The organism is Streptomyces carminius (assembly GCF_002794255.1).
Taxonomy (GTDB): Bacteria; Actinomycetota; Actinomycetes; order Streptomycetales; family Streptomycetaceae; genus Streptomyces; species Streptomyces carminius.
This window is the reverse complement of record NZ_PGGW01000060.1, coordinates 400,381-443,473: the sequence shown is the minus strand read 5'-3', so window position 1 is coordinate 443,473 and position 43,093 is coordinate 400,381. Positions and strand designations below refer to the sequence as shown.

45 protein-coding genes (1 of these 45 cut by a window edge) are annotated in these 43,093 nt (G+C 74.6%); 26 read left to right on the top strand and 19 right to left on the bottom strand.

All coding sequences use genetic code 11. The annotated features are described in order from the left end of the window. Nucleotides 1-1,168, top strand: a 1,168-nt coding sequence (locus CUT44_RS20815) for an ABC transporter ATP-binding protein (protein WP_100203451.1), incomplete at its 5' end; no start/stop codon positions are given. Between the two features lie 64 nt (nucleotides 1,169-1,232). Here the strand turns inward: CUT44_RS20815 and CUT44_RS20810 are convergent. Continuing rightward, complete coding sequence (locus CUT44_RS20810) at nucleotides 1,233-3,527, bottom strand: S9 family peptidase (protein ID WP_100203402.1); 2,295 nt, start codon at nucleotides 3,525-3,527, stop codon at nucleotides 1,233-1,235. A 234-nt stretch (nucleotides 3,528-3,761) separates the two neighbouring features. Between CUT44_RS20810 and CUT44_RS20805 the strand changes: the two genes are divergently transcribed. From CUT44_RS20805 to CUT44_RS20790, 4 genes are all read left to right on the top strand, one after another. Continuing rightward, nucleotides 3,762-3,956: a hypothetical protein gene (locus CUT44_RS20805; protein WP_100203401.1), complete on the top strand. Its 195-nt coding sequence runs from the start codon at nucleotides 3,762-3,764 to the stop codon at nucleotides 3,954-3,956. 23 nt (nucleotides 3,957-3,979) lie between these two features. After that, nucleotides 3,980-4,912: an N-acetyl-1-D-myo-inositol-2-amino-2-deoxy-alpha-D-glucopyranoside deacetylase gene (gene mshB / locus CUT44_RS20800; protein ID WP_100203400.1), complete on the top strand. Its 933-nt coding sequence runs from the start codon at nucleotides 3,980-3,982 to the stop codon at nucleotides 4,910-4,912. Continuing rightward, nucleotides 4,909-5,295 (top strand): DUF6113 family protein, encoded by a 387-nt coding sequence (locus CUT44_RS20795; RefSeq protein WP_100203399.1) that lies wholly within the window; start codon nucleotides 4,909-4,911, stop codon nucleotides 5,293-5,295. The genes mshB and CUT44_RS20795 overlap by 4 nt, the downstream gene beginning before the upstream one ends. Nucleotides 5,296-5,536: 241 nt before the next feature. Then, a complete protein-coding gene (locus tag CUT44_RS20790; RefSeq protein WP_100203398.1) occupies nucleotides 5,537-7,651 on the top strand; it encodes a peptidoglycan binding domain-containing protein in 2,115 nt (704 codons plus the stop codon). A 57-nt stretch (nucleotides 7,652-7,708) separates the two neighbouring features. Here CUT44_RS20790 and CUT44_RS20785 read toward each other — a convergent pair whose 3' ends face one another. Continuing rightward, on the bottom strand, nucleotides 7,709-8,638 hold the full coding sequence (locus CUT44_RS20785) for a transglutaminase family protein (RefSeq protein ID WP_100203397.1): 930 nt from the start codon (nucleotides 8,636-8,638) through the stop codon (nucleotides 7,709-7,711). A 30-nt stretch (nucleotides 8,639-8,668) separates the two neighbouring features. Further along, nucleotides 8,669-9,673, bottom strand: coding sequence for a GNAT family N-acetyltransferase (locus CUT44_RS20780; protein WP_100203450.1), 1,005 nt, complete (start codon nucleotides 9,671-9,673; stop codon nucleotides 8,669-8,671). Between the two features lie 144 nt (nucleotides 9,674-9,817). Between CUT44_RS20780 and fdxA the strand changes: the two genes are divergently transcribed. Together fdxA and dapC are read left to right on the top strand one after the other, a co-directional pair. Beyond that, nucleotides 9,818-10,144, top strand: a complete 327-nt coding sequence (fdxA, locus tag CUT44_RS20775; RefSeq protein WP_100203396.1) for a ferredoxin — start codon at nucleotides 9,818-9,820, stop codon at nucleotides 10,142-10,144. A 99-nt stretch (nucleotides 10,145-10,243) separates the two neighbouring features. Next, entirely contained in the window at nucleotides 10,244-11,341 is a 1,098-nt protein-coding gene (dapC, locus tag CUT44_RS20770; protein ID WP_100203395.1) for a succinyldiaminopimelate transaminase, read from the top strand. Between the two features lie 159 nt (nucleotides 11,342-11,500). Here the strand turns inward: dapC and CUT44_RS20765 are convergent, their stop codons facing one another. Both CUT44_RS20765 and CUT44_RS20760 read right to left on the bottom strand, forming a co-directional pair. Beyond that, the gene (locus CUT44_RS20765) at nucleotides 11,501-11,971 is read right to left on the bottom strand and encodes an ATP-binding protein (RefSeq protein WP_100203394.1); all 471 of its coding nucleotides are present in this window, start codon (nucleotides 11,969-11,971) and stop codon (nucleotides 11,501-11,503) included. Between the two features lie 366 nt (nucleotides 11,972-12,337). After that, nucleotides 12,338-13,282: a heavy metal transporter gene (locus CUT44_RS20760; protein ID WP_100203393.1), complete on the bottom strand. Its 945-nt coding sequence runs from the start codon at nucleotides 13,280-13,282 to the stop codon at nucleotides 12,338-12,340. A gap of 105 nt (nucleotides 13,283-13,387) precedes the next feature. Between CUT44_RS20760 and dapE the strand changes: the two genes are divergently transcribed. Together dapE and CUT44_RS20750 are read left to right on the top strand one after the other, a co-directional pair. Further along, entirely contained in the window at nucleotides 13,388-14,512 is a 1,125-nt protein-coding gene (gene dapE, locus CUT44_RS20755) for a succinyl-diaminopimelate desuccinylase (RefSeq protein ID WP_100203392.1), read from the top strand. Nucleotides 14,513-14,696: 184 nt separating this feature from the next. Continuing rightward, the gene (locus CUT44_RS20750) at nucleotides 14,697-15,488 is read left to right on the top strand and encodes an LOG family protein (RefSeq protein WP_100203391.1); all 792 of its coding nucleotides are present in this window, start codon (nucleotides 14,697-14,699) and stop codon (nucleotides 15,486-15,488) included. Between the two features lie 55 nt (nucleotides 15,489-15,543). Here the strand turns inward: CUT44_RS20750 and folP are convergent, their stop codons facing one another. Continuing rightward, nucleotides 15,544-16,404: a dihydropteroate synthase gene (gene folP, locus CUT44_RS20745; RefSeq protein WP_100203390.1), complete on the bottom strand. Its 861-nt coding sequence runs from the start codon at nucleotides 16,402-16,404 to the stop codon at nucleotides 15,544-15,546. A 171-nt stretch (nucleotides 16,405-16,575) separates the two neighbouring features. Between folP and CUT44_RS20740 the strand changes: the two genes are divergently transcribed. Beyond that, on the top strand, nucleotides 16,576-17,013 hold the full coding sequence (locus CUT44_RS20740; RefSeq protein ID WP_107488058.1) for a DivIVA domain-containing protein: 438 nt from the start codon (nucleotides 16,576-16,578) through the stop codon (nucleotides 17,011-17,013). Continuing rightward, on the top strand, nucleotides 17,010-17,612 hold the full coding sequence (locus CUT44_RS20735; RefSeq protein WP_100203389.1) for a DNA-3-methyladenine glycosylase I: 603 nt from the start codon (nucleotides 17,010-17,012) through the stop codon (nucleotides 17,610-17,612). The genes CUT44_RS20740 and CUT44_RS20735 overlap by 4 nt, the downstream gene beginning before the upstream one ends. A gap of 61 nt (nucleotides 17,613-17,673) precedes the next feature. Here CUT44_RS20735 and CUT44_RS20730 read toward each other — a convergent pair whose 3' ends face one another. Next, nucleotides 17,674-18,507, bottom strand: coding sequence for an enoyl-CoA hydratase-related protein (locus CUT44_RS20730; protein WP_100203449.1), 834 nt, complete (start codon nucleotides 18,505-18,507; stop codon nucleotides 17,674-17,676). Nucleotides 18,508-18,798: 291 nt separating this feature from the next. On the opposite strand from CUT44_RS20730, the gene CUT44_RS20725 reads away from it, so the two are divergent. Further along, nucleotides 18,799-18,966: a DUF3117 domain-containing protein gene (locus tag CUT44_RS20725; RefSeq protein WP_014137929.1), complete on the top strand. Its 168-nt coding sequence runs from the start codon at nucleotides 18,799-18,801 to the stop codon at nucleotides 18,964-18,966. A 175-nt stretch (nucleotides 18,967-19,141) separates the two neighbouring features. On the opposite strand, the gene CUT44_RS20720 is transcribed toward CUT44_RS20725, so the two are convergent. Next, nucleotides 19,142-19,831, bottom strand: a complete 690-nt coding sequence (locus CUT44_RS20720) for an O-methyltransferase (protein WP_100203388.1) — start codon at nucleotides 19,829-19,831, stop codon at nucleotides 19,142-19,144. A 173-nt stretch (nucleotides 19,832-20,004) separates the two neighbouring features. On the opposite strand from CUT44_RS20720, the gene sigE reads away from it, so the two are divergent. The 5 genes from sigE (at nucleotide 20,005) to CUT44_RS20695 (ending at nucleotide 24,854) form a co-directional block, all read left to right on the top strand. Continuing rightward, nucleotides 20,005-20,775: an RNA polymerase sigma factor SigE gene (gene sigE / locus CUT44_RS20715; protein WP_100203387.1), complete on the top strand. Its 771-nt coding sequence runs from the start codon at nucleotides 20,005-20,007 to the stop codon at nucleotides 20,773-20,775. Between the two features lie 17 nt (nucleotides 20,776-20,792). Continuing rightward, nucleotides 20,793-21,758 (top strand): anti-sigma factor family protein, encoded by a 966-nt coding sequence (locus CUT44_RS20710; RefSeq protein WP_408646769.1) that lies wholly within the window; start codon nucleotides 20,793-20,795, stop codon nucleotides 21,756-21,758. Then, entirely contained in the window at nucleotides 21,755-23,386 is a 1,632-nt protein-coding gene (locus CUT44_RS20705; protein ID WP_233221533.1) for a S1C family serine protease, read from the top strand. Before CUT44_RS20710 ends, CUT44_RS20705 begins: the two co-directional genes overlap by 4 nt. 109 nt (nucleotides 23,387-23,495) lie before the next feature. Then, nucleotides 23,496-24,035, top strand: a complete 540-nt coding sequence (locus tag CUT44_RS20700) for a sec-independent translocase (RefSeq protein ID WP_100203384.1) — start codon at nucleotides 23,496-23,498, stop codon at nucleotides 24,033-24,035. Nucleotides 24,036-24,209: 174 nt separating this feature from the next. Then, a complete protein-coding gene (locus CUT44_RS20695; protein WP_100203383.1) occupies nucleotides 24,210-24,854 on the top strand; it encodes a hypothetical protein in 645 nt (214 codons plus the stop codon). A gap of 47 nt (nucleotides 24,855-24,901) precedes the next feature. On the opposite strand, the gene CUT44_RS20690 is transcribed toward CUT44_RS20695, so the two are convergent. The 3 genes from CUT44_RS20690 to CUT44_RS20680 all read right to left on the bottom strand — a co-directional run bounded on the left by CUT44_RS20690 (nucleotide 24,902) and on the right by CUT44_RS20680 (nucleotide 28,051). Then, nucleotides 24,902-26,068, bottom strand: coding sequence for an Mrp/NBP35 family ATP-binding protein (locus CUT44_RS20690; RefSeq protein ID WP_100203382.1), 1,167 nt, complete (start codon nucleotides 26,066-26,068; stop codon nucleotides 24,902-24,904). An 89-nt stretch (nucleotides 26,069-26,157) separates the two neighbouring features. After that, a complete protein-coding gene (locus CUT44_RS20685; protein ID WP_100203381.1) occupies nucleotides 26,158-26,733 on the bottom strand; it encodes a DUF1003 domain-containing protein in 576 nt (191 codons plus the stop codon). Next, nucleotides 26,723-28,051 carry a magnesium transporter MgtE N-terminal domain-containing protein gene (locus tag CUT44_RS20680; RefSeq protein ID WP_100203380.1) on the bottom strand — a complete coding sequence of 443 codons (1,329 nt, stop codon included), beginning with the start codon at nucleotides 28,049-28,051 and terminating at the stop codon, nucleotides 26,723-26,725. The genes CUT44_RS20685 and CUT44_RS20680 overlap by 11 nt, the downstream gene beginning before the upstream one ends. Nucleotides 28,052-28,319: 268 nt before the next feature. On the opposite strand from CUT44_RS20680, the gene CUT44_RS20675 reads away from it, so the two are divergent. Then, nucleotides 28,320-29,084, top strand: a complete 765-nt coding sequence (locus CUT44_RS20675) for a hypothetical protein (protein ID WP_233221521.1) — start codon at nucleotides 28,320-28,322, stop codon at nucleotides 29,082-29,084. A gap of 64 nt (nucleotides 29,085-29,148) precedes the next feature. Here the strand turns inward: CUT44_RS20675 and CUT44_RS20670 are convergent, their stop codons facing one another. Continuing rightward, nucleotides 29,149-29,691 carry a hypothetical protein gene (locus tag CUT44_RS20670; protein WP_100203379.1) on the bottom strand — a complete coding sequence of 181 codons (543 nt, stop codon included), beginning with the start codon at nucleotides 29,689-29,691 and terminating at the stop codon, nucleotides 29,149-29,151. A gap of 144 nt (nucleotides 29,692-29,835) precedes the next feature. Between CUT44_RS20670 and CUT44_RS20665 the strand changes: the two genes are divergently transcribed. Beyond that, complete coding sequence (locus CUT44_RS20665; protein WP_100203378.1) at nucleotides 29,836-30,777, top strand: DMT family transporter; 942 nt, start codon at nucleotides 29,836-29,838, stop codon at nucleotides 30,775-30,777. A 96-nt stretch (nucleotides 30,778-30,873) separates the two neighbouring features. Here CUT44_RS20665 and corA read toward each other — a convergent pair whose 3' ends face one another. Beyond that, nucleotides 30,874-32,001, bottom strand: a complete 1,128-nt coding sequence (gene corA, locus CUT44_RS20660) for a magnesium/cobalt transporter CorA (protein WP_100203377.1) — start codon at nucleotides 31,999-32,001, stop codon at nucleotides 30,874-30,876. A gap of 504 nt (nucleotides 32,002-32,505) precedes the next feature. Between corA and CUT44_RS20655 the strand changes: the two genes are divergently transcribed. The 5 genes from CUT44_RS20655 (at nucleotide 32,506) to CUT44_RS20635 (ending at nucleotide 36,342) form a co-directional block, all read left to right on the top strand. Then, nucleotides 32,506-33,144: a suppressor of fused domain protein gene (locus CUT44_RS20655; RefSeq protein ID WP_100203376.1), complete on the top strand. Its 639-nt coding sequence runs from the start codon at nucleotides 32,506-32,508 to the stop codon at nucleotides 33,142-33,144. Nucleotides 33,145-33,347: 203 nt separating this feature from the next. Continuing rightward, nucleotides 33,348-34,007: a DUF6758 family protein gene (locus CUT44_RS20650; RefSeq protein WP_100203375.1), complete on the top strand. Its 660-nt coding sequence runs from the start codon at nucleotides 33,348-33,350 to the stop codon at nucleotides 34,005-34,007. Nucleotides 34,008-34,071: 64 nt separating this feature from the next. After that, the gene (locus CUT44_RS20645; protein WP_100203374.1) at nucleotides 34,072-34,917 is read left to right on the top strand and encodes a PHP domain-containing protein; all 846 of its coding nucleotides are present in this window, start codon (nucleotides 34,072-34,074) and stop codon (nucleotides 34,915-34,917) included. A gap of 46 nt (nucleotides 34,918-34,963) precedes the next feature. After that, complete coding sequence (locus CUT44_RS20640; protein WP_100203373.1) at nucleotides 34,964-35,575, top strand: MarC family protein; 612 nt, start codon at nucleotides 34,964-34,966, stop codon at nucleotides 35,573-35,575. Between the two features lie 299 nt (nucleotides 35,576-35,874). Then, nucleotides 35,875-36,342 (top strand): GNAT family N-acetyltransferase, encoded by a 468-nt coding sequence (locus CUT44_RS20635; RefSeq protein ID WP_100203372.1) that lies wholly within the window; start codon nucleotides 35,875-35,877, stop codon nucleotides 36,340-36,342. A gap of 219 nt (nucleotides 36,343-36,561) precedes the next feature. Here the strand turns inward: CUT44_RS20635 and CUT44_RS20630 are convergent, their stop codons facing one another. Beyond that, nucleotides 36,562-37,452 (bottom strand): alpha/beta fold hydrolase, encoded by an 891-nt coding sequence (locus CUT44_RS20630; protein ID WP_100203371.1) that lies wholly within the window; start codon nucleotides 37,450-37,452, stop codon nucleotides 36,562-36,564. 435 nt (nucleotides 37,453-37,887) lie between these two features. Beyond that, nucleotides 37,888-39,540, bottom strand: coding sequence for a DEAD/DEAH box helicase (locus tag CUT44_RS20625; RefSeq protein WP_233221520.1), 1,653 nt, complete (start codon nucleotides 39,538-39,540; stop codon nucleotides 37,888-37,890). A gap of 561 nt (nucleotides 39,541-40,101) precedes the next feature. Between CUT44_RS20625 and CUT44_RS20620 the strand changes: the two genes are divergently transcribed. After that, nucleotides 40,102-40,896 (top strand): ferritin-like fold-containing protein, encoded by a 795-nt coding sequence (locus CUT44_RS20620; RefSeq protein ID WP_100203447.1) that lies wholly within the window; start codon nucleotides 40,102-40,104, stop codon nucleotides 40,894-40,896. 95 nt (nucleotides 40,897-40,991) lie between these two features. Here CUT44_RS20620 and CUT44_RS20615 read toward each other — a convergent pair whose 3' ends face one another. The 4 genes from CUT44_RS20615 to CUT44_RS20600 all read right to left on the bottom strand — a co-directional run bounded on the left by CUT44_RS20615 (nucleotide 40,992) and on the right by CUT44_RS20600 (nucleotide 42,954). After that, on the bottom strand, nucleotides 40,992-41,282 hold the full coding sequence (locus CUT44_RS20615; RefSeq protein WP_100203369.1) for a hypothetical protein: 291 nt from the start codon (nucleotides 41,280-41,282) through the stop codon (nucleotides 40,992-40,994). Nucleotides 41,283-41,419: 137 nt separating this feature from the next. Beyond that, complete coding sequence (locus CUT44_RS20610) at nucleotides 41,420-41,647, bottom strand: DUF3107 domain-containing protein (RefSeq protein ID WP_199185777.1); 228 nt, start codon at nucleotides 41,645-41,647, stop codon at nucleotides 41,420-41,422. 266 nt (nucleotides 41,648-41,913) lie between these two features. Further along, entirely contained in the window at nucleotides 41,914-42,540 is a 627-nt protein-coding gene (locus CUT44_RS20605; RefSeq protein ID WP_100203367.1) for a TetR/AcrR family transcriptional regulator, read from the bottom strand. A 174-nt stretch (nucleotides 42,541-42,714) separates the two neighbouring features. Continuing rightward, on the bottom strand, nucleotides 42,715-42,954 hold the full coding sequence (locus tag CUT44_RS20600; RefSeq protein WP_100203446.1) for a hypothetical protein: 240 nt from the start codon (nucleotides 42,952-42,954) through the stop codon (nucleotides 42,715-42,717). Nucleotides 42,955-43,077: 123 nt separating this feature from the next. Between CUT44_RS20600 and CUT44_RS20595 the strand changes: the two genes are divergently transcribed. Next, nucleotides 43,078-43,093: the 5' portion of an alpha/beta fold hydrolase gene (locus CUT44_RS20595; RefSeq protein WP_100203366.1), read on the top strand. It continues 956 nt past the right edge of the window; 16 of the gene's 972 nt are visible here — the first part of the coding sequence; it begins with the start codon at nucleotides 43,078-43,080; the stop codon falls past the right edge of the window.

Below are 43,093 nucleotides of genomic sequence, written 5' to 3'. Positions count from 1 at the left end.
GGAGCCGGTTCTTGAGGTGCGGGGGTTGGTGAAGCATTTTCCGCTGACGCGGGGTGTGGTGTTCCGGCGTCGGGTGGGTGCGGTGCGGGCGGTGGATGATGTGTCGTTCACGCTGTTTCAGGGGGAGACGCTGGGGATCGTCGGTGAGTCGGGGTGTGGCAAGTCGACGGTGGCGAAGGTGTTGATGGGTCTGGAGCGTCCGACGGCGGGGGAGATCCGGTACAGGGGTGAGGACATCACGCGGTTGTCGGGTCGGGCGTTGAAGGCGGTGCGGCGGAACATTCAGATGGTGTTCCAGGATCCGTACACGTCGTTGAATCCGCGGATGACGGTGGGGGATATCGTCGGGGAGCCGTTCGATATTCATCCGGAGGTGGCGCCGAAGGGGGATCGGCGGCGGCGGGTGCGGGAGTTGCTGGATGTGGTGGGGTTGAATCCGGAGTACATCAACCGGTATCCGCATCAGTTCTCGGGTGGGCAGCGGCAGCGGATCGGGATCGCGCGGGGGTTGGCGCTGAATCCTGAGGTGATCATCTGTGATGAGCCGGTCTCGGCGCTGGATGTGTCGGTGCAGGCGCAGGTGGTGAATTTGATGGAGCGGCTGCAGGAGGAGTTCGATCTGTCGTACATCTTCATTGCGCATGATCTGTCGATCGTGCGGCATATCTCGGATCGGGTGGGGGTGATGTATCTGGGGAAGATGGCGGAGGTCGGTTCGGATGCGGAGATCTATGATCATCCGACGCATCCGTATACGCAGGCGTTGTTGTCGGCGGTGCCGCAGCCGGATCCGCGGGGGCGGGAGCGGCGGGAGCGGATCATCTTGTCGGGGGATGTGCCCTCGCCGGCGGATCCGCCGTCGGGGTGTCGGTTCCGTACCCGGTGCTGGAAGGCGCAGGAGCGGTGTGCGCAGGAGGTGCCGCTGCTGGCGGTGCCCGAACGCTTCGCGGGCAGTGACTCCCCGGCCGCGCACCCCTCGGCCTGCCACTTCGCCGAGGAGAAGGCCGTAGTGGGGAAGGACGCGGCGGGGAAGGACGCGGCGGGGGAGAACACGGCGGGGGAGAACACGGCGAAGGGCACGGCGGGAGAGGACGCGGTGCGGGGACCGGCCGGCCGGGACGGGGACGCCCCGGAGCCGGCCGCGCCGGTGGGCCCGTCCGCGCCGTAGGGCCCACGGCGCCCCGGCCGCACCGGGGTGCGACGACCGGCGCGCCCCGGTGCGGCCGGATCCCTCAGGCCATGCCCAGCGACCGCTTGAGGAAGGCCACCTGGAGCAGCAGCAGGTTCTCCGCGACCTGCTCCTGCGGGGTCATGTGCGTCACCCCGGAGAGCGGCAGCACCTCGTGCGGGCGGCCTGCGGCCAGCAGCGCCGAGGACAGCCGCAGGGTGTGGGCGGCCACCACGTTGTCGTCCGCCAGGCCGTGCACGATCATCAGCGGCCGGTGGGGGTCGGCCGGCGCCGACAGCCCCTCGTCGGTGACCAGGGAGTTGGCCGCGTACACCGCCGGCTGCTCCTCGGGCAGTCCCAGATAGCGCTCGGTGTAGTGGGTGTCGTACAGCCGCCAGTCCGTCACGGGCGCGCCCGCCACGGCCGCGTGGAAGACGTCCGGGCGGCGCAGGACGGCCAGCGCCGCCAGGTAGCCGCCGTAGGACCAGCCGCGGATGCCGACCCGGTCCAGGTCCAGCGGGTGGCTCCCGGCGAGCGCGTGCAGCGCCTCGACCTGGTCGTCCAGGGTGACGCCGGCCAGGTCGCCGGCGACCGCCTTCTCCCAGCCGGGGGAGTGCCCGGGGGTGCCGCGGCCGTCCGCGATCACCACGGCGAACCCCTGGTCGGCGAACCACTGCGAGGTCAGGTACGCGTTGTGCGCGGCCACCACGCGCCGGCCGTGCGGCCCGCCGTAGGGGTCCATCAGCACCGGCAGCGGCCCGTCGCCGTCCCGGTGACCGGTGGGCAGCAGCACGGCGGCGGGGATGCGCCGCGCACCCGCCCGCAGCAGCCGGGGACGGGCGGTCAGCACCGGCTTCTCGGTGTGGGAGGCGAGCGCCGCCAGCGGGGTGGGGGCGCCCTTGCCGCTCTCGGGCAGGCGCAGCGCCTCGACCAGCGCGCCCGGACGGTCCGGGACGGCGGTGGACAGCACCACCGTCTCGCCGCCGCGGACGGCGGAGGCGAGGTGTCCGGCACCCGCCGGGGCCCCCGGCACCCCCGACACCCCCGAGACCCGCTCCCAGCCGCCCTGGTCGCCGCTGCCGCGGAACCAGGCCCGGTACACGGCGATCTCGCCCACCGGGGCGGAACCGGGGGCGTCCGGACCGGCGGAGGCGGAGAACAGCACGTCCTCCTCGCCGATGTCCAGCACGGCCCGCACGTGCAGCGCGGCGGAGGTGAGCGGGCGGTCCCCGACCACCAGCACCCGGGCCCCGCCCTCGTCCGCGATCCGCACCAGCCGCCCGTCGGGCGTCCACGCGGGCACCCCGGGGAACAGCTCCAGCCACGCCGGGTCCTCGTCCGCGTGCAGCGGCGCGGTGCGGCCGGTGGCGGTGTCCACCGTCAGGTACAGCTGGCCGCGCTGGTCCCGGGACTGGACGAGCAGCAGGGGCGGCCCGGCGGCCGACCAGTGGACACGCGCCAGGTACGGGTAGCGTGCCCGGTCCCAGACCACCTCGGTACGGCCGGAGGCCCCGCCGGTGTCCGCGGCGCTCCCGGCGTCCGAGGTGTCCGCGGCGTCACCGGCGTCCGCGGTGTCCCCGAGGTTCAGCAGATGGAGCGTCACCTCGGCGTTGGGCGTGCCGGCGGCCGGATAGGCGATCTCGGCGGGCTCGCTGCCCGGGTCGGCCGGGTCGGTGATCCACCAGCGGCGCACGGCCGAGTCGTCCACCCGGGCGGCCAGCAGCCGGGTGCCGTCCGGCGACCACCAGAAGCCGCGGAGGCGGTCCATCTCCTCGGCCGCGACGAACTCCGCCAGCCCCCAGGTCGTACGGCGGCCCGCCCCGGTCTCCTCGGGCTCCGCCAGCACCCGGTCGGTACCGCCGCCCCGGGCGCCGTCCGGACCGGCCGTCCCGGTCACCCGCAGGGCGCCGTCCACCACGTAGGCGATCCGCCGCCCGTCGGGGGAGGGGCGGGGGTCCACCACCGGGGCGGGCACGGGCAGTTCGCGTACCGCCCCGGTCCGCAGGTCGGCGGTGAACAGCCGCCCCGAGAGGGCGAAGGCCGCCGTCTCCACCGCGGCGTCGGTCGCGTAGCCGACCACCCCGGCCGACCCCTCGCGGCTCCGCTCGCGCCGCGCGCGCTCCTCGGGCGAGAGCTCCTCGTCCGCCCCGCCGAGCAGGTCCGCCGGGTCGGCCACCAGGCGCTCCCCGGTGCCGCCCGGGGTCAGGTCCAGCACCCACAGGCGGTTCGTCCGGTCGGTGCCGCCGGTGGAGCGGAGGAAGACGGCCCGGGAGCCGTCCGGCGCCACGGTGAACGCGCGCGGCGCGCCCAGGGTGAAGCGCTGCGTCCTGGCGTACTGGCGTGGAAACGACATGACCATGGGCCGAGCGTACGGTGTCCCGGTCACCGGCCGCACCGGATGACGTGGCCAAGGTCACATGGCCGTGCGCCCCTCTTCTGCACCCGTGCACCGATCCGTGCCGTCTAACGGAAAGTTATGATCCGTTGCGCATGGTTCGCGGCGGGGTATGCACTTCCTGACACTCCCTGTCGTACGCCTGTCGCAATGAGTCCTGTCCCGTTCGACCTCGCGCTCTCTTGGAGGTGAACCGCCGTGGCCCTCTCGATCTCGGCGGTGGTGCTGCTGGCGATCATCGTCTTCCTGCTGATCAAGAAGTCCGGGCTGAAGACGGGGCACGCCCTCGTCTGCATGCTCCTGGGCTTCTATCTGGCCAGCTCGACGGTCGCCCCCACCATCAGTGAGCTGACCTCCAACGTCGCCGGCATGATCGGAAGTATCAAGTTCTGACGGCCGCGTCGTAGGCTCGCTCCATGACCGAGCTTCCCGCCCGCCGTCTGATGCTGGTCCACGCGCACCCCGACGACGAGTCGATCACCAACGGGGTCACCATGGCGCGGTACGCCGCCGAGGGTGCGCTGGTCACCCTGGTGACCTGCACACTGGGTGAGGAGGGCGAGGTCATCCCGCCCGCGCTGGCGCATCTGGTGGCGGACCGCGAGGACACCCTGGGCCCGCACCGGATCGGTGAACTGCGGCACGCCCTGCGCGAGCTGGGCGTGCTGGACCATCGTTTCCTGGGCGGTCCGGGACGCTACCGGGACTCGGGGATGTTCGGCACCGAGGCCAACGAGCGGCCGGGCTGCTTCTGGCGGGCGGACGTCGACGAGGCGGCCTCCCACCTCGTCGAGGAGATCCGCGAGGTGCGTCCCCAGGTGCTGGTCACCTACGACCCGGACGGGGGATACGGCCACCCCGACCACATCCAGGCCCACCGGGTGGCGACGCGCGCGGTGGAGCTGGCGGCCGACCCGGCCTACCGGGGCGGCGGGAGGGGCGGACCCCACCGGGTCGCGCGGGTCTACTGGAGCTGCGCGGCGCGGTCGGTCGTCGAGGCGGGCTTCGCCCGGCTGCGCGAGTCGGGCGGCGGCCCCTTCCCGGAGCTCGCCCCGGCGGGCGACGTACCGGGCGTGGTGGACGACGCCGAGGTGGCCGCCGTCATCGAGGGGACCGCGGCCGAGGCCGCGGCCAAGGCCGCGGCGATGCGCGCCCACGCCACCCAGATCGTGGTGGCCGACGCGCCGTCAGGACCGGCCGCCTCCTTCGCCCTCTCCAACCGGCTGAGCCAACCGCTGCTGCACACCGAGCACTTCAGGGCGGCCGACGGCCGCGTTCCGGAGGTGCCGCTGCGCGACCTGTTCGCGGGACTGCCGACCGCGGTGACGAACGCCGGGGACGCCGGGTGAACGCCAGGGGCGCGCGGATCGCCGCATACGCCGTACTGGCCGTGCTGGGCGCGATGGTGGCCGTCGCGGGCGCGCTCGTCCAGGCGGGCTGGTTCCCGCTGGGTCTGCTGCTGGCGCTCGGCGGGGCCGTGGGGCTGTTCTACGGCGGTGCGCGGCTCACCGGTACGAAGGTCGGCGCGGCGGCCCCGGCGGGCGCCTGGATGCTCACCGTGCTGCTGCTGACCTCCGCCCGTCCGGAGGGGGACTTCTTCTTCGGCACCGGGCTGGGCAACTACCTGTTCCTGCTGGGCGGGATGTTCGCCGCTGTGATGTCCGCCACGCTCGCGCCGTCCGAACGGACGCTCCAGGGCGGGCCGTCCGCCCCGGCCGGCCCGCGGAAGTGATGAGGCGGCCGGGCCCGGTCCGCCGTGCTCGCCGCGGGGCCGGCCACCGGCCGCCGGCCGGCGCCGGGCCCGCCGGGCGAGGGTGTCGGCCGGCGCCCCGCGCGGGTCCCACCGGGACGGTGATTCGGTACTCCCGGGATTCGCGGCGGCGGTCACCAGTAAGGTGGAGCGCGCCGGCGAGCCGCCCGCACAAGCCGATCGAGACCGAGGCGGGCGGCGAATCCAACCGGGAGATCCTGCATTGAGCCGTGAAACTGACAGTCCGTCCTCCGGTCCCCAGACGGGAGGCGGCACCGCGTATCCGTCGGGAACCGAGCCGTACGGCACGCCGACCGGCGGCGCGACGGGTGAGTCCGCCGGGCGGGCCGCCGCGCAGCCGGGCGAGCCGAAGACCGAGACCACGCTGACCACCCGCATCCGCATCAACATCCCCGGTTCCCGGCCCATCCCCCCGGTCGTCGTGCGCAAGCCCGTCTCCGATGCGGGCGGAGCGGGCGGAACGGGCGGAGCGGGAGAGGAGGCCGGTTCCGGTGGGCAGGCGCCGGTGCCCGGCGACCGGCCGGAGGACCGGGACGCCACGGGTGGTGCGGCACGGACTCCCGCCGGGGGCACTCCGGCGGTGGCCCCGGCCGGACGGGGCGGACGGGGCGGCGCTCCGGGCAAGGGCCGGCCGACCAGCTCCTGGTTCGCCCCGCGCAAGCCCGTGGCCGACGGCCCGTCCGGGGCCGCGCCCGACGCTCCGCGGGGCGCCGTCCCCGGCGCCCCGGCCGTGCCCCCGCGGCAGCGCACCGACACCCCGCCGCACGGTTTCGCCGCGGAGCCCCCGGGATCCGGCGGCCCCCTCGGCGTCGGCGGCGCGAACGGCTTCCCGCCGCCGACCTCGGTCGGCACCCCGCCGCACGGCTTCCCCGCCGTCTCCCCGCCGGGGACGCCGCCCGCCGCGCCGGGCTCCTTCTCCGACTTCCCCGACTTCTCCGACTTCCCCGACGAAGGCCCCGGCGGACCGACCACCTCGGCCACCGGTGAGACGCTGCTGCCGCCCGGGTTCCAGCAGGCCCACGGCGGCCCGCCGCCCGCCCCGGCGCACTACGGCGCGCGGCCGGGCCCGGACACCGGGCCGCAGCCCGTCATGGGCGGGGCCGCCGCCGCGCCCGGCCCCCCGCGGGCCGGCGGGCCGACGCTCGACCTCGGCGGCCCCGCCTCTGCCGGCGGCGAGCGGATCTCGGGCGACACCCTGGTCGGCAGCATCCCCCGGGTGCCGCCGGCCGGTGACGACGGCCGCCTCCGGGACGGGACGGACGACGGGGCGGACGACAGGGGGGACGACGGGGAGAACGGGACGGACCCCGCCCGGCACGCCGGCCCCGCGGCGCCCCCGCCCGCCCCGGCCCCCGCCGGGCGGGGCCGCTCCAGGAAGATCCTGGTCGGCTTCGCCGCCCTCGGCCTGCTCGGTGCCGCGGTCGCGTACGGCGCCGGTCTGCTGCTCGACCACGCCGAGGTACCGAACGGCACCACCGTGCTCGGTGTGGAGATCGGCGGCCTCAGCCGGGAGGAGGCGGTGGACAGGCTCGACGCCGCCCTCGGGAAGCGCGCGGCCACGCCGCTGGTCCTCCAGGTCGAGGGCGGCCAGGAGACGCTCAAGCCCAGCGTCGCGGGCCTGTCGTTCGACACCGAGACCACCGTGCGCGACGCTTCCGGACAGGACTACAACCCCGTCTCCGTCATCGGCTCGCTCCTGGGCGGCGCCCGCCACGCCGAACCGGTCTTCAAGGTGGACGAGGAGAAGCTCACCGCGGCCCTGGAGGACCTGACCCAAGGGGTGACGAACGGCGGGGCGCGGGAGGGCACGGTCGAGTTCGTCGACGGCAAGGCCGTCGGGAAACCCGGCGAGCCGTATCAGCAGGTCGACCTCGACAAGGGCGCCGACCTGCTGGCGAAGGCCTACCGGGAGCAGGTCGCCACCGGCGGGGAGCCCGCCGTCGCCCTGCCGGTCTCCGTCCGGCAGCCCGAGATCGACCAGGAGGAGATCGACCGGGCGATCCGGGAGTTCGGCGAACCGGCGATGTCCGGTCTGGCCACCGTCAGGGCGGGCGACCGGTCGATCTCGTTCAGCCCCACCGGGACGCTGCCGACGTTCCTGTCCATGAAGCCGGTCGACGGCAAGCTCGTGGACACCTACGACCTGAAGGTCCTGGAGAAGCTGTACGGAAGCACCTTCGACGGCGTCCTGATCACCCGCGGCGACGGCTCGAAGACCCCGGTCACCCCCCAGGACGTCGCGGGCGCGCTGCGCGAGGCGCTCCGGGAGACCGACGAGGACAAGCGGGTCGGTGTCATCGAGCTCGACCCGCGGTAGGCGGTTCCGGCCGTCCGGCGGACCCGGGAGAGCCCGGCGGACCGACCCGGGCCCCGCTCAGTTGAGCCGGGCCCGGGCCGCCCGCGCCTGGCGGCGCACGGCCTCGGCGGCGTTCGGCTCCATCGCGGCCACCGCCTCCGCGTAGTTCTCCAGCTCCCGGGCGCCGCCGGTGAAGTCGCCCCGCTCGACCAGCAGCCGCGCCCGCTCGTAACGGAGCCGGGCCGGGTGGTGGGGCAGCAGGAGCGACAGCTCCACCGCCCACAGCTGGACGTCCGTGTGCTCGGGCCGGGCGGCCGCCCAGGCACGGATGTTGTTCAGCACCCGCAGGGTGATCTCCAGTGGACCGGCGGGCCGCAGCATCGCCTCCGACACCGCTGCGCCCGACGACCCGGCCACCAGCAGCTCCACATCCGTCTCGTCCAGCAGCAGGCCGCCGGAGAAGGGGTCGGCGAGGACGTGGTCGCCGTCCGGGTCCCCGAAGCCGACCACGAAGTGCCCCGGCAGCGCGACCCCGTACACCGGCGCCCCCGCCCGGCGCGCGACCTCCAGCCACACCACCGACAGCAGGATCGGCAGCCCCCGCCGCCGTCTGAGCACCTTGTCGAGCAGGGAGGAGTCCAGCCGGCGGTAGTCGTCCGGAGTGCCGTGGAAGCCGTGCTTCTCGCCGAGCAGGACGGCCAGGGCGCGCGCCCAGCCGCGTGGGTCGAGGGCGGCCCCGTACGGCAGCAGCCCCGTCAGCCGGTCCAGCTCGATCTGGGCCTCGTCGATGTGGCGGTCGATGCGCCGGCCGAGCTGCTCACCGCCCTCCTCACCGCCCTCCTCGCCCTCCCCTTCGAGGCCGGCCCCGCCGCCGACGGCGGGGTCGGCCTCGGCGCCGATGAGGAGGCACAGCAGCGCCAGGTCGGGCCGCCCGGCCCGCGCGGCCGCCGCGAAGCGCTCCCGCACCGTGCCACCGTTTCCGCCGCTGTTGCCGTCACCGCTGCGCATGCAACCTCCGTACCCGTTCTCGGCCCGTTCTCAGCCCCGGGGCGCCCGGCGGTAGTGATAACCGTGGTGGTCCGTGAAGCCCAGCCGGTCGTACAGCGCCGTCGCGGCCGTGTTGTCCGGCTCGACCTGGAGGTACGCCGCCGAGGCACCCTCCGCCAGCGCCGCGCGGGCCAGTTCGGCCATCACCGCCGTCGCCAGTCCCGCACGCCGCCGCGCCGGGACCACCTCGACGGCGGCGAACCCGGCCCACCGGCCGTCCACCGCGCACCGTCCGACGGCGTCCACCGCGCCGTCCCCGCCCGGCACGGTGGCGAACCACACCGACGGACCGCCGGACAGCACCTTCAGCGCGTCCCGGGCCGAACCGGCCGAGGAGACGCGGCGGTACGCGCCCAGCCACGCCTCGTCCGGCCGCCGTGCCAGCCGCACCCGCTCATCCGGCGCGCGGTCGGCCAGCGGTGCGAGCGCGGCGGTGCGCAGGACGGCGAACCGCTCGGCCGTCCAGCCGCGCCGTTCCAGTTCGGCGGCCAGCAGCTCGTCGCTGTCGCCGCCGCCGGTGGTGACCTGGACCAGGACGGGCAGGCCCCGCTCGCCGTACCAGCGGCCGGCCTGTGCCAGCGCCTCGTCCAGCGGCACGCCGGGGTCGCCGAGGGGGAGGACGGAGTTGGCGCGGCCGGTGAAGCCGCCGGCGGCGCGGAGCGTCCAGCCGCCCAGGCGGGCGGTCTCGGCCGCCGGCCAGCCGCGCGCCGCCACCTCTGTCAGCTCCCGCACACTCGCCGCCGGACCCCGGCGGCGGGCGGGCGTGGCGGGCACGACCTTGCCCGCCACCAGGGAGGACTCCGCGATCCGTACGCCCTGGCCGCCGCGCCGGGTGATCGAGAGCACACCGTCTGTCCACGATGTGAGAACACCGACCGTGTCGGTGAACGACCCGGCGGAGTCACCAGGACCGGTCAGACTGCGTACCGAGACACGTTTCCCCACGTCAGCGGCGCTGATACGGATGCTGAGGCGTCCGCCCACGGTGAACTCCACGGTCCTGACCACCCCTCCTGTTCGTCTCGTGCCCGGGAACGGAGATACTAGAGGCGGGCATCGACGACGCCGCGCTCCCGCGCGCTATCGCGGCTCAGCCAGAACCGGACCGGCTGCCGCGCCCTACCGAGGAGGAACGACAGCGTGACCTACGTCATCGCGCAGCCTTGTGTCGACCTGAAGGACAAGGCATGTATCGAGGAGTGCCCCGTCGACTGCATCTACGAGGGCCAGCGGTCCTTGTACATCCACCCGGACGAATGCGTCGACTGCGGGGCCTGTGAGCCGGTCTGCCCGGTCGAGGCCATCTTCTACGAGGACGACACCCCGGAGGAGTGGAAGGACTACTACAAGGCGAACGTCGAGTTCTTCGACGAGCTGGGCTCGCCCGGTGGTGCCAGCAAGCTCGGCCTGATCGAGCGCGACCACCCCCTCATCGCCGCGCTCCCGCCGCAGGAACACGACGAGTGAGCCGTCCGCGGCCCCAGCGCTGAACCCGGTCCCGCACGGTCCCGCAGACCGTGCGGGACCGGGTTTTCCCGGAAAGAGCCGGAAAGAGAGCGAAAGCACGTGCCACCCCTGTCCGCCCGCCTGCCGGTTTTCCCGTGGGACCGGCTGGAGCCGTACAAGAAGACCGCCGCCGGACACCCGGACGGCATCGTGGACCTGTCCGTGGGCACCCCGGTCGACCCGGTGCCCGAGGTGGTCCGCGCAGCCCTCGCCGCCGCCGCCGACAGCCCCGGCTATCCGACGGTGTGGGGCACCGCCGAGCTGCGGGACGCGATCACCGGCTGGTGCGCGCGGCGGCTGGGCGCGCACGGACTGGCCCACACCCATGTGCTGCCGGTCGTCGGCTCCAAGGAGCTGGTGGCCTGGCTGCCGGTCCAGCTCGGCATCGGCCCCGGGGACAGGGTGGCGTACCCCCGGCTGGCGTACCCGACGTACGAGGTGGGGACGCGGCTGGCCGGCGCCGAGCCGGTGGTCTACGACTCCCCGCGCGAGGTGGACCCCGACGGTCTGCGGCTGCTGTGGCTGAACTCCCCCTCCAACCCCACCGGCCGGGTGCTGCCGAAGGAGGAGCTGACGGCCACCGTCGCCTGGGCGCGCGAGCACGGGGTGCTGGTCTTCAGCGACGAGTGCTACCTGGAGCTGGGCTGGGAGGCCGACCCGGTCTCCGTCCTCCATCCGGACGTGTGCGGCGGCAGCCACGAGGGGATCGTGGCCGTCCACTCGCTGTCCAAGCGCTCCAACCTGGCCGGCTACCGTGCCGCGTTCCTGGCCGGGGACGAGGGGGTGCTCGCCGAGCTGCTGCGCATCCGCAAGCACGGCGGGATGATGGTGCCCGCTCCGGTGCAGGCCGCCACGGTGGCGGCGCTGGGCGACGACGCGCACGTGCTCGAGCAGCGGGAGCGCTACGCGGCGCGGCGCGCGGCGCTGCGCGGCGCCCTGGAGGCGAACGGCTTCCGGATCGAGCACAGCGAGGCGTCGCTGTACCTGTGGGCGACGCGGGACGAGCCCTGCTGGGACACGGTGGCCGCACTGGCCCGGCGCGGTGTGCTGGTGGCGCCCGGCGACTTCTACGGCCCGGCGGGCGGGCGGTTCGTACGGGTGGCCCTCACGGCCACGGACGAGCGGGTCGGGGAGGCCGTACGGCGCCTCACGGCGTGACGGCCCCGGACCGACAGCCCCGGACCGACAGCCCCGGACCGACGGTGCCCGCCGGGAGATCCGGGCGGGGATCCGGGCAGGGGACGAGAACCGTGCCGCGGGGGCCCGGGAACCGGTCGGCGCCGGTCCCCGGGCCCCCGCGGGGTGTGCCGCCGGGCGTCAGCCCAGCGGCAGCCCCTTGCCGGTCAGTCCCTGGGTCGGCAGGCTGCCGACGCCGGGCACCGGGCCCTTGCCCTTGGCCACCGGGCCCTTGACGGTCGTTCCGGTGGCGGCGGGCTTGGCGGCCTCGCCGGCGACGGTGCCGGCGGAGCGCACCGTCCGGTCGGCGGTCTGCTGCGCGGCCGGCACGGTGGCCCGCCCCGTGGCGCCGACGGTCCGGCTCGCGGCCGGCACGGCCTTCCTGACGGTGTTGCTGCCGGTGGCGGCCGTCTTGTCGCCGGCGCTCCGGGAGGTGTCGTCGATGGTCTTGCCCAGGTTCGCGCCGTCCGTCTTGCTCAGCGCGCCCAGGCCCTTGGCGGGCGAGGCGAGGTCGGCGGCGTTCGCGGAACCGGCCGCGCCGACCGTGGCCGCGGCACCCGCCGCGACCAGCAGCGCGGTCCGTGCGATCCGGCGCGAGAGGGGGAGGGACATGTTGCTCCTTCGACGAAGAGAAGAGGCTTCCTGCGGGGGGAATTCCTCCGGACCGGTGCGTCCGGCGGACGCGGTACGGGTCCGTCGGGGCGGTGCCCCCGGATCGCTGTGCCTATCGCGTGGAGCGTCCCGGAAGTTGCGGTCGGCCGGGTAAAGGATTGGCAATGCGGCACATTGCCCGGTCGAACGGGAAGCGGGTTTCCGGCCGGGTGCGAATACCGCCGGAAAAGCGTCGGAACCCCGTGTTCCCAAGGGCCGCGGCGGGTGTGCCGGGCCCCGGGGGCACGGCCGCGAGGGCCCGTCCGCGGGTGGGCCGATTACCCCGGGGGAGTGAATCCGTATTCCGCTGTGCGAAGGCCGCCGGAGTTATCGGGTGGTGGCGATGACGACTTCCGAGCGGGAGGCGCCCCGGGTCGTGCGCCAGCCCTCCTCCGCCCTTTCGGCCTCCCAGACCCGGTTTCCGTAGGAGACCCTCTCGATTCCCAGTTCGAGGGAATGGGCCACCGCCCAGTGCGCCACCTCCCAGCCGCGGCGCCCGGCGTCCGTGCCCGGGCCGCGCGCCGTGCCCTGGACGGGGACCGAGACGACCGGGCCGGGCGCGCTGCGGCCGCCTCCGCCGCTGCCGCCGAGCGCGGCCGGATCCGGCAGGACGTCCCGGCCGAACTCGCGGGCCAGTTTCTCCCGCACCCGCACCGGGTCGCCCGCGGCTCCCCCGGACGTGCTCCCGGACGCACTGCCGGGTACGCAGGTGAGCGCGGCGGCCCGGCGGCCGGTGAGCGCGGCGGTGAGCAGCGCGGCGTCGGGCTCGTGCTTGGCGTAGGCCTCGGGGAAACCGCTGCGCTGCACCCGCTGCGCGGCGACGGTCAGCGGCAGCCGGGAGTAGCCGGGGACCTTCACCAGGTGGTCGTAGAACTTCCCGGCGGCGTACACCGGGTCCATGATCTGCTCCGGGGTCCCCCAGCCCTGGGAGGGACGCTGCTGGAACAGGCCCACGGAGTCCCGGTCGCCGTAGTCGATGTTGCGCAGCGCCGACTCCTGCATGGCCGTGGCCAGCGCGATGGTGACCGCCCGCTCCGGCAGTCCCCGGGCGGAGGCGACGGCCTGGATGGTCGCCGCGTTGGCGGCCTGTCCCGGCTCGATCTCGTACGGCTCGCCGCCCCGGGCGGCCGTCACCGTACAGCGTGCGGGGCCGGGCCCGCCGGGGTCGTGGCGTACGGCCAGGTACCCGACGAGCCCGAGCAGCACGGCACACGCGGCGGCCAGTCGCAGCAGCCGCCGCCCACGGCGCGGTGTTGGTGCTCGCTCGGACACGCGGACAAAGGTACCGGTTGGTAGCCCGCGGGTGGCCGGGTCGTGCGAATCCGGTGCGCGCGGACCGGTCGGGCGGGCGGAGCGGCGGCGGGTAGGGTCGGCGGCATGGAGCGAGTTCCCGCCGCACCCGGCACGTCCCCCGGCCCGTCCGCCCTTCCGTCCCCCGCGCTCGACCTGACGCTGGACGCGGCGCGGCTGACCGCGCGGCTCGTCGACGTCCCCTCGGTCAGCGGCGGAGAGAAGGAGCTCGCGGACGCGATCGAGACCGCGCTGCGCGCCCTGCCCCATCTGCGGGTGGACCGCCACGGCAACAACGTCGTCGCCCGCACCGCGCTCGGCCGGGCCGAACGCGTCGTCCTCGCCGGGCACATCGACACCGTGCCGATCGCGGACAACGTCCCCTCCCGGCTCGTCGACGGCGAGCTGTGGGGGTGCGGCACCTCCGACATGAAGGCCGGGGTCGCCGTCCAGCTGCGCATCGCCGCCACCGTCCCGGCCCCCAACCGGGACCTGACCTTCGTCTTCTACGACAACGAGGAGGTCGAGGCGGACCGCAACGGCCTCGGTCATCTGGCGCGGGACCGTCCCGACTGGCTGGCGGGGGACTTCGCGGTGCTGCTGGAGCCCTCCGACGGGCAGGTCGAGGGCGGCTGCCAGGGCACGCTCCGGGTCAAGCTGCGCACCGCCGGACAGCGCGCGCACTCCGCGCGGAGCTGGCGGGGCGAGAACGCGGTCCACGCCGCCGCGCCGATCCTCGCCCGGCTGGCCGCGTACGAGCCCAGGCGCCCGGTGATCGACGGGCTGGAGTTCCGCGAGGGGCTCAACGCCGTGGGGATCACCGGCGGGGTCGCGGGCAACGTGATCCCCGACGAGTGCACCGTCACCGTCAACTACCGCTACGCGCCCGACCGCACCGAGGCGGAGGCGCTGGAGCACGTCCGCGAGGTGTTCGCCCACTGCCCGGTGGACGAGCTGGTGGTGGACGACAGCTCCGGCCCGGCGATGCCCGGTCTGTCGCATCCGGCCGCCGCGGCCTTCCTGGCCGCGGTGGGTGGCGAGGCGCGGCCGAAGTTCGGCTGGACCGACGTCTCCCGGTTCAGCGCGCTGGGTGTGCCCGCGGTCAACTACGGCCCCGGCGACCCGAATCTGGCCCACCGGCGCGACGAGCGCGTGGCGGCCGCGGCGGTCCTGCGCTGCGAGGAGCGGCTGCGGGCCTGGCTGACCTCCTGATCCGCCGGGTATCCGGTGGTGCGTGCCCCGGTACCGGGGCGGTCGCCGGGATGTCCGGACGAGTTCCGCCCGGCGTCATCCGGGCCTGCGTACCCTGGCGGCCCGCTGCCGTGCGGCAGCTGTACGGCGCGCAGGGCGCACGGAGCACACGGGAACACGGGAACACGAAGGAAAGGAGCCACCCATGAACGGTGCGGACGAGAAGGGCCGGCCGTGGGAGCAGCGCGGCGGCCCGGTGGTGCGCCGCCGCGGCCAGATCCAGCCCAGCACCACCGACCAGCGGCTGCTGGACACCGCGGGCCCCTCGGACTGGGTGCACCAGGACCCCTGGCGGGTCATGCGCATCCAGTCGGAGTTCGTGGAGGGTTTCGGCACCCTCGCCGAACTCGGGCCCGCCATCAGCGTCTTCGGCTCGGCGCGCACCCCCCGGGAGTCGCCCGAGTACGAGGCCGGGGTGAGGATCGGCCGGGCGCTGGCGGAGGCCGGGTTCACGGTGATCACGGGCGGCGGTCCCGGAGCCATGGAGGCGGCCAACCGGGGAGCGAACGAGGCGGGCGGCGTCTCGGTCGGCCTGGGCATCGAACTCCCCTTTGAGCAGGGCCTGAACGAGTACGTCGACATCGGCGTCAACTTCCGCTACTTCTTCGTGCGGAAGATGATGTTCGTGAAGTACGCCAGCGGCTTCGTCGTCCTGCCGGGCGGCATGGGCACGCTGGACGAGCTGTTCGAGGCCATCACCCTGGTCCAGACCCGGAAGGTCACCCGCTTCCCGATCGTGCTGTTCGGCACGGAGTACTGGCGGGGACTGGTGGACTGGCTGCGCGACACCCTCGTCGCGGGCGGAAAGGCCGGCCCGCACGATCTGGAGCTGTTCCACGTCACCGACGACGTGGACGAGACGATCGCGCTGGTCACCAAGGAGATCTCCACCCCCGACCGGCCGGCGGAGCACGGTCTGCCGAAGGAGCCCTCCTGACGGTCCGACGGTCGCCGGCCGCCCCCGGCGGCTCCCGGCGACGGGCCGGCCGCGGTCAGGCCAGACCGCGGCGGGCCACGGCCGGCGGGCGCCGTCCCGCGAGTGAGGCGACCATGTCGAGCACCTGCCGGGTCTCGGCGACCTCGTGGACACGGTAGACCCGGGCACCCAGCCACGCGGAGACCGCCGTCGTGGCCAGGGTGCCGGTCAGCCGCTCCTTGACCGGCCGGTCCAGGGTCTCCCCGACGAAGTCCTTGTTCGACAGCGACACCAGCACCGGCCAGCCGGTTTCCACCATCTCGGTCAGCCGCCGGGTGACCTCCAGGGAGTGCCGGGTGTTCTTGCCGAAGTCGTGACCGGGGTCGATCAGGACCGCGTCCCGCCGCACCCCCAGCCCGACGGCGCGCTCGGCCAGGGCCAGGGTGGTCCGCAGCACATCGGCCATGACGTCGTCGTACGCCGCCCGGTGCGGCCGGGTGCGGGGCGCCGCCCCGCCGGTGTGCACGCAGACCAGCCCGGCGCCGTACCGCGCCGCCACCTCGGCCAGCTTCGGGTCCGCCCCTCCCCAGGCGTCGTTGAGCAGGTCCGCGCCCGCCTCGCAGACCGCCTCGCCGACCTCGTGCCGCCAGGTGTCCACACTGATCACCACGTCCGGGTGGCGCCGCCGCACCTCGGCCACGAAGCCGACCGTGCGCCGCACCTCCTCGGCGACCGTCACCTCCTCGCCGGGACCGGCCTTCACCCCTCCTATGTCGACGATGGCGGCGCCCTCCGCCACCGCCTGCCCGACCCGGTCCAGCGCCGGTCCGTCGAGGAAGGTGGCACCCCGGTCGTAGAAGGAGTCCGGCGTCCGGTTGACGATGGCCATGACCACCGTCTCGTGCTCGCCGAACTCCTGCCGTCCCAGCCGCAGCATGCGCCGTCCTCTCCACACGGCTCCCCGTGGCCGTGGGAGCCGCCGCACAGATCTTCCTCCGCCGACCCTAGCCGCCGGTGTCCCGTGGCACGATCACAGGAGGCACCGGAGACAGGAGAGCCGGTGCCCGCCGCCGGCGGGGCGGCTCCGGGGAGATTGCGGGGAGATGGCGTGTTCTGGTTTCTGCTGATCGCGTTGGTCGTGGTGGTCGCCGCGGTCGCGCTGGTCGTGGTGGGCGGGGGAGACGGGCCGGACCGCGCCGCGGCGGCCGGGCTGGCCGACGCCCCGCCGGACCGTACCGAGGCCTGGCTGCCACCCGACCGCCCGGTGGGCCGCGCGGACCTGGAGGCGCTGCGGCTGCCGGTGGCCGTCCGGGGCTACCGCATGGCCGAGGTGGACGACGTCCTCGACCGCCTCGGCGCGGAACTGGCCGAGCGCGACGCCCGGATCGCCGAGCTGGAGGCGTCCCTGGCGGGCGCGCAGGCGGCGGCCCTGGGCGGCGCCGACATGTTCCGCAAGCCCGGCGGCGGATCAGGCAGTGGGCTCGAGGGTGGGTTCGAGGGCGGGTTCGACGGCGGGTTCGACGGCGCGCCCGGGGGGAGCAGGTGACCGCCGGAGGCGGGGCGCTGCCCGGCCCGGACGGCAGGCCGCGCTGCCCGTGGAGCCTGGCCGCCGAGGACTACACCGCCTACCACGACACCGAGTGGGGCCGTCCGGTGCACGGCGACGACGCGCTGTTCGAGCGGCTGTGCCTGGAGGCGTTCCAGTCCGGGCTGTCCTGGCTGACGATCCTCCGCCGCCGCGAGGGCTTCCGGGCGGCGTTCGCGGGCTTCCGGATCGCCGCGGTGGCGGAGTTCACCGAGGCCGACCGGGAACGGCTGCTCGCCGACCCGGGCATCGTCCGCAACCGGGCCAAGGTCGACGCGGTCCTCGCCAACGCCCGGACCGCGGCCGGGTGGGAGCCGGGGGAGCTGGAGGAACTGGTGTGGTCCCACGCCCCCGACCCGGCCGGGCGCCCGGTCCCGCGCACCCTCGCCGACGTACCCGCCGTCACCCCGGAGTCCACGGCGCTGGCCGGGGCCCTCAAGCGGCGCGGCTTCCGCTTCACCGGGCCCACCACGGCCTACGCCCTGATGCAGGCGTGCGGCCTGGTGGACGACCATCTGGCGGACTGCTGCGCACGCGCCCCGCGGACGGCGGCGCCCTGATCGCGGGGGGACCGCCGCCGGGACGGACCGGGGCGCGGGACGCACGATCGGGCCGTCGGCGTCAGCGCCCGCGGAAGACGGGCTCGGCCTTGTTCACGAACGCCTCCACCGCCGCCCGGTGGTCCTCCGTGGCGCCGGTGCGGATCTGGAGCCCGGCCTCCTTCTCCAGGGTCTCGGCCAGCGAGTGCGAGGAGCCGTAGGCCAGTGCCTCCTTGAGCGCGGCGTAGGCGGCCGTCGGCCCCTGGGCGAACCGGCGGGCGACGGCCTCGGCCTCGGCCGCCAGGTCACCGGCCGGGACGACCCGGTTGGCGATGCCCAGTTCCAGCGCCTCCCGGGCGGTCACCCGGCGCGGGAGGAACAGCAGCTCGGCGGCGCGGGCCGGGCCGACCAGCCGCGGCAGGGTCCAGGACACCCCGGAGTCGGCGGCGAGCCCCACCCCGGCGAAGGCGGTGTCGAAGGAGGCGGTGTCCGCGACGACGCGGTGGTCGGCGGCGAAGGCGAACCCGGCCCCGGCCCCGGCCGCCACCCCGTTGACGCCCGCCACCACCGGTTTGGGCATCCCGGCGATGGCCAGGGTGATCGGGACGTAGTGGTCCCGCACGGTGTCCATGGCCGTGCCGCCCGCCCGCCGCAGCCTTGCGGCGTGCTCCTGCAGGTCCTGGCCGACGCAGAAGGCCCGACCGCGGCCGGTCAGCAGCACCGCGCGCACGGCGGAGTCGCCGGCCGCCCGCCGCAGGGCGGCCAGCAGCGCCTCCTTGAGCGAGGTGTCGAGGGCGTTCAGGGTCCCGGGGCGGTCGAGGACGATGGTCGCCAGGCCCGCGGACACTCCGTAGCGGACGCCGTCCGGTGTGCCGTCCGGGCCGCTGTCCGGTGTGCTGTCTGGGGTGTCTGCCATGCGGGCCAGCATCGCAAGGATCGCCGGAGGCCGGTATATCCCCCGCGCTGTGCGGTGCGTCAAAAAAATCCATGGCGAAAAACGGAGAGAAGTGGCACGGGGGAGTGCGCTGTATCGCGGCTTGATCGCCGAATTGGGTGGTTTTGTGTGAGCGCGTTGCGCAAGGGATACCGACCGATGTTGGTCACGCGGTCATGTGATGCGGGATAATGAACGGGAAGCAATGTGTTCGACGCCGGTGACACCTGGGTTGCCGGCTGAGATCAGCTGGTTTCAGGAAGGGGAACGAGCATGGCGGCCATGAAGCCGCGGACGGGCGATGGCCCGCTCGAGGTGACCAAGGAGGGGCGGGGCATCATCATGCGCGTTCCGCTCGAAGGCGGTGGACGACTCGTCGTCGAGCTCACCCCCGACGAGGCGGATGCACTCGGCGAAGCCCTGAAGAAGGCCTGCGGCTGAGGAGTCACCGGCACCCGCATTCCGCCGCCACCTTATGCCGTCGCCGCCCCCGGAGCGTGTTCCGCTCCGGGGGCGGTGGTGTGTCCGGCGCCGTGCCCGGAGCGGGGTGCGCCGCGGGGGTCCCGCACTCCCCCCGGGGGGTTCGGGAGGCCCGGGGGGCGGGCCGTCCGCGGACTCAGCCCTCCCGCTTCACCGCGCACAGCAGTCCGTCGCCCACCGGCAGCAGCGACGGCAGCAGCGACGGGCTGTCCCGGACCGTGCGCAGCAGCTCGCGCAGCCGGAGGACCTCGGCGGGCTGGGCGGCGGAGTCGACGGTGCGGCCGTCGGCGAAGACGCCCTCGAAGCAGACCAGCCCGCCGGGCCGCAGCAGGCGCAGCGACTCCTCCAGGTACTCCAGGCTCTCCAGCCGGTCGCCGTCGCAGAACACCAGGTCGTACCCGCCGTCCGCGAGCCGGGGCAGGACGTCCAGGGCGTGGCCCGGGATGAAGCGGGCGCGGTTGCCCGCGAAGCCCGCGGCGCGGAACGCCTGGCGGGCGATCTGCTGGCACTCCGGCTCGGTGTCCACGGTCGTCAGCACGCCGTCCGGCCGCATGCCGTGCAGCAGGTGGATGCCCGACACCCCGGTGCCGGTGCCGATCTCGGCCACCGCCTTGGCGTCCACGGCGGCGGCGAGCAGCCGGAGCGCCGCGCCCGTGCCGTCCGACACCGGGCGCAGTCCGGCCTCCCGGGCGCGGTCGTGGGCCCAGCGCAGCGCCGCCGAGCGCTCGGCGTGCTCGGCGTGCCCGGCGCCGTACGCGTCGGCGAACGCCCAGCTCGCCTGCCGATTGCCGGTAATCGCCCTCTCCCGTCCCCATGGTCCACGCAACGGTGACTGTATCCGCTGCCGTCGGGAACCCGCAGATGGGACTGCGCGTTGGAAAGTGACGAGGCCGCACCCCGGGCGGCGTCCCGGCCGGTGCGGGAGGTGCGGGCAGGTACGCGGCCCGGGACGGGAAGACGGCCGAAGAAGCTTATCCGGAACTAACGGGCGAGGTGGCTATGGTAGGGGCTCCACTGGACACCACCAGAGCCGACAGGGGAGGTGCGGCTGCGGCCGGCGACCGAGGGGTGCTGAGGCGCTTCCGCAGGTCCACCGGCGAGCCGAAATCCGTGAACGACACCGCTGACCAGCACCGCGCCGCCGACCCCGCGACCACCGCGACCTTCGCAACCGACGCGGGCGCCCCGGCGTGGACGCCTCCCACGTGGGAGGAGATCGTCAGCACCCACAGCGCACGGGTCTACCGGCTCGCCTACCGCCTCACCGGGAACCAGCACGACGCCGAGGACCTCACCCAGGAGGTCTTCGTCCGGGTCTTCCGCTCGCTGTCCACCTACACCCCCGGCACCTTCGAGGGCTGGCTGCACCGCATCACCACCAACCTCTTCCTGGACATGGTGCGGCGCAAGCAGCGCATCCGCTTCGACGCCCTGGGCGATGACGCCGCCGAGCGGCTGGCCAGCCGGGAGCCCTCCCCGCAGCAGCACTTCAACGACACCCACTTCGACGCCGACGTGCAGCAGGCCCTGGACACCCTCGCCCCGGAGTTCCGGGCGGCGGTGGTGCTCTGCGACATCGAGGGGCTGTCGTACGAGGAGATCGCCGCGACGCTCGGCGTCAAGCTCGGCACCGTCCGCAGCCGTATCCACCGGGGCCGCTCCCATCTGCGCAAGGCGCTCAAGCACCGGTCGCCCGAGGCGCGCGCCGAGCAGCGCGCGCTGGCCGGGGTGCTCCCCGGTGCCGCGGGCGGGGAGGGCGGCGCCGAGTGAGCGGCACATTCGACGACCTGCACGACCCGGAGCCGACCGCCGCGGAGCAGCATCTGGGCGACCGCCTCGCGGCCCTGGTGGACGGCGAGCTGGGGCACGAGACGAGGGAGCGCGTCCTCGCCCATCTGGCGACCTGCCATGCCTGCAAGACGGAGGCCGACGCCCAGCGCAGGCTGAAGAGCGTCTTCGCCGAGGCCGCGCCGCCGCCGCCCTCGGAAGGACTCCTCGCGAGGCTCCAGGGGCTTCCCGGCGGCCTGGGCGGTGATTTCGGCGAGCTCGGCGGTCCCGGTGGTCCCGGTCGTCCCGGTGGTCTCGGGGAGCCGTCCCTCAGGGGCCGGAGGCCGGATGGACGGGCGGACCCGGCCGGATCCACGTGGGAGTTCGAGTTCCTGCCGTCCGGCAGCGTGCTCTCCCCGGACCGGGGCTTCCGCATCCACGAGACGGACCGGCCGGCCTCGCGCGGGCGCCGTTTCGCCTTCGCGGCGGCGGGTGCCGTCTCCCTGGCCGCCTTCGCCCTGGGCGGCGCGCTCACCTCCACCGCCGGCGGTCCCACGGCCGCCGCGGGCGGCGAGGGCGGTACGGCTGCCAGCCCCCCGCCGCGCACCGCCGCGGCCGGCACGGAGCGCGGCCGGGAGAGGGAGCAGAAGACGGCCGGCACCCCGGTCGGGCCCGCCGCGGCACCGACGCCGACGTCCGCGCCCACCCGGTTCGGATCGCGGGTGGAGGCCGAGTTCGCGGCCCGGCAGTACGAACTGATGAGCGTGCCGGTGCTCGACGTGCCCGCCGGCCTGCGCCCGCCCCTGATACGCCCGGCGTATCCGGCCCGGCAGTTGCGCACCGCGCCGCCGCCCGGCAGCCGGGCGCCCGGTGGCCAGCCGCTCATGGGCACCTCCTCCTCCACCGCCCCCGCACCCGGTGCGGTGCCCACCGTGAGTCCGGTGGCGAGTCCGACGGCGGTCCACGCGGCTCCGCACGGCCGCTGAGCGGCCGTTCCGCACGCTCCCGGCGTTTTCGGGGCCGGGGGTCCGGGCGGCCGCCCGGACCCCCGGCGGGTCCGTCCGTGCCCCGTGGCGCCGAACTGGTTCAATCGGTGGGATCGGGACGACCACCGGGGACACCGCGCGGGCAGGCGCGGGGAGGTGGTGCGGGTGAATGTGGGGAGAGCATGGACGAGGGGAAGGCCGCCGATGCCGCGCCGCGGCCGCTGCACGGTGAGGACCCGTACGGCACACCGCCCTACGGCGGCCCGGGTCCCTGGGCCCCGGCCCCGCCCGTCCAGCACCCCGTGACGCCCGCGCGGGGCACCGGTCCGCCGCCGGACCCGGCGTTCGCGCGGTACGACCCGTGGGCGCCGCCGTCCGACCCGCCGTCCGACCCGCCGTCCGCCGCACAGTCCGCCACGCCGCCCTCCGGGGTGCCGGTGCCGCCCGCCCCCTCCCCGGACCTGTGGGAGGCCCCGTACGGCCCGCACAGCGGCTCTGCCGGCCCCGCCGCGGAGCCGCGCCGCCGCCGGATCGCCGCGGTGGCCGTGCTCCTGGCGCTGGCCGCCGGCTCGGCGGGCGGCGTGGCCGGGGCGTACGCGGAGCGGCACGGCGTACTCGGGCTCGGCACGATCGAGCTGTCCCAGGCGCCCGCCGAGGACACCGGCCGTGATCCGCGCAGTGTGGCGGGGATCGCCGAGCGGGCCCTCCCGGGTGTGGTGACCATCCATGTCCGCGGCGCCGGGGAGCAGGGCACCGGCACCGGCTTCGTCCTCGACGGCCGCGGACACCTGCTGACCAACCACCATGTGGTGGAGCCCGCCGGGGACGGCGGGGACATCACGGTGACCTTCCACGACGGGCAGACCGCCGCCGCCGAGGTGGTCGGCACCGACAGCGGCTACGACCTCGCCGTGCTGCGGGTGCGGGAGGTCTTCGGACTGCGTCCGCTGCCGCTGGGCAACTCCGACTCCGTGCGCGTGGGCGACCCGGTCGTGGCGATCGGCGCGCCGTACGACCTGGCGGGCACGGTCACCGCGGGCATCATCAGCGCCAGGGAGCGCCCGATCGTCGCGGGCGGCGGGAACGGCGGGGATGCCGGGGACGTCAGCTATGTGGACGCGCTGCAGACCGACGCGCCGATCAACCCCGGCAACTCCGGCGGCCCCCTGATGGACACCGAGGGCCGGGTGATCGGCATCAACAGCGCGATCCGCGCCGCCGGCGACGGCTCGCCGGCGGTCGGCCCCGGCGGCAGCGTCGGCCTGGGCTTCGCCATCCCGGTCAACCAGGCCAAGCGGGTGGCCGAGGAGCTGATCAACACCGGCCGGGCCACCCATCCGGTGATCGGCGTCACGCTCGACATGGACTACTCCGGCGACGGCGCCCGGATCACGCCGGAGGCCGGCCGGGGGAACGCGCCGGTGGTGCCGGGCGGGCCCGCCGACCGGGCGGGCGTCGAGGCCGGCGACGTCATCACCGCGGTGGACGGCACCCGGGTGCACAGCGGGGAGGAGCTGATCGTGCGGATCCGCAGCCACCGTCCCGGCGACCGGCTGGAACTGACCGTCGAACGCGGCGGTGCGGAGCGCTCGGTGAGCCTCGTTCTCGGATCGGCGACCGGACCGTGACGGCCGCCGGACGGCCGCCGTCCACATCGCCGACTCCCCCCCCGGGCCTCCCGGCGGGTACCGTGACTGTGGCCGCACGGGTCGTGGACTTATCTGAGGGAGCTGCACGGTGTTCTTCGACATAGGACCCCTGGAGCTGGTCGCGCTCATCATCCTGGCGGTCCTCGTCTTCGGGCCGGAGAAGCTGCCGAAGCTCATCCAGGACGTCGCCGGCTTCGTACGCAAGGTCCGGGAGTTCTCGGACAACGCCCGGGAGGACATCCGCCGGGAGCTGGGCCCGGAGTTCAAGGACTTCGAGTTCGAGGACCTCAATCCCAAGAACTTCGCCCGCAAGCACCTGCTGGACAACGAGGACCTGGGGCTGAAGGAGATCCGCAACGGCTTCGACCTGCGCCAGGAGCTCGCCGAGGTCACGGACGCGGTCAACAGCCGGGAGAGCTCCGCGGGCACTGCCGCGGGTGCCGCTGCGGGCACTGCCGCGGGTGCCGCGGACTCCGCCGCCCCGGCGGGCGGCATCTCCCTGGAGAAGTCCTCCGACGGCTCCGCGGACCGGCCCTCCGGCCGGCCGGGCTCCGCCGCCCCGGCGGACGGCACCTCGCTGAAGAAGTCCTCCGACGGCTCCCCGCCGTTCGATGCCGACGCCACCTGACGGCCCCCGCCCGGCCCGTCCGGGAGGTGCGCCGGGAGGGCCACCCGCGACCGGACACAGCCGGTCCTGTCCGGTTCGGCGGACAACGGTGGCTATCCTCCCTGTGTCCGTGGGTCGGGCCGCCCGAGGGGGGCGGGCCCCGCGGCACAGGGCATACGAGGAGGCGTCGCACAGATGGAGACGACGGGCCGGGCAGGGCCGCAGGACGCATCCGCGTCCGGGGCGGACGGGGTGATCGACGGCTATCTGATGGCCGACTTCCCCTGGTACGGCCTCGACGAGGCCTTCACCGGCCCGCGCTGGCTGGTGAGGGTCGGCGCCGCCGCCGACGGCAGGGTCGAGCACGGCGCGACCGGCCACGGGGAGGAACCCTCCTTCCGGTCCGACGCCGAGGACCCGGACGGCCGGAGCTTCGCCGTCGTCGTGACGGTCGCCGGAAGGCCGGGCCGCAGCAGTCCGGACGGCACGGGGATCCTGGAGGCCACCTCGGTCTCGTCGGCCGCGTGGCTGGCCGGATCGGGCCTGCTGTCATGCACCTGGCCCACCCGAATGGACCTCGCGTTCCGGCAGAGCTGGCTCGACCAGCAGACGGCGACCGCCTGGGAGCTCGCGGACGACCTGGACAACTCCGCCTGGTCCGCCCTGACCCTGCCGGTCGACGGCACACCGGCCGAGTTCCGCTACCGGGAGTCGGAGTACGGCTGGGTGCTGGCGGGACCGGGGCAGGGCGGTGTGCACATCGGCGCCTACGGGCGGGGGATGAGCGCCTACGGGCTGGGCTTCTCGGTGATCAAGGACCTCACCGCCTACGACCGCTGACCGGCCGCCCCGGCGCGTGCCGGGGCGGCGTACCGCCCCGGCCGGCCTCAGAACTTGTTGCGCGGGGTGATCCCCAGCGACATCCCGGCCAGTCCGCGCTGCCGTCCGCCCAGCTTGCCCGCGATCGCGCGGATCGCCGAGCCGGCGGGGGAGTCCGGGTCGGTCAGTACCACCGGCCTGCCCTCGTCGCCGCCCTCGCGCAGCCGTACGTCGATCGGGATGGACCCGAGTACCGGGACGGTGGTGCCGGTGGTCCGGCTCAGCCCGTCGGCCACCCGCTGGCCGCCGCCGGTGCCGAAGACGTCCACCATCTCGTCGCAGTGCGGGCAGGGCAGCCCGGACATGTTCTCCACGACGCCCACGATCTTCTGGTGGGTCTGCACGGCGATGGAGCCGGCGCGCTCGGCCACCTCGGCCGCCGCCTGCTGCGGGGTGGTGACCACCAGGATCTCGGCGTTCGGGACGAGCTGCGCCACCGAGATGGCGATGTCACCCGTGCCGGGCGGCAGGTCCAGCAGCAGCACGTCCAGATCGCCCCAGTAGACGTCGGCGAGGAACTGCTGGAGCGCGCGGTGCAGCATCGGCCCGCGCCACACCACCGGGGCGTTGCCCGGGGTGAACATGCCGATCGAGATGACCTTCACCCCGTTCGCGGACGGCGGCATGATCATGTTCTCGACCTGGGTGGGCCGGCCCTCCGCGCCCAGCATGCGCGGTACCGAGTGGCCGTAGATGTCGGCGTCCACGACGCCCACCTTCAGCCCGTCGGCCGCCATCGCCGCCGCCAGGTTGACCGTCACCGAGGACTTGCCGACCCCTCCCTTGCCGGAGGCGATCGCGTACACCCGGGTCAGCGAGTCCGGCCGGGCGAACGGGACCTCGCGCTCGGCCTGCCCGCCGCGCAGGGTGGCCGCCAGCTCGCGGCGCTGCTCGTCGCTCATCACGTCCAGCGAGACCGCCACGCCGGTGACGCCCGCCACCCGGCCGACCGCCTCGGTCACCGAGGAGGTGATCGTGTCGCGCATGGGGCAGCCGGACACCGTCAGATAGACCGTGACCGCCACCGAGCCGTCCTCGGCGATCTCCACCGACTTCACCATGCCCAGTTCGGTGATCGGGCGGTGGATCTCCGGATCGTTCACGGTGGCGAGCGCGGCGCGGACCGCGTCCTCGGTGGGGGTTCCGCTGGGTGCCGCGGACGTGTCAGTAGCCATGGCTCCGATGGTACGGCCCGCCGGCGGCCCCGCCGAAGGAGGCGGCCGAGACCCCGGTCACCGCCTGCCGCCCCGGCCGGGCGGGGCCGTCAGTGCTCCTCGCGGTCGGCGGGGGGCGGGACGGCGCCGCGCTGCTCCAGCTCCTTCAGCAGGTCCTGCAGCTCCGAGCGGATCCAGTCCCGGGTGGCGACCTCGCCCAGGTTCATCCGCAGTGTGGCGACCTCCCGGGTGAGGTACTCGGTGTCGGCGATGGAGCGGTCGTTGCGCTTGCGGTCCTGCTCCAGGTTCACCCGGTCCCGGTCGTCCTGCCGGTTCTGGGCCAGCAGGATCAGCGGGGCGGCGTAGGAGGCCTGGAGCGAGAGCATCAGGGTCAGGAAGATGAACGGGTACTCGTCGAAGCGCAGCGCCGCCGGAGCCGTGGTGTTCCAGACGAGCCACAGGATGATGACCACCGTCATCCAGACGATGAACCGCCCGGTGCCCAGGAAGCGGGCGATCCGCTCCGACAGCCGTCCGAAGGCCTCCGGGTCGTACTCCGGCAGCGGGGAGCGGCGTGGCACCATCGGTTGGTCCAGCCGTACCCGGCGGTCCCGTCCGGTGACCGGGGGAAGGCTCCGCTCCCGTTCCCTGCGCGCCATGCGCTCGTCCCGTTCCCTATCGGCCATCGACGCTCTCCCGGCTCTCACGGCTGTCGAGTTCGCTCTCCGCCGGCGGACCGGGCGCTCCGACCGCCCGCCGGGCCGCCGCCTCCCGCCAGTCCTCGGGCAGCAGATGGTCCAGGACGTCGTCGACCGTGACGGCGCCCAGCAGCGAGCCGTTCTCGTCCACCACCGGCGCCGCCACGATGTCGTACGCCGCCAGATAGCTGGTCAGCGTGGACAGCGGGGTGTCGGGGGGCAGCGGCCGCAGGTCGGTGTCCACGACCGCGCCGACCAGGGTGCCCGGCGGTTCCCGCAGCAGCCGCTGGAAGTGCGCCATCCCCAGGTACTTCCCCGTCGGGGTCTCGTCCGGCGGCCGGCACACGTACACCTGCGCGGCCAGCGGGGCGGGCACGTCCTTCACCCTTATCCGGGCCAGGGCGTCGGCGACCGTGGCGTCGGGGCGCAGCACGAGCGGCTCGGTCGTCATCATGCCGCCCGCGGTGTGCTCCTCGTAGGTCAGCAGCCGCCGCACCGGGGCCGCCTCCTGCGGCTCCATCAGCCGCAGCAGCCGCTCCATGTCCCTCTCGGGCAGCTCGGAGAGGAGATCGGCGGCGTCGTCGGGGTCCATCGCCTCCAGCACGTCGGCGGCGCGCTCGTCCTTGAGCTTGCGCAGGATCTCCACCTGGTCGTCGTCCGGCAGCTCCTCCAGCACGTCCGCCAGCCGGTCGTCGTCCAGCGCGGCGGCGACCTCCGCGCGGCGCTTGGCCGACAGATGGTGCAGCACGTTGGCGAGGTCGGCCGGACGCAGCTGCTCGAAGGTGGCCAGCAGGCTGGCCGCCCCCTGGCCCTCCTCCTCCAGCGAGAAGCCGGTCACCGCCGACCACTCCACGGTCAGCGTCTCCCCGCGCCGCCGCCGCAGCGGACCACCGCCGCCCTGCCGTACGAAGACCTTGTCGATCACCCAGTCGCGGCGGCTCGGCGGCTGGGTGAGGCCGACGTCGAGCACGGTGACCTTCTCGTCCGTCCCGACCATCGTCACCTGCCGGTCCAGCAGTTCGCCCAGGACCAGGGTCTCGGTGGGCCGCTGTTCGAAGCGCCGCAGGTTCACCACCCCGGTGGTGATCACCTGCCCGGACTCGACTCCGGTCACCCGGGTCATGGGGAGGAAGACGCGCCGCCTGCTGATCACCTCGACGACCAGACCGAGGACACGCGGCGGCAGCTCGCCGACGCGCAGCATGGCCACCACGTCCCGGACGCGGCCGACCTGGTCCCCGACGGGGTCGAAGACGGCGACCCCGGAGAGGTGCGAGACGAACACCCGTGAGCCGCCCAGCGCCATGCCCTGTCCTCCCCGTCCCGCTCGTGGTCCCGCTCGTGTGGTCCCGCTCGTGCGCGCGGATACCGGCCGTGCGCCGCCGCACGGTCGCCGGGTACCCGGCCGCGGCCGGATATCCGCGGGAAGCGGTGACCCGAATGCGGGTTTCAGGCTAACGCGCCCCCCGCCGGCCCTCCTCGGCGGCATCGGCCGGACGGCCGCCCTCCGCTCGTGGCCGGCGCCCCCGGTAGGGTGCGGTCCTGCTGCCCCGATCCCAGGAGGAAGAGCGGACGTGACTGCGTGGGTCCACGGTGTTCGTGCCCGGAGTACGGCGGTGGTGGGGGCGGTCCTCGCGGCACTGGTGGTGGTGCTCACCGGATGCGGGTCCCAGGACCCGGACGAGGGGACCAACGGGGTGGGCAGGCTCTCCGCCACCGAGATCGAGGAGAGGGCCCGCAAGGCCGCCCGGGGGGCCGGGTCCGTACGGTTGTCGGGCAGCGTGGTCAGCCAGGGGCGGACCTACCGGCTGGACATGCGGCTGACGGGCGACGGCGGCATAGGCGAGGTACTCGCCAAGGGCGGGCCCCGCTTCGAGCTGCTGCGGATCGGCGAGGAGCTCTACCTCAAGGCCGGCGCGGACTTCTGGGTCCACCAGGAGCAGGACGGCGGGGAGCCGGCCGACTCGGACCTGGCGGCGGCCCGCAAGCTGGAGGGCAAGTACGTCAAGGTGCCGACCGGTGATCCGGCCCACCGGCAGCTCAGCGGTTTCACGGACAAGGACGTGCTGCTGGAGGGGCTGATCGCGCTCCAGGGGAAGCGGGAGAAGGGCGACCGGGAAGAGGTCGACGGCGTGCGGACGATCGAGGTGCGGGCCGGGAAGGGCGAGGGCGGGGTGCTCAGCGTCGCGCTGGTCGGTACGCCGTATCCGCTGCGGCTGGAGCGCGGCGGCGGCGCGGGGGTGGTCGAACTGACCGAGTGGGACAAGGAGTTCGCCCTGCGGGCCCCGGACGAGGAGCAGGTCGTCGACTACGGGAAGAACATCTCGGCGGGGGAGTAGCCGGAGGCCGGGCCCGGGACCGGGACCGCTCCCGGGCCCGGCCTCGCCGTCCCGCGGCGGGGGCTCAGCCCCGGCGGCGCCCGCGGCGCAGCAGCAGCTTCGGCAGCCCGGCCGGAGCCGGTCGGCGGGTGGTCGCCGCCGTCGGCAGCGGGGCGGCGGCCCGGGAGCCGTCCGGCATCGCGCCGGGCCCCTCGGTGGGCTCCCCGGCGGGTTCCAGCCGCAGCACCCGGCACTCGCGTGCCCAGCGTCCGGCGATCGACGCGGCGTCCGGCGCGTTGAGCCGTTTGCCGGCCAGCTCGGCGACCGCGGCCTCCCACCGGTCCCCGTCCGGGGGGAGTTCGACGACCCGGGCGGGCCAGACGACCAGCCGCCCGCCCTTGTCCTTGCTGCGCGCGGTCACCGCCGCGGTGCCGCCGTGGACGAGCCCGAGGCCGGCCAGCGGCTGCTCGCCGGGACCGTCGCCCACCAGGCAGACGGCACCGTCGTGCCAGACGTGCCACAGGGCGCGGTCCGGCCCCTGTGGACCGCGCACCCAGACCAGGGCGGACTTCTTCGCCGACTCCTCGATCAGTGCCCGGCCGGACGCGGGGATGGACGGTGTCGTCATGGGGGGACCCTACCTCCGGCGGGCCGGGCCGTTCCGCCTCTCGGACGGTCAGTACCGCGACAGGGGCACGCGCCTTACTCTGGAGCGGACCGGCTCGAGCCGGGCGGCCCGGGACCGACCGGAGCACAGCAGAAGAGGAGCCCCGTGCGCACCGCCGACACCCCCACCGCCCACCGGGCGTCCGACACCGTCACGGCCGCCGTCACCGGGTACCGGGGCGCCGGTGCCGACCTCTTCCTGCTGGTGGTCGCCGTCTCGGGCATCTCGCTGTCCGCGCCCCTGATCGCGGCCACCGCCGCGCCGGCCCTGGCCATCGCCTTCTGGCGCAACGCGATGGCCGTCGGCGTGCTCACCCCGGTGGCCCTGCTGTGGCACCGGGCCGAACTGCGTGCCATGAGCCGCCGCACCGTCGCACTGGCCACCGCCGCCGGGGCGCTGCTCGCCCTGCACTTCGCGCTGTGGCTGCCCAGCCTGCACATGACCTCGGTCGCCTCCTCGACCGCGCTGGTCACCACCACCCCGATCTGGACCACCCTGCTGCTGCGGCTGCGCGGCCACCGGCAGTCCGCGCTGGTCTGGGCGGGCACGGGGGTGGCCTTCGCCGGTGTGGTGCTCCTCACCGGGGTGGACCTGTCGCTCTCACCGCGGGCGCTGGCGGGCGACGCCCTGGCGCTGGCGGCCGGCATGGCGGCGGCCGGCTACGTGCTGCTCGGCGCGGAGGTGCGCCGCACCGTGTCCACCACCGGCTACACCTTCGTCTGCTACACCGTCACGGCCGTACTGCTGCTGGCCGGCTGCCTGGCCCTCGGCGTGGAGCTGGGCGGCTACAGCGGCGAGACCTGGTTCAAGCTCGCGCTGCTCACCGCCACCGCGCAACTGCTGGGCCACTCGCTGCTCAACCGGGTGGTGCGCGGGCTGGGCCCGTCGGTCACCTCCACGGCGATCCTGCTGGAGACCCCGGGCGCGGCGCTGATCGCCGCCCTCTGGCTGGGCCAGAACCCGCCCGCCGCCGTCTACGGCGCGCTGGTGGTGATCATGGCCGGGCTGGCCCTGGTGGTCCGGGCGAACACCAGGGGGGCGCGCTGACCGCCGGTGCGGCGGGGACACCCGGGGAACCCGCACGTCCGGCGGCCGTCCCGGCCGTCCCTGCCACGGGGCCGGGCGGCCGCGGGAACGGGGAGGTCAGAGCCAGCCGTTGCGCTTGAAGCCGCGGTGGATGGCGTAGCAGATCCCGACGATCACCGCCATGACGGTCGGGTAGCCGTACCGCCACTCCAGCTCCGGCATGTAGTCGAAGTTCATGCCGTAGATACCGGCGATCATTGTCGGGACGGCGAAGATCGCCGCCCATGAGGTGATCTTCCGCATGTCCTCGTTCTGGGCCACCGTCGCCTGGGCGAGGTTCGCCTGGAGGATCGAGTTCAGCAGGTCGTCGAAGGAGAGCACCTGCTCGTTCACCCGGGTCAGGTGGTCGGCGACGTCGCGGAAGTACTTCTGGATGTCGGGGTCGACCAGCCGCATCGGCCGCTCGCTGAGCAGCTGCATCGGCCGCAGCAGCGGCGAGACCGCCCGCTTGAACTCCAGCACCTCGCGCTTGAGCTGGTAGATCCGTCCGGCGTCACTGCCCCGGCGGCCCCGGCCCGCGCTCTCCGAGAAGACCTGGATCTCCACCTCGTCGATGTCGTCCTGCACCGCGTCGGCGACCGCCAGATAGCCGTCGACCACCTGGTCGGCGATGGCGTGCAGCACCGCCGAGGGGCCCTTGGCCAGCAGCTCGGGGTCGTCCTCCAGCCGGTGGCGCAGGCTGCGCAGCGAGCCCTGGGTGCCGTGCCGGACGGTGATGACGTAGTCCCGGCCGGTGAAGCACATCACCTCGCCCGTCTCCACCACCTCGCTGGTGTCGGTGAGTTCGGCGTGCTCGACGTAGTGGATCGTCTTGAAGACGGTGAACAGGGAGTCGTCGTACCGCTCCAGCTTCGGCCGCTGGTGCGCGTGGACGGCGTCCTCGACGGCGAGCGGGTGCAGACCGAACTCCCGGGCGATGCCGGAGAACTCCTCCTGGGTGGGCTCGTGCAGGCCGATCCACACGAACGCGCCGTCCCGGCCGCCGTCCTGCGAGCGCAGCGCGCGCAGGGCCTCGGCGGGGGACAGCCGGCAGGTCTCGCGGCGGCCGTCCCGGTAGACGGCGCAGTCCACGACGGCGCTGCTCCCGGCGGTGTCGTCGTGGGCACCGCCGGGGACGTAGGGGGAGCGGCCGCCCCGGCGGAGGGTGGGACGCACCACGGCGCGCAGGTCTCGGATCATCGACATGCTGGGCTCCTTCGCGTGCCGAGCCGCCGGCGGCGGGCGCAGCGCTGCCCGGAATGTGGACCTACGGAGCCCACGGAACCTGGGGAACCGGTGGACCGGAGGCCTGCAAAGCGGGCACCACGCGAACCGCGCGAACCAGCGGCGTTCGAGGGGGTGGTCGAGCAGGGTTCATGCGCTCTTCCACGGAGCCGGTCCGCGGGGGAGAGAAGAAGGCTTCCTCAGTGCTTCCTCGGGGTTGCCCCGCCCGGTGGCGGGGTAAGGAAGGCGGGGGATCCTCGGGTCTCAGGCGCGGCGACGGGGCTGCCGTACGGAAGAGCGGCCGGTACTGCACGGTCGACTCGGATCCATCGCAGCCCCACCTCCTCCGGCCGGTCCCCGCTGGGGGAATATGTGTACACGCCTTGACCAGCAGTCAACGGTAGCACTCGCGAAGCCCCTCCCAGGACCGCTCCGGGCCGCCACTCACCCTCTTTGCCCGATCAATACACGATCTATGCTCGCCGTATGGCACACGTTCTCCAGTTGGCCGAGGCCGCCCTGCGCGACGCACTCGGGGAGCCCGACGCGCGGGCCGCGGTGACCTTTCTGGGCGCCGACCGGATCGAGGTGCTGCGTTTTCCGGGTTTTCCGGGTTCTCCGGGCTTTCCGGGCGTCGGCACGGGGGCCGGTGACGGGAACGGGGTGGTGCGGTACGCCACGCTGGGGATGTCCGCCTCGCCCATGGCCGATCCCGCCGCCGTCGTCGCCGACCCCGACCGCGGCCCCCGCGCCGAACTGGTGCTGACGGTGCGGGCCGGAGTGGCCGACACCGACAAGGTGCTGCGCCCGCTCGCCGTGCTCGCCGCCTCTCCCCAGGTGGAGGGGCTGGTCGTGGCGCCGGGCGCCGCGCTGGAGACGGGCGAGCCGCTGTGGCCGGGCGCGCCGTTCACCTCCGTGCTGGTCGGCGAGCCCGGCGGTCTGGTGGCGGATCTGGAGCTGGAGCCGCCCAGGGATCCCGTCCGCTTCCTGCCGCTGCTGCCGATGACGCCCAACGAGGCCGCCTGGAAGCGGGTGCACGGCGCGGCGGCGCTCCAGGAGCGCTGGCTGGCGCACGGCACGGACCTGCGCGATCCCGGACGCCCGTCCGTACCGCTGACGGACTGAGCGGGGCCGCCGCGTGCCCCCGCCACGGCCCTCCCGCGTCCCTTCCGTGCCCTTCCCGTGCCCCTCCCGCGGCCGTTCCGCAGTCGCTCCGGGGCCGTTCCGCGTCCGGTGTCCCCGCCCGGGGCCGCGGCCGACTCGGTGGCGCGATCCGTACGAGTGATCGTCCTTGACGCGGGGCGCCCGGGGGAGGACCGTTGTGCCCCATGAGGGGCGAACCCAGTTGCCCGAAGTGCGGCGGCCGTGTCCGGGCACCCGGCCTCTTCGCCGACTCCTGGCAGTGCGCGGCGCACGGGGCGGTGTACCCGCTCCAGCCGGTCCTGCCGCCGAGCGTGGAGGCCCTCGGCGTCGTCCTGCACCGTGCCCGGGTACCGGTGTGGATGCCCTGGCCGCTGCCGATCGGCTGGCTGTTCACCGGGATCGCCTACGCGGGCGACGACCGCAGTGGCGGCCGGGCCACCGTCGTCGCCTGCTCGGGTCCCAGCCCGCTCGGCGGCCCGGGCGAGCTGCTGCTGGTGGCCGAGGAGCTGGGCGTCGGCCTCGGCGCGCGCTACGCCGGGGTCCCCGGCCCCGATCCGGGCCCGTACCTGGACGTGAACCGGCCACCGCACACGAAGGTCCTCGCCGCCGGCCGCCCCACCCCGCTGTGGCTGGTGGGCGGCACCCCCGACGACCGCGCGGTGTTCGCGGGCGAGGCGTGCGGGCTGTGGCTGTGGGCGGTCGTCTGGCCCGAGCGGTCCGGGCTGCTGATGTACGACGAGGTGGTGCTCACCGATCTGCGGGAGGCGGGCGCCGAGGTGGAGCTGGTGCCGTGCGGCGCGCTCTCCCCGCGCCTGGTGGGGACGCCCCGGGAGCCGGGCCGGTGACGGCGCGCATGGCTGTTCTATTCTGAGGTGTCCGTTCCAGCCGTCCGCCGTGGGAGCCTTTGTCGTGCGCATCGACCTGCACACCCACTCGACCGCCTCGGACGGTACGGACACCCCCGCCGAGCTGGTGCGCGGCGCCGCGGCCGCCGGGCTGGACGTGGTGGCGCTGACCGACCACGACACGGTCGCCGGGCACCCCGAGGCGATCGGCGCGCTGCCCGCCGGCCTCACCCTCGTCACCGGTGCCGAGCTCTCCTGCCGGCTGGACGGGGTGAGCCTGCACATGCTGGCCTACCTGTTCGACCCGGCCGAGCCGGAGCTGGCACGCGAACGCGAGCTCGTCCGCGACGACCGGGTGCCGCGCGCCCGGGCCATGGTCGCGAAGCTCCGCGAGCTGGGTGTGCCGATCACCTGGGAGCGGGTCGCCGGGATCGCCGGGGAAGGCTCCGTGGGCCGCCCGCACATCGCGACCGCGATGGTGGAGGCCGGCGTCGTCGCGACCGTCTCGGACGCCTTCACCGCCGAGTGGATCGCCAATGACGGGCGGGCCTACGTCGACAAGCACGAGCTGGACCCCTTCACCGCGGTCCGGCTGATCCACGGTGCGGGCGGGGTGGCGGTCTTCGCCCACCCGCTGGCCGTCAAGCGCGGGGAGTGCGTGCCGGAGAGCGCCCTCGCGGAGCTGGCCGCCGCCGGGCTCGACGGCGTCGAGGTGGACCACATGGACCACGACGCCACCACCCGTGGGAGGCTGCGCGGCCTGGCCCGCGACCTCGGGCTGCTGGCCACCGGGTCCAGCGACTACCACGGCACCCGCAAGACCTGCCGGCTGGGGGAGCACACCACCGAGCCGGACGTCTACGCCGAGATCGCCGCCCGGGCGTCGGGCGCGGCTCCCGTCTCCGCCTGACGCACCGTCCCGATCCCCGCACCACCACCTCACACAGGGCGCCGCCGTGTTCGACCTCGCTGTTCTCGGGTCCGTCTTCGTCACACTCTTCGTGATCATGGACCCGCCCGGCATCATCCCCGTCTTCCTCGCGCTCACCTCCGGCCGTCCGGCCAAGGTGCAGCGGAGGATGGCCCTCCAGGCCACCGCCGTGGCCTTCGGGGTGATCGCCGTCTTCGGGCTGCTGGGGCGGCAGATCCTGGCCTATCTGCACGTGTCGATCCCCGCGCTGATGGTCGCGGGCGGCCTTCTGCTGCTGCTGGTCGCGCTGGACCTGCTCACCGGCCGGGCCGACGAGCCCCAGCAGAGCAAGGACGTCAACGCCGCACTCGTGCCGCTGGGCATGCCGCTGCTGGCCGGTCCCGGGGCGATCGTCTCGGTCATCCTGGCGGTGCAGCGCGCGGACGGGGTCGCCGGCCACCTCTCGGTGTGGTCGGCGATCGTCGCGCTGCACCTCGTGCTGTGGCTGGTGATGCGCTACTCGCTGCTGATCATCCGGATCATCAAGGACGGCGGGGTGGTCCTGGTCACCCGGCTGTCGGGGATGCTGCTGTCGGCGATCGCGGTCCAGCAGATCGCCAACGGCGTCACACAGTTCATCCAGGGGAACGGCCACTGAGGTGCCCGGCCCGGGGTGACGGTGATCCCGTAGGGGACGGCTGTGCGGCGGGCGTCTCCGGGCGGCACTCGACGGCGCGGCCCCGAGCCGCCGGTGCCCTGCCGCGGACACGCCGTTCACGGCACCGGCCGGCCGCCGGGTGCCTCCCCGCGGACCGCCGTGGGCGCGGCGACACGCCGCCCGACACGCCGCCCGAGGCGGTGACCAGCCGGATTCGCGGAGCGGCTGCGGCCACGTCACCGGTGAGCGGCGGCAAACGGTACCTTCTGCGGTAATCACATGATCAAGACGGGAGCGGTATGACTCCGACTGTCACAACTGTCACAGAGGAGCCGTGGGACAGCGCCGACGGCGTCCGGCTGCGCACCGCGATGGAGGCCGAACTGGCGGCCCGCTACGGCATGGAGGACCAGGAGCCCGAAGCACCGACCGCGGAGACCATCGACGTGTACGTGATAGCCCGCGGTGCGGGTGGCGAGGCGACCGGCTGCGGCGCCCTGCGCTTCCTGGACGACGGCACGGCCGAGCTCAAACGGATGTACGTGGTCCCGGAGTCCCGCGGTACCGGTGTGGCGACCGGCATCCTGCGAGCCCTGGAGGACCGCGCGCGTCAACGCGGGATCGACGCCGTAGTGCTGGCCACCGGCACCGGACAACCCGACGCGATCCGGTTCTACGAGCGTGAGGGCTACCAGCGGACCGCCGGCTTCGGGCCGTTCGCCGACCACCCGATGGCCAGGTGTTTCGCCCGCCGGCTCGACGACTGAGGCAACCTGTCGCGGCGGGGCGGGGACATCCTCCGCGTCACTCCTCGACGAGGGGATAACCTGTCCGCGGTTCGTTCACGGAGGGGACCGGTCCGCCTGCTTCCGCGAGTACACGCAGGGGAAGTGAGGCACCGTCAGGGCGGGGTGCGGCACGGCGGCGGCGCACCCGCTCACCGGCCCGGTCCGTCGTGGCGGCGGCCGTCTCGAGTACCACCACCGTCAGGGCCGTCCGGCGGCGCAGTCGTGCCAGAAGGCCGCCAGCGCCTCGGCCGTCGGCCCGGGCCGCTCGGCGCCGGGTGAGTGCTCGGCGCCCTCGATCACCGTGCGCCGGGCACCCAGCCGCCGCGCCATGTCGTCCATCAGCGGCACCGGCCAGGCGTAGTCCACCTCGCCGGACAGCACGTGCTTGGGGACGGGGACGGCCGCGAGTTCGCCGACCCGGTCCGGCTCGGCCAGCAGCCGGCGGCCGGTGGCGACCAGCTGCTCGGGCACGTTCGCCAGCCAGCGGCGGCGCAGGAAGCCGGCCACGTCGGGCGGGGTGGCCGCGTCGGCTGCCTCCGGCGGGTCCAGATCGCGCATCGCCTGCCAGACCGCCGCCAGGTCCAGCACCCCCAGGGCCTCGATCAGCATCCTGGTGCGGGCCTGCTGCCCGGCACAGATGGCGGCCGGGCCGGAGCTCATGAGCGTCAGGGAGGCGAAGGGCGCGGCGTCGCGCAGCACGGCGGCACGGGCGACCAGCCCGCCCATGGAGTGCCCCAGCAGATGGACGCGCCCGCCGGACGCGGAGGTCCCGGCCGGTGCCCCGGTCAGCGCCTCGGCCTGGGCCAGCACGTCCAGGGCCAGTTCGTCCTGGGCGTAGGCGGCCTCGTCGCGGGGCCCGCCGGTCTCGTACTGCCCGCGGCCGTCCACGGCCACCACCCGGAAACCCTGCCGCGCCAGCGGGGCGAGCAGGGCGATGAAGTCCTCCTTGCTGCCGGTGAACCCCGGCAGCAGGAGGGCGGTCCCGGCACGCGGCTCGCCCGCGTCGTGCACGGCGAACTCCCCGCGCGCGGTCGTCAGCCGGTACGCCCGCGCACCGGGGGGCAGGGTGAGGGTCGGCGGCTTGCTCATGCGGCGAGGGTAGTTGTTCGGCCGGGACGGGTTCCCGCCGCCTCCGGTGGGGTCTCCGCCGTGCCGCTGTCCGGCCCGGACCGGTTTCCCCGCGGGCCTGTGCCGGGGGCACTCGGTGTCCGCCTGCGGGCCCGGTGCGGCACGGGGCGGCTGTCCGGGGACGTCCGGGGACACGGTTCGCAGGGGCGCCGGCCGCTTCCGGTGCTTCGTGGCGGTAGCGGCTCCGCCCGTGGGCGGAGGATTGCGCGTCGGGGTGGCCGGCCGGTTCCGGGCAGGGCCGTCTCCCCGGCGGAAGCCGGTGGCGGAGCGGTCGGGAGACCCGGCGGTCCGGCACCGTGCCGCGGCGGACGGGCCCTGCCGGAAGGGACGGGCGGGTGCTCCGCCCGGCTCCCGGCCCGGTGGCCGCCGCCCGGGAGCGGCGGCCCCGTGGTGCCGTCAGCTCCCCTGGGCGGACTCCCCTGCTCCCGCGGCACCGCCGCGGGTACGGCGCCGTCGGCGCGGCCTGCGGGCCTCGCCGGTGGGCTGTCCGCCGACGGCCTCCGGACCGCCGCCGCCCTGCTGCGCGACAGCGGCAGCGGGTGCGGGTGCGGAACCGGCGTGGTCCGCCGTGACAGCGGCCGCGCCGCCGTGGGTGCGGCGCCGTCGGCGCGGCCTGCGGGCCTCGCCGGTGGGCTGTCCGCCGGCCTCCGGAGCGCCGCCCCGCGACTGCTCCGCGCTCGTGGCGGTGGTGCCGACGGCGCTGTCGGCGCCGTCCACGGGCGCGCCACCTCGGGTGCGTCGGCGGCTGCGCGGGGTGCGGGCGCGCGGCGCCTGCTCCCCGTCGGCGTCCCGGCCCCGGTCGTGGTCGCGGTCGCGACCCTGGGCCTGGCCCTGACCGCGGCCCCGGCCGCGGCCACCGGTCTCGCCCAGGTCCTCGACCTCCTCGGCGCCGAGTCCGGCACGGGTGCGCTCCGCACGCGGCAGCACTCCCCTGGTCCCCTCGGGGATGCCCAGCGCCTCGTACAGGTGCGGGGAGGTGGAGTACGTCTCCGGCGGGTCGTTGAAGGCCAGTTCCAGCGCCTTGTTGATCAGCTGCCAGCGCGGGATGTCGTCCCAGTCGACCAGGGTGACGGCGATGCCCGTGTTGCCCGCCCGGCCGGTGCGGCCGATGCGGTGCAGATAGGTCTTCTCGTCCTCCGGCGTCTGGTAGTTGATCACGTGCGTGACGCCCTCGACGTCGATGCCGCGGGCGGCGACGTCGGTGCAGACGAGCACGTCGATCTTGCCGTTACGGAAGGCGCGCAGCGCCTGCTCGCGCGCTCCCTGGCCGAGGTCGCCGTGGACCGCTCCGGAGGCGAAGCCGCGGCGGCCGAGCTGCTCGGCGACATCCGCGGCGGTCCGCTTGGTGCGGCAGAAGATCATCGCCAGTCCGCGGCCCTCGGCCTGCAGGATCCGGGAGACCATCTCCACCTTGTCCAGGGAGTGCGCCCGGAAGACGTGCTGCGCGGTGTTGGCGACCGTGGCGCCCGCGTCGTCCGGCGCGGTGGCGCTGATGTGCGTGGGCTGCGACATGTAGCGCCGGGCCAGCGCGATGACCTGGCCCGGCATGGTCGCCGAGAACAGCATCGTCTGCCGCTTGGCGGGCAGCTGCTGGATGATCTTCTCGACGTCCGGCAGGAAGCCCAGGTCGAGCATCTCGTCGGCCTCGTCGAGCACCAGGGTGCGGATGTGCGCCAGGCTGAGCTTGCGCTGGCCCGCCAGGTCCAGCAGCCGCCCCGGGGTGCCGACGACCACGTCGACGCCCTTCTTCAGGGCCTCGACCTGCGGCTCGTAGGCGCGGCCGCCGTAGATGGCCAGCACCCGGACGTTGCGGACCTTGCCCGCGGTGAGGAGATCGTTGGTGACCTGCTGGCACAGCTCGCGGGTGGGGACGACCACGAGTGCCTGCGGGGCCTCGGTGAGCTGCTCGGGTGTGGCCCGGCCGGCCTCCACGTCCGCGGGGACGGCGACGGACTCCAGGAGCGGCAGACCGAAGCCGAGGGTCTTGCCGGTGCCGGTCTTGGCCTGGCCGATGACGTCGGCGCCGGCCAGGGCGACCGGGAGGGTCATCTCCTGGATGGGGAACGGGGACGTGATGCCGACGGCTTCCAGTGCCTCGGCCGTCTCGGGAAGAATCCCGAGCTCTCGGAATGTGGTGGTCAGGATGCTTGCCTCTTCCGTGAGACGCGGGACGGGGGAGCGAGGGCGCACACCCGGCGGAGCCGGGGCGGGTCGTACCGCGCCGGGCGTCGGCAGCCTTCCTGCGGCGGCCTTGTGGCGCGGGACCACGGGCTCTCGCTCAAGCGCTCGTACCGCGCGAGCGGGTCCCTCCCAAGCTCGGTCCGGGCGGAGCGCACGGCCTGCAGAGCCGTGCCTTTCGCGTACGGACCGCGCGGAGGGCGGTCGTGTCGGAGCCGATCGGGCCACCGACCGGGCATCCGCTGCGGGTCCGGGGAACGTCCCCGAAGACCCAGGTAACACACTATGCGTCGAACCCGCTGTCAGGAAGCGGGCCCAATATCACTGTACCTCCAAACCGCGCATGTGCACCGGGGCGAATACCGGACGACCTGTCGCCGCGGTCCGCCGCGGAGGGCTGCCGGGCAGGTCGGGCGGGCTATTGTGCGCGACATGGAGACGTCTGACACATCCCCTGCCGAGCCCTCCGCCGAAACCCCCGCCGAGTCCTCCGCCGGATCCTCCGCGGGCACCGCGGGCACCGCGGACCCCGGGGGCGTCGTCGCCCTGGACTGGGCCGGCGCCTGCGCCGATCCGCAGTACCGGGCGGCCGTCGTGGACCTGCTGGGCGTGCTCGCCTACGGCGAACTGGCCGCCTTCGAGCGGCTCGCGGAGGACGCCAAGCTGGCGCCCACCCTCGCGGACAAGGCCGAGCTGGCCTCGATGGCCTCGGCGGAGTTCCAGCACTTCGAGCGGCTGCGGAACCGGCTGGCGGAGATCGGCGAGGACCCGACGGCGGCGATGGAGCCGTTCGCCGCCCCGCTGGACGAGTTCCACCGGCTGACCGCGCCGTCGGACTGGCTGGAGGGCCTGATCAAGGCGTACGTCGGCGACTCGATCGCCTCGGACTTCTACCGCGAGGTCGCCGCCCGCCTGGACTCCGACACCCGTGCCCTGGTGCTGGCGGTGCTGGACGACACGGGGCACTCCGGCTTCGCGGTGGAGAAGGTGCGCGCGGCCATCGAGGCCGACCCCCGGGTCGGCGGCCGGCTCGCGCTGTGGGCCCGCAGGCTGATGGGTGAGGCGCTGTCGCAGGCCCAGCGCGTGGTGGCGGAGCGCGACGCGCTGTCCACCATGCTGGTCGGCGGGGTCGCGGCGGGCTTCGACCTGGCCGAGGTGGGCCGGATGTTCTCCCGGATCACCGAGGCCCACACCAAGCGCATGGCCGCGCTGGGAATGGCGGCCTGACCTCCTGACACGGTCACGTCCGCCGGGAGCCGCGCCCGGCGGAGGCGTGCCCGCGGGGCGCACGTCCGGGAGGCGGCACGCGGCGGGCGCGGGGCTCAGGCCGCGCCCACGCTCGGGCGGCGGCCGGAGGCCGGGGCGCCGCGGCGGGGGCGGACCAGCAGGGAGAGCAGGGCCGCCGACACCAGGACGGCGACCGCCAGGGTGGGGAGGAGGTGGCCCGGTCCCAGGACGGCCCGGGCGATCACACCACCGCCGAAGGCGGCGGCCGGCCCGGTGACGAGCACCAGGGAGCGGTCGCGGAAGCGGTCCGCGAAGCGGTGGGTGGCGACGAGGGCGACGGCGAGGCCGAGGAACGCGGAGCCGAGCACCTCCCAGAACCAGAGCATGGGTCCTCCCGCGGGCGGGTGGGGCGTGCACATCGGGCTACTCGGTCCTACCCCGCGTACACGGAGCGCCAAACGGCGGCCGGGCGGGAATCCCGCCCGGCCGCCGCCGTGTGCTCTCCCGGGGTGCCCGGGTGTCCTCAGAGGGCTCCGAAGCCCACCTTGCGGGTGCTCGGCTCGCCGATGTCGACATAGGCCAGCCGGTCGGCCGGGACGACCACCCGGCGGCCGTTCTCGTCCACCAGGCTGAGCAGCTGCGACTTGCCGGTCAGCGCCTCGGCCACGCTGCGCTCGATCTCGTCGGCCGTCTGCCCGCTCTCCAGAACGATCTCGCGGGGCGCGTGCTGCACGCCGATCTTGACCTCCACGGCTATGTCCCTCCGAACGGTGTGTGCTTCCCCCTGGCGGAGCCGGGGCGGAGACGCGGCCAGCCGCGCCGTACTCAGCCACATTAGCCCGCGGCGGGGTGCCGGGCCGCTCAGGACCGCACGCCGACAGCGAACATCCGGGGACACGCCGGGCCGGGGCGCGGGAGGGCGCCGGGGGGCGCGGTCGCCCCGCACCGACGCCCGGGTGCTTCCGGTCCCGCCGCTGCGCTCCGTCCCGCCGCCCGCCGCTCCGTTTCCAGCAGTGCTCAGCCGTGCATGGGGAAGCCCGCGATGCCGCGCCAGGACAGCGAGGAGATGAGCTTCGCCGCGGCGTCGCGCGGGATCCGCTGCCCGTCGCCGAGCCAGTACCGGGCGGTGATCTGCGCCATGCCGCACAACCCCACGGCGAGCAGCATCGCCTCGTCCTCCGGCAGGTCGGTGTCCTCGGAGATGACCGCGCTGACCGCCTGCGCGCAGTCCAGGCTGACCTTGTCCACGCGGTCGCGCACCGCGGGCTCGTTCGTCAGGTCGGACTCGAAGACGAGCCGGAAGGCGCCGCCCTCGTTCTCCACGTACCGGAAGTACGCGTCCATGGTCGCCGCGACCCGCTGCTTGTTGTCGACGGTGGAGGCCAGTGCCGCGCGCACCGACTCCACCAGCGCCTCGCAGTGCTGGTCGAGCAGGGCGAGGTAGAGGTCGAGCTTGCCGGGGAAGTGCTGGTACAGCACCGGCTTGCTGACCCCCGCCCGCTCGGCGATGTCGTCCATGGCCGCCGCGTGGTAGCCCTGGGCGACGAACACCTCCTGTGCCGCACCGAGCAACTGGTTGCGTCGGGCCCGGCGCGGCAGGCGTGTGCCACGCGGGCGTGCCTCGGTCTGCTCGACGGCTGTCACGCTCGCCTCCTGGGATCTCCGTGGAACGCCTTCCGGACGAGGCCGGGGCCGGGCCCTGGGGAAGGGGATGTTCCGTGCGCGATGTGCGCTGCGTCCGCCATCGTACTTTTGGGTAAACCGTACGCGCGCGGCGCGGGCACGGAAAACCGCTCTTCGGACGCGCGATGTGACGGTTTAACGGTAATCGTCCTCGTCCAGTTCGACGACGCGGGCCTGCTCGGCGGCGTCCGCGGGATCGACCTCCGGTGACTCGGGTCCGGTCAGCGGTGCGTCACCGCGGTGCAGCACCTCCGCGCGCTGCTCGGCCGCGTCGGCCTCCGGTGCCTCGACGCCGAAGCGCTCGGCCGCGGTGGTCCGGTTCTCGTCCTCGTCGAAGGTGTCGAAGGTGTCCGGGTCGGTGGGGTCAACAGGCATGACCATCCTCTTTCCACGGCGGGCGGGGTCCACACGAGCCCAGGGGAGGAGAATTCCGGCCGTGCGGCGGATGTGAGTCCGAACACGTGAAAGCGGCAGTGATCGTCTCGTAACATTGCCCCCATGTCGTCGACCGAGC

Coding starts and splice junctions, on each gene's coding strand:
- CUT44_RS20810 (WP_100203402.1), bottom strand. CDS start 3,527: ATGGTCATGTCGTTTCCACGCCAGTACGCCAGGACGCAGCGCTTCACC.
- mshB (WP_100203400.1), top strand. CDS start 3,980: ATGACCGAGCTTCCCGCCCGCCGTCTGATGCTGGTCCACGCGCACCCC.
- CUT44_RS20785 (WP_100203397.1), bottom strand. CDS start 8,638: ATGCGCAGCGGTGACGGCAACAGCGGCGGAAACGGTGGCACGGTGCGG.
- CUT44_RS20765 (WP_100203394.1), bottom strand. CDS start 11,971: ATGTCCCTCCCCCTCTCGCGCCGGATCGCACGGACCGCGCTGCTGGTC.
- dapE (WP_100203392.1), top strand. CDS start 13,388: ATGGAGCGAGTTCCCGCCGCACCCGGCACGTCCCCCGGCCCGTCCGCC.
- CUT44_RS20750 (WP_100203391.1), top strand. CDS start 14,697: ATGAACGGTGCGGACGAGAAGGGCCGGCCGTGGGAGCAGCGCGGCGGC.
- folP (WP_100203390.1), bottom strand. CDS start 16,404: ATGCTGCGGCTGGGACGGCAGGAGTTCGGCGAGCACGAGACGGTGGTC.
- CUT44_RS20730 (WP_100203449.1), bottom strand. CDS start 18,507: ATGGCAGACACCCCAGACAGCACACCGGACAGCGGCCCGGACGGCACA.
- CUT44_RS20725 (WP_014137929.1), top strand. CDS start 18,799: ATGGCGGCCATGAAGCCGCGGACGGGCGATGGCCCGCTCGAGGTGACC.
- sigE (WP_100203387.1), top strand. CDS start 20,005: ATGGTAGGGGCTCCACTGGACACCACCAGAGCCGACAGGGGAGGTGCG.
- CUT44_RS20695 (WP_100203383.1), top strand. CDS start 24,210: ATGGAGACGACGGGCCGGGCAGGGCCGCAGGACGCATCCGCGTCCGGG.
- CUT44_RS20690 (WP_100203382.1), bottom strand. CDS start 26,068: ATGGCTACTGACACGTCCGCGGCACCCAGCGGAACCCCCACCGAGGAC.
- CUT44_RS20685 (WP_100203381.1), bottom strand. CDS start 26,733: ATGGCCGATAGGGAACGGGACGAGCGCATGGCGCGCAGGGAACGGGAG.
- CUT44_RS20680 (WP_100203380.1), bottom strand. CDS start 28,051: ATGGCGCTGGGCGGCTCACGGGTGTTCGTCTCGCACCTCTCCGGGGTC.
- CUT44_RS20670 (WP_100203379.1), bottom strand. CDS start 29,691: ATGACGACACCGTCCATCCCCGCGTCCGGCCGGGCACTGATCGAGGAG.
- corA (WP_100203377.1), bottom strand. CDS start 32,001: ATGTCGATGATCCGAGACCTGCGCGCCGTGGTGCGTCCCACCCTCCGC.
- CUT44_RS20655 (WP_100203376.1), top strand. CDS start 32,506: ATGGCACACGTTCTCCAGTTGGCCGAGGCCGCCCTGCGCGACGCACTC.
- CUT44_RS20650 (WP_100203375.1), top strand. CDS start 33,348: ATGAGGGGCGAACCCAGTTGCCCGAAGTGCGGCGGCCGTGTCCGGGCA.
- CUT44_RS20635 (WP_100203372.1), top strand. CDS start 35,875: ATGACTCCGACTGTCACAACTGTCACAGAGGAGCCGTGGGACAGCGCC.
- CUT44_RS20630 (WP_100203371.1), bottom strand. CDS start 37,452: ATGAGCAAGCCGCCGACCCTCACCCTGCCCCCCGGTGCGCGGGCGTAC.
- CUT44_RS20625 (WP_233221520.1), bottom strand. CDS start 39,540: ATGACCCTCCCGGTCGCCCTGGCCGGCGCCGACGTCATCGGCCAGGCC.
- CUT44_RS20620 (WP_100203447.1), top strand. CDS start 40,102: ATGGAGACGTCTGACACATCCCCTGCCGAGCCCTCCGCCGAAACCCCC.
- CUT44_RS20615 (WP_100203369.1), bottom strand. CDS start 41,282: ATGCTCTGGTTCTGGGAGGTGCTCGGCTCCGCGTTCCTCGGCCTCGCC.
- CUT44_RS20600 (WP_100203446.1), bottom strand. CDS start 42,954: ATGCCTGTTGACCCCACCGACCCGGACACCTTCGACACCTTCGACGAG.